General features: G+C 71.6%; 51 protein-coding genes and 1 tRNA gene (1 of these 52 cut by a window edge). 22 read left to right on the forward strand and 30 right to left on the reverse strand.

The window, feature by feature from the left end:
* Positions 1–62: 62 nt before the first annotated feature.
* A complete protein-coding gene (locus ACWF79_RS14435; protein WP_453728420.1) occupies positions 63–551 on the reverse strand; it encodes a F0F1 ATP synthase subunit B family protein in 489 nt (162 codons plus the stop codon).
* A gap of 182 nt (positions 552–733) precedes the next feature.
* On the opposite strand from ACWF79_RS14435, the gene sph reads away from it, so the two are divergent.
* Complete coding sequence (gene sph / locus ACWF79_RS14440; RefSeq protein ID WP_453728421.1) at positions 734–1714, forward strand: sphingomyelin phosphodiesterase; 981 nt, start codon at positions 734–736, stop codon at positions 1712–1714.
* 129 nt (positions 1715–1843) lie between these two features.
* The gene (locus ACWF79_RS14445) at positions 1844–2227 is read left to right on the forward strand and encodes a VOC family protein (RefSeq protein WP_453728422.1); all 384 of its coding nucleotides are present in this window, start codon (positions 1844–1846) and stop codon (positions 2225–2227) included.
* A 15-nt stretch (positions 2228–2242) separates the two neighbouring features.
* On the opposite strand, the gene ACWF79_RS14450 is transcribed toward ACWF79_RS14445, so the two are convergent.
* The gene (locus tag ACWF79_RS14450; protein ID WP_453728423.1) at positions 2243–2701 is read right to left on the reverse strand and encodes a hypothetical protein; all 459 of its coding nucleotides are present in this window, start codon (positions 2699–2701) and stop codon (positions 2243–2245) included.
* A gap of 85 nt (positions 2702–2786) precedes the next feature.
* Entirely contained in the window at positions 2787–3215 is a 429-nt protein-coding gene (locus ACWF79_RS14455) for an Appr-1-p processing protein (RefSeq protein ID WP_453728533.1), read from the reverse strand.
* A gap of 471 nt (positions 3216–3686) precedes the next feature.
* Between ACWF79_RS14455 and ACWF79_RS14460 the strand changes: the two genes are divergently transcribed.
* Positions 3687–4418, forward strand: a complete 732-nt coding sequence (locus ACWF79_RS14460; RefSeq protein WP_453728424.1) for a MerR family transcriptional regulator — start codon at positions 3687–3689, stop codon at positions 4416–4418.
* On the opposite strand, the gene ACWF79_RS14465 is transcribed toward ACWF79_RS14460, so the two are convergent.
* The 4 genes from ACWF79_RS14465 to ACWF79_RS14480 are packed head-to-tail and all read right to left on the reverse strand — an operon-like array spanning position 4415 to position 10205.
* Positions 4415–6589, reverse strand: a complete 2175-nt coding sequence (locus ACWF79_RS14465; RefSeq protein ID WP_453728425.1) for a 3-hydroxyacyl-CoA dehydrogenase NAD-binding domain-containing protein — start codon at positions 6587–6589, stop codon at positions 4415–4417. The two genes, ACWF79_RS14460 and ACWF79_RS14465, sit on opposite strands and share 4 nt — an antisense overlap.
* A gap of 37 nt (positions 6590–6626) precedes the next feature.
* The gene (locus ACWF79_RS14470; protein ID WP_453728426.1) at positions 6627–7844 is read right to left on the reverse strand and encodes an acetyl-CoA C-acetyltransferase; all 1218 of its coding nucleotides are present in this window, start codon (positions 7842–7844) and stop codon (positions 6627–6629) included.
* 52 nt (positions 7845–7896) lie between these two features.
* Complete coding sequence (locus ACWF79_RS14475; protein ID WP_453728427.1) at positions 7897–9039, reverse strand: acyl-CoA dehydrogenase family protein; 1143 nt, start codon at positions 9037–9039, stop codon at positions 7897–7899.
* Entirely contained in the window at positions 9036–10205 is a 1170-nt protein-coding gene (locus tag ACWF79_RS14480) for a CaiB/BaiF CoA transferase family protein (RefSeq protein WP_453728428.1), read from the reverse strand. The genes ACWF79_RS14475 and ACWF79_RS14480 overlap by 4 nt, the downstream gene beginning before the upstream one ends.
* Positions 10206–10397: 192 nt before the next feature.
* On the opposite strand from ACWF79_RS14480, the gene ACWF79_RS14485 reads away from it, so the two are divergent.
* Complete coding sequence (locus tag ACWF79_RS14485; protein ID WP_453728429.1) at positions 10398–11606, forward strand: saccharopine dehydrogenase family protein; 1209 nt, start codon at positions 10398–10400, stop codon at positions 11604–11606.
* Between the two features lie 13 nt (positions 11607–11619).
* Here ACWF79_RS14485 and ACWF79_RS14490 read toward each other — a convergent pair whose 3' ends face one another.
* The 3 genes from ACWF79_RS14490 to ACWF79_RS14500 form a co-directional block, all read right to left on the reverse strand.
* The gene (locus ACWF79_RS14490) at positions 11620–11994 is read right to left on the reverse strand and encodes a VOC family protein (RefSeq protein ID WP_453728430.1); all 375 of its coding nucleotides are present in this window, start codon (positions 11992–11994) and stop codon (positions 11620–11622) included.
* A complete protein-coding gene (mmpA, locus tag ACWF79_RS14495) occupies positions 11991–12125 on the reverse strand; it encodes a morphogenic membrane protein MmpA (RefSeq protein WP_453728431.1) in 135 nt (44 codons plus the stop codon). The genes ACWF79_RS14490 and mmpA overlap by 4 nt, the downstream gene beginning before the upstream one ends.
* Before the next feature lie 62 nt (positions 12126–12187).
* Entirely contained in the window at positions 12188–12892 is a 705-nt protein-coding gene (locus ACWF79_RS14500) for an endonuclease V (RefSeq protein ID WP_453728432.1), read from the reverse strand.
* 85 nt (positions 12893–12977) lie between these two features.
* Between ACWF79_RS14500 and ACWF79_RS14505 the strand changes: the two genes are divergently transcribed.
* Positions 12978–13277, forward strand: coding sequence for a YciI family protein (locus ACWF79_RS14505; RefSeq protein WP_315892869.1), 300 nt, complete (start codon positions 12978–12980; stop codon positions 13275–13277).
* Between the two features lie 4 nt (positions 13278–13281).
* Here the strand turns inward: ACWF79_RS14505 and ACWF79_RS14510 are convergent, their stop codons facing one another.
* Positions 13282–14391 (reverse strand): WD40/YVTN/BNR-like repeat-containing protein, encoded by a 1110-nt coding sequence (locus tag ACWF79_RS14510; RefSeq protein WP_453728433.1) that lies wholly within the window; start codon positions 14389–14391, stop codon positions 13282–13284.
* A gap of 179 nt (positions 14392–14570) precedes the next feature.
* Between ACWF79_RS14510 and ACWF79_RS14515 the strand changes: the two genes are divergently transcribed.
* From ACWF79_RS14515 to ACWF79_RS14525, 3 genes are all read left to right on the forward strand, one after another.
* On the forward strand, positions 14571–14981 hold the full coding sequence (locus tag ACWF79_RS14515; protein WP_453728434.1) for an SsgA family sporulation/cell division regulator: 411 nt from the start codon (positions 14571–14573) through the stop codon (positions 14979–14981).
* Positions 14982–15242: 261 nt separating this feature from the next.
* Positions 15243–16877 (forward strand): ABC-F family ATP-binding cassette domain-containing protein, encoded by a 1635-nt coding sequence (locus ACWF79_RS14520; RefSeq protein WP_453728435.1) that lies wholly within the window; start codon positions 15243–15245, stop codon positions 16875–16877.
* A 347-nt stretch (positions 16878–17224) separates the two neighbouring features.
* Complete coding sequence (locus ACWF79_RS14525; protein ID WP_453728436.1) at positions 17225–18199, forward strand: acyl-ACP desaturase; 975 nt, start codon at positions 17225–17227, stop codon at positions 18197–18199.
* A 45-nt stretch (positions 18200–18244) separates the two neighbouring features.
* Here ACWF79_RS14525 and ACWF79_RS14530 read toward each other — a convergent pair whose 3' ends face one another.
* The 3 genes from ACWF79_RS14530 to ligD form a co-directional block, all read right to left on the reverse strand.
* Positions 18245–18526, reverse strand: coding sequence for a WhiB family transcriptional regulator (locus ACWF79_RS14530; RefSeq protein ID WP_453728437.1), 282 nt, complete (start codon positions 18524–18526; stop codon positions 18245–18247).
* A gap of 35 nt (positions 18527–18561) precedes the next feature.
* On the reverse strand, positions 18562–19320 hold the full coding sequence (locus tag ACWF79_RS14535; RefSeq protein ID WP_453728438.1) for a class I SAM-dependent methyltransferase: 759 nt from the start codon (positions 19318–19320) through the stop codon (positions 18562–18564).
* A 223-nt stretch (positions 19321–19543) separates the two neighbouring features.
* Positions 19544–20563 carry a non-homologous end-joining DNA ligase gene (gene ligD, locus ACWF79_RS14540; protein WP_453728439.1) on the reverse strand — a complete coding sequence of 340 codons (1020 nt, stop codon included), beginning with the start codon at positions 20561–20563 and terminating at the stop codon, positions 19544–19546.
* A 52-nt stretch (positions 20564–20615) separates the two neighbouring features.
* Here ligD and ACWF79_RS14545 point away from each other — a divergent pair, with 52 nt between their 5' ends.
* A complete protein-coding gene (locus ACWF79_RS14545; RefSeq protein ID WP_453728440.1) occupies positions 20616–21674 on the forward strand; it encodes an ATP-dependent DNA ligase in 1059 nt (352 codons plus the stop codon).
* Positions 21675–21691: 17 nt separating this feature from the next.
* On the opposite strand, the gene ACWF79_RS14550 is transcribed toward ACWF79_RS14545, so the two are convergent.
* Complete coding sequence (locus tag ACWF79_RS14550; RefSeq protein WP_453728441.1) at positions 21692–23605, reverse strand: AMP-dependent synthetase/ligase; 1914 nt, start codon at positions 23603–23605, stop codon at positions 21692–21694.
* Between the two features lie 506 nt (positions 23606–24111).
* Between ACWF79_RS14550 and ACWF79_RS14555 the strand changes: the two genes are divergently transcribed.
* Positions 24112–24309 carry a hypothetical protein gene (locus ACWF79_RS14555; protein WP_384504501.1) on the forward strand — a complete coding sequence of 66 codons (198 nt, stop codon included), beginning with the start codon at positions 24112–24114 and terminating at the stop codon, positions 24307–24309.
* Between the two features lie 197 nt (positions 24310–24506).
* Positions 24507–26591: an MDR family MFS transporter gene (locus tag ACWF79_RS14560; RefSeq protein WP_453728442.1), complete on the forward strand. Its 2085-nt coding sequence runs from the start codon at positions 24507–24509 to the stop codon at positions 26589–26591.
* On the opposite strand, the gene ACWF79_RS14565 is transcribed toward ACWF79_RS14560, so the two are convergent.
* A complete protein-coding gene (locus tag ACWF79_RS14565) occupies positions 26592–27044 on the reverse strand; it encodes a YchJ family protein (RefSeq protein WP_453728443.1) in 453 nt (150 codons plus the stop codon).
* Between the two features lie 219 nt (positions 27045–27263).
* On the opposite strand from ACWF79_RS14565, the gene ACWF79_RS14570 reads away from it, so the two are divergent.
* Positions 27264–29060 carry a hydroxysqualene dehydroxylase gene (locus tag ACWF79_RS14570; RefSeq protein ID WP_453728444.1) on the forward strand — a complete coding sequence of 599 codons (1797 nt, stop codon included), beginning with the start codon at positions 27264–27266 and terminating at the stop codon, positions 29058–29060.
* A gap of 18 nt (positions 29061–29078) precedes the next feature.
* On the opposite strand, the gene ACWF79_RS14575 is transcribed toward ACWF79_RS14570, so the two are convergent.
* Entirely contained in the window at positions 29079–29465 is a 387-nt protein-coding gene (locus ACWF79_RS14575; protein ID WP_453728445.1) for a VOC family protein, read from the reverse strand.
* 17 nt (positions 29466–29482) lie between these two features.
* Between ACWF79_RS14575 and ACWF79_RS14580 the strand changes: the two genes are divergently transcribed.
* Both ACWF79_RS14580 and ACWF79_RS14585 read left to right on the forward strand, forming a co-directional pair.
* On the forward strand, positions 29483–30826 hold the full coding sequence (locus ACWF79_RS14580) for a 6-phospho-beta-glucosidase (RefSeq protein WP_453728446.1): 1344 nt from the start codon (positions 29483–29485) through the stop codon (positions 30824–30826).
* Positions 30827–30895: 69 nt separating this feature from the next.
* Positions 30896–32797: a M64 family metallopeptidase gene (locus tag ACWF79_RS14585; protein ID WP_453728447.1), complete on the forward strand. Its 1902-nt coding sequence runs from the start codon at positions 30896–30898 to the stop codon at positions 32795–32797.
* Between the two features lie 102 nt (positions 32798–32899).
* Here the strand turns inward: ACWF79_RS14585 and ACWF79_RS14590 are convergent, their stop codons facing one another.
* The 3 genes from ACWF79_RS14590 to ACWF79_RS14600 form a co-directional block, all read right to left on the reverse strand.
* Positions 32900–33706: an SAM-dependent methyltransferase gene (locus tag ACWF79_RS14590; RefSeq protein ID WP_453728448.1), complete on the reverse strand. Its 807-nt coding sequence runs from the start codon at positions 33704–33706 to the stop codon at positions 32900–32902.
* A 78-nt stretch (positions 33707–33784) separates the two neighbouring features.
* The gene (locus ACWF79_RS14595) at positions 33785–34021 is read right to left on the reverse strand and encodes a DUF397 domain-containing protein (RefSeq protein ID WP_137992288.1); all 237 of its coding nucleotides are present in this window, start codon (positions 34019–34021) and stop codon (positions 33785–33787) included.
* On the reverse strand, positions 34022–34885 hold the full coding sequence (locus ACWF79_RS14600; protein ID WP_453728449.1) for a helix-turn-helix domain-containing protein: 864 nt from the start codon (positions 34883–34885) through the stop codon (positions 34022–34024). It lies immediately after the preceding gene.
* Positions 34886–35140: 255 nt separating this feature from the next.
* Here ACWF79_RS14600 and ACWF79_RS14605 point away from each other — a divergent pair, with 255 nt between their 5' ends.
* From ACWF79_RS14605 to ACWF79_RS14615, 3 genes are read left to right on the forward strand one after another with little or no spacing between them, the layout of a single operon-like run.
* Positions 35141–35578, forward strand: coding sequence for an ATP-binding protein (locus tag ACWF79_RS14605; RefSeq protein WP_453728534.1), 438 nt, complete (start codon positions 35141–35143; stop codon positions 35576–35578).
* A gap of 5 nt (positions 35579–35583) precedes the next feature.
* Positions 35584–36060 carry a hypothetical protein gene (locus ACWF79_RS14610; protein WP_453728450.1) on the forward strand — a complete coding sequence of 159 codons (477 nt, stop codon included), beginning with the start codon at positions 35584–35586 and terminating at the stop codon, positions 36058–36060.
* On the forward strand, positions 36029–36751 hold the full coding sequence (locus ACWF79_RS14615; RefSeq protein WP_453728451.1) for a class I SAM-dependent methyltransferase: 723 nt from the start codon (positions 36029–36031) through the stop codon (positions 36749–36751). Before ACWF79_RS14610 ends, ACWF79_RS14615 begins: the two co-directional genes overlap by 32 nt.
* A 43-nt stretch (positions 36752–36794) precedes the next feature.
* On the opposite strand, the gene ACWF79_RS14620 is transcribed toward ACWF79_RS14615, so the two are convergent.
* A tRNA-Leu gene (locus tag ACWF79_RS14620) sits at positions 36795–36879 on the reverse strand.
* 245 nt (positions 36880–37124) lie between these two features.
* Here ACWF79_RS14620 and ACWF79_RS14625 point away from each other — a divergent pair.
* Entirely contained in the window at positions 37125–38393 is a 1269-nt protein-coding gene (locus tag ACWF79_RS14625) for a DUF2254 domain-containing protein (RefSeq protein WP_453728535.1), read from the forward strand.
* A 10-nt stretch (positions 38394–38403) separates the two neighbouring features.
* On the opposite strand, the gene ACWF79_RS14630 is transcribed toward ACWF79_RS14625, so the two are convergent.
* The 3 genes from ACWF79_RS14630 to sucC all read right to left on the reverse strand — a co-directional run bounded on the left by ACWF79_RS14630 (position 38404) and on the right by sucC (position 42148).
* Positions 38404–39945, reverse strand: coding sequence for an aldehyde dehydrogenase family protein (locus tag ACWF79_RS14630; RefSeq protein WP_453728452.1), 1542 nt, complete (start codon positions 39943–39945; stop codon positions 38404–38406).
* A 53-nt stretch (positions 39946–39998) separates the two neighbouring features.
* Positions 39999–40922, reverse strand: coding sequence for a succinate--CoA ligase subunit alpha (sucD, locus tag ACWF79_RS14635; RefSeq protein WP_453728453.1), 924 nt, complete (start codon positions 40920–40922; stop codon positions 39999–40001).
* Between the two features lie 77 nt (positions 40923–40999).
* A complete protein-coding gene (sucC, locus tag ACWF79_RS14640) occupies positions 41000–42148 on the reverse strand; it encodes an ADP-forming succinate--CoA ligase subunit beta (RefSeq protein WP_453728454.1) in 1149 nt (382 codons plus the stop codon).
* Positions 42149–42293: 145 nt separating this feature from the next.
* Here sucC and ACWF79_RS14645 point away from each other — a divergent pair, with 145 nt between their 5' ends.
* The 4 genes from ACWF79_RS14645 to ACWF79_RS14660 all read left to right on the forward strand — a co-directional run bounded on the left by ACWF79_RS14645 (position 42294) and on the right by ACWF79_RS14660 (position 48919).
* Complete coding sequence (locus tag ACWF79_RS14645) at positions 42294–43991, forward strand: thiamine pyrophosphate-binding protein (protein WP_453728455.1); 1698 nt, start codon at positions 42294–42296, stop codon at positions 43989–43991.
* 12 nt (positions 43992–44003) lie between these two features.
* Positions 44004–45233, forward strand: coding sequence for a formyl-CoA transferase (gene frc, locus ACWF79_RS14650; RefSeq protein WP_453728456.1), 1230 nt, complete (start codon positions 44004–44006; stop codon positions 45231–45233).
* The gene (locus tag ACWF79_RS14655) at positions 45234–47414 is read left to right on the forward strand and encodes an acetate--CoA ligase family protein (RefSeq protein ID WP_453728457.1); all 2181 of its coding nucleotides are present in this window, start codon (positions 45234–45236) and stop codon (positions 47412–47414) included.
* 119 nt (positions 47415–47533) lie between these two features.
* Entirely contained in the window at positions 47534–48919 is a 1386-nt protein-coding gene (locus ACWF79_RS14660) for an OFA family MFS transporter (RefSeq protein WP_453728458.1), read from the forward strand.
* Positions 48920–48997: 78 nt separating this feature from the next.
* Here ACWF79_RS14660 and ACWF79_RS14665 read toward each other — a convergent pair whose 3' ends face one another.
* The 6 genes in view from ACWF79_RS14665 to ACWF79_RS14690 are tightly spaced (at most 49 nt apart) and all read right to left on the reverse strand, a layout consistent with a single transcriptional unit that may run on beyond the window.
* A complete protein-coding gene (locus ACWF79_RS14665) occupies positions 48998–50080 on the reverse strand; it encodes a sugar phosphate isomerase/epimerase family protein (protein ID WP_453728459.1) in 1083 nt (360 codons plus the stop codon).
* A gap of 49 nt (positions 50081–50129) precedes the next feature.
* Positions 50130–51527 (reverse strand): alkaline phosphatase family protein, encoded by a 1398-nt coding sequence (locus ACWF79_RS14670; protein WP_453728460.1) that lies wholly within the window; start codon positions 51525–51527, stop codon positions 50130–50132.
* Entirely contained in the window at positions 51524–52693 is a 1170-nt protein-coding gene (gene eboE, locus ACWF79_RS14675; RefSeq protein ID WP_453728461.1) for a metabolite traffic protein EboE, read from the reverse strand. Before eboE ends, ACWF79_RS14670 begins: the two co-directional genes overlap by 4 nt.
* 13 nt (positions 52694–52706) lie before the next feature.
* Positions 52707–53558 (reverse strand): TatD family hydrolase, encoded by an 852-nt coding sequence (locus ACWF79_RS14680; RefSeq protein WP_453728462.1) that lies wholly within the window; start codon positions 53556–53558, stop codon positions 52707–52709.
* Positions 53558–54121 (reverse strand): EboA domain-containing protein, encoded by a 564-nt coding sequence (locus tag ACWF79_RS14685; protein ID WP_453728463.1) that lies wholly within the window; start codon positions 54119–54121, stop codon positions 53558–53560. Before ACWF79_RS14685 ends, ACWF79_RS14680 begins: the two co-directional genes overlap by 1 nt.
* Positions 54115–54880 carry the 3' portion of a sugar phosphate isomerase/epimerase family protein gene (locus ACWF79_RS14690; RefSeq protein WP_453728464.1) on the reverse strand. It continues 134 nt past the right edge of the window, so 766 of the gene's 900 nt are visible here — the last part of the coding sequence; its start codon lies off the right edge, out of view; it ends in the stop codon at positions 54115–54117. The genes ACWF79_RS14685 and ACWF79_RS14690 overlap by 7 nt, the downstream gene beginning before the upstream one ends.

A 54880-nucleotide genomic window follows, 5' to 3' on the forward strand; every position in this document is an offset into this window, starting at 1 on the left:
GGTCCCGGGCATCGGCCCGGGACGCGGCCCCGATCATGGTGCTGCGTGGTGCGTGATGCGCGTCAGCCGCGGTCGGCGCCGACCGGCTCGCCGACGATGCGGCCGGCCAGGGCGCGGGCCCAGGCCTCGACGTCCTCGTTGAGCTCGCGCTCGGCGGCGGCGCGCTCGGTGGCGATGCGCTCGGCGCCGGCGGCGAGGATCGCCTCGCGCTCGCGGATGCCCTCGGCACGGGCGGCGGCGATGGCGGCCGCGCCCTCCTCGGTGGCCTGCGAGCGGATGCGGGCGGCCTCGTGGCGCGCCTCGGCCAGCTCGGCCTCGTACTGCTCGCGGATCTGCGTGGCCTCGGCCCGCAGGTCGTCGGCGCGCGTGGTGCCACCCGCGATGGCGTCCTCACGCGCGTCGAGGGTGCGGCTGATCTTCGGCAGGATGCCCTTCGCCAGGATCAGGAAGGTCAGGGCGAACAGCACTACGCCAAGGATGAGCTCAGCCGTGACGGGGTTGAGCGGACCGAGGTCCATGTCGAAGATCGTCGAATTCTGCGCGAGGGTCATGCGCGCATCCTACCTGGTCAGCACAAGGGACAATTCCGGCATCGAGGACTGAGTTGACGGCAGAGTTGGCATGTTCGTGTCGGGCTCGCAAGATTCCCGGCATCCAACGGCTACCGGAAGGTAACTAGGGCTGATTGCATGTGCGTCGCCGGTCGAACCCCCACCCAGAATCGGGAGATCCTGTGTCGCCGCTCGCCCCGCTCCACCGCAGATTCCTCGGCGCCGCCGTGTCCGTCGCGCTCGCCGCCGCGACCCTGGCCGCGACCGCCCCCGCGGCGTCCGCCGCCGAGGCGCCCCGGCTGAAGGTGCTCACGTACAACGCCTTCCTGTTCAGCAAGACGCTCTACCCCAACTGGGGCCAGGACCACCGGGCGAAGGCGATACCCGCCGCGTCCTTCTACCAGGGCCAGGACGTGGTCGTGATCCAGGAGGCGTTCGACAACTCCTCCTCGGACGCGCTCAAGGCGAACTCGGCCGCCCAGTACCCGTACCAGACCCCGGTCATGGGCCGCGGCAAGACCGGCTGGGACGCGACGAGCGGTGCCTACTCGGCCACGACGCCCGAGGACGGCGGCGTGACGATCCTCAGCAAGTGGCCGATCGTCCGCAAGGAGCAATACGTCTACAAGGACGCCTGCGGCGCGGACTGGTACTCCAACAAGGGCTTCGTCTACACCGTCCTCAACGTGAACGGCGCCAAGGTCCACGTCGTCGGGACCCACGCCCAGTCCACGGACCCGGGCTGCTCGGCGGGTGAGGCGGCGCAGATGCGCAGCCGCCAGTTCAAGGCGATGGACGCCTTCCTCGACGGCAAGAACATCCCGGCGAACGAGCAGGTGATCGTCGCGGGCGACATGAACGTCGACTCGCGGACCGCCGAGTACGGCACGATGCTCGCCGACGCGGGCCTGGTGGGCGCGGACGCCCGTACCGGCCACCCGTACTCGTTCGACACGGAGCTGAACTCGATCGCCTCCGAGCGCTACCCGGACGACCCGCGCGAGGACCTCGACCACGTCCTGTACCGCGCGGGCAACGCGCGCCCGGCGAACTGGACGAACCACGTGATCCTGGAGAAGAGCGCGCCCTGGTCGGTCTCCAGCTGGGGTACGACGTACACGTACACGAACCTGTCGGACCACTACCCGGTGACGGCGTACTGACGGTGCCGGCCTGAACGGTCCGGGTCTCCAGGGCAGCCGAGCCGCCCTGGAGGCCCGGCCTCACCGCCAGACCGGGGCACAGCGCAATCCCCCTGACCCGCGAGGGGTCGCCCGCATACACTGCCGGCCATGGCATGCCGCATCAGTGAGCTGGTCATCAACTGCGCCGACCCCGAACGGCTCGCCGCGTTCTGGAGCGAGGTACTCGGCTACGTCGAGATCGACCGTGAGGACGACGGCAGCATCGCGATCGGGCCGCCGGGCGTCGGCTTCGGCGGGGCGCAGCCCGCCCTCGTCCTCAGCCCCAGCAGCGAGCCGCGGACCGGGCCGCTGCGCCTGCACATCGACGTCAACGCCACCGACCGCGATCAGGACGCCGAACTGGAGCGACTGCTCGCCCTCGGGGCCAAGCCCGCCGACGTCGGCCAGACCGGTGACGAGAGCTGGCACGTCCTGGCCGATCCGGAAGGCAACGAGTTCTGCCTCCTGCGCTCCCGGCTCCAGCCCCTCTGATCCGCTGAGGACCGCCTAGCCACCGAAGACGCTGTAGCCCCACAGCCCCACGACACCGGCGACGCATATCAGCACCACCCACGAGGCGAGGCTCGTGTGCCGTCTCCGGCGGGGGCGGGGCGCCTTGCCCTCCGCCTTGGTCCTGGGCCGGCGCTCGGTGTGGGCCCGGGGCGGCCGGGTCTCCGCGGCGGCGACGTCGGCGAGCAGGCGGCGGCAGACCGCGGCCAGTTCGGCCGTCCCGACCGAGAGGTCGACCACGGTCTCCGAGCGGGCCGGCGCCGTGGTGCCGCCGTCCAGAAGACGGCCGGCACGCAGTCGCGCCTGGTTCCGTCCGCCGGTCGGGGCCAGACTGATCCACCGCTCCACGTGCTCCCCCCGGATCACGACACCACCGCCGCGCTCCCGGTACACGGTGTGCTCCCGCCACAGGACTCCGGCCAACTCCGTGGCCGTCTCCCTGAGTTCCGTGTACATGACCCTCCCCTGTCGGCGATCCCCGCATTCGAACAAGCACGTGACTCTAGCGTCAGGTACACGCCACCCACCCCCGCGGGTGCGCTCAGGCGCCGAAGTCGTACACGGTGACCGCTATCCCCCGCGCCGTCAGCCGCTCAACGACCAACGGCTCGACCCGCCCCCACACCCCGCCGGCCAGCCCGCACCCGATCCGGGGCATGTGCACGGATGCCCCCAACTCCTCCGCCTTCCCGGCAAGCCGCCCGAGCGCGGTGCCGATCGCCTCGTAACGGACGGGCACGCCGCTGCTGCGCCCGGTCCGGATCCCCCGCTGCCCCACCAGATTGGCCACCCACACACGGGGCTCGACCTGTACGAACTGCGCGGCCCCCAGTCCGAAGTCGTTCTTCGCCCGCTCCCGGTGCCACCGCCTGTACTCCTTCTCGGGCTCGGCCCACCGCCGCGACACGGCCACGACGAAGCCCTTGCCCCAACCCCCCAGGTCGTTGCAGACATGAGCGATGATCTTGATGCCCTTGCCCTGCGGCGCCGTGGGCCGGGGCGAGTTCCTCCAGGATCCGGCGGACGCGGCGCCGGTCGGCGAGTACGCGGTAGCCGCCGGTGCCGGGCAGCACGGGCCCGGCGTCCCCGCGTACGTACGTGATCCCCGTCATGCGTCCACGCTACGGGCCGCCTCTGACAACGCGGCGCGGAGCTGGTGCGGGCCGTCAGGCAAGGCAGTCGAAGATCTCGTCCCGACCGTGAGCAGGAGCTCCCGGGAGCCCGCGTGGGTTAGCTCGGGCGGCAGGTCCGCCTCGGCCGGTCGTCAGAGCGACCCTTCGCCCAGCCGTTCCTCCAACCACGCCGCGTCCGGTATCGACGGGACGTCTGCGCTCTTCACCACGGCCCCATGCGCCTTCTGCTTTTACATCAATGGTGAGACAGCAATACTGTTCCACCGAGCCGAACGGCACCGCACAGTACCGGAAGCGAGGCGTCTGCGATGGCCACCGAGAGCGAAGTGCCGACCTACACCGTGGACGAGTTGGCCGCGCGGGCCGGTGTCACCGTGCGGACCGTCCGGTTCTACGGGACCAAAGGGCTGCTGCCGCCGCCCACCATCGGGCCGCGTCGGGTCGGGCACTACGGACCCGGGCACCTCTCGCGGCTCGCGCTGATCGAGGAGCTCCAGCGCCAGGGGATGACCCTCGCCGCCATCGAGCGCTACCTCCACCAGCTCCCGCCCGACCTCAGCGAGCGCGACCTCGCCGTGCACCGGGCCCTGATCGCCGCCTGGGCTCCCGAGTCCGCCGAGGAGATCACCCGGCGCGAGCTGGAGCGGCGCGCCGGACGGACCCTCGGCGACGAGGACGTCGACCGGCTCGCGGCGATGGGAGTCCTCGACAAGGGGAAGGACCCCGACGTCTTCCGGCTCGACGCCTCCCTCCTGCGGCTCGGCGTCGAGCTGCTCGACGTGCCCATCGCGCACGAGACGATCCTCGCCTCCCGCACCGTCCTCCTGGAGCACGCGCGCCTGGCCGCGCAGGAGCTGTCCCGGCTGTTCCGTGAGGAGGTCTGGAACCCGTACCGGGAGCGCGCCGAGGACCCGGACCACCTGGCCGCCATGAAGTCGCTCTCCGCGCACATGCAGCCCATGGTGATCCAGGCCCTCGTCACCGCCTTCCAACGGTCCCTCAGCGAGGAGCTGCGGACCGCCTTCCGCAGCGACGGCTAGTCCGTGAAGACCTCGCCCCGCTCCGCCTTCTCCACCAGCAGCGCCGGCGGCTGGAAGCGGTCGCCGTACTTCTCCGCCAGCTCACGCGCGCGTGCCACGAATCCGGGCAGCCCGCCCTCGTAACCGTTGATGTACTGGAGTACGCCTCCGGTCCACGCCGGGAAACCGATGCCCATGATGGAGCCGATGTTGGCGTCGGCGACCGAGGTCAGGACGTTCTCCTCCAGGCAGCGGACCGAGTCCAGCGCCTCGGAGAAGAGCATCCGCTCCTTCATGTCCTCGAAGGGGACCGCCACGTCCGGGCGCCCGAAGTGCTCGCGCAGGCCCGGCCACAGGCCTGCCCGCCGGCCGTCCTCCCCGTACTCGTAGAAGCCCGCGCCGCCGCTGCGTCCCGTACGGCCGAACTCGTCGACCATCCGGTCGATCACCGCGTCCGAGGGGTGCTCCGCCCAGGTGCCGCCGGTCTCCTCGACCGCGCGCCGCGCCTCGTTGCGGATCTTCCTGGGCAGCGTCAGGGTCAGCTCGTCCATCAGGGAGAGCACCTTGGCGGGGTAGCCGGCCTGCGCCGCCGCCTGCTCGACGGAGGCGGGCTCGACGCCCTCGCCGACCATGGCGACGCCCTCGTTGATGAACTGGCCGATCACGCGCGAGGTGAAGAAGCCGCGCGAGTCGTTGACGACGATCGGGGTCTTCTTGATCTGTCGTACGAGGTCGAACGCGCGCGCCAGCGCCTCGTCGCCGGTGCGCTCGCCCTTGATGATCTCCACCAGCGGCATCTTGTCGACCGGCGAGAAGAAGTGCAGGCCGATGAAGTCCTCGGGGCGGGAGACCCCCTCGGCCAGCACGGTGATGGGCAGGGTGGAGGTGTTGGAGCAGAGCAGCGCATCCGGCTCGACGACGTCCTGGATCTCCTCGAAGACCTTGTGCTTGAGCGCGGTGTCCTCGAAGACGGCCTCGATCACGGCGTCGCAGCCCGCCAGGTCGGCCGGGTCGGCGGTCGGGGTGATCCGGGCGAGGAGTTCGTCCGCCTTCGCCTGGGTCGTACGACCCCGGGAGACGGCCTTGGCGCAGAGCTTCTCGGAGTAGCCCTTGCCCTTCGCCGCCGCCTCCGCAGTGACGTCCTTGAGGACGACCTCGATGCCGGCGCGGGCGCAGGAGTACGCGATGCCGGCGCCCATCATGCCCGCGCCGAGGACGGCCACCTTGCGGACGGTCCGCGGCTCGATGCCCTGGGGGCGGTTGGCGCCGGAGTTGACGGCCTGGAGGTCGAAGAAGAAGGCCTGGATCATGTTCTTCGCCGTCTGGCCGGTGACCAGCTCGGTGAAGTAGCGGGCCTCGATGGTCTGCGCCGTCTCGAAGTCGACCTGGGAGCCCTCGACCGCGCAGGCGAGGATGTTGCGCGGGGCCGGGTAGGGCGCACCGTTCAGCTGCTTCTTCAGGTTGGCGGGGAACGCCGGCAGGTTGGCGGCGAACCGCGGGTTCGACGGGGTGCCGCCGGGGATCTTGTACCCCTTGACGTCCCAGGGCTGCTGCGACTCGGGGTTCGCGTCGATGAAGGCGCGGGCCTTGGCGAGCATCTCCTCGGGCGTGGCCGCGACCTCGTGGATCAGGCCGTTCTCCAGAGCCCGCTGCGGCGCGTACTGGGTGCCCTGGAGCAGCACCTTCAGCAGGGCGTCGGCGATGCCCATGAGGCGTACGGTACGGGTGACGCCGCCGGCGGCCGGGAGGAGGCCGAGGGTGACCTCGGGCAGGCCGATCTTGGAGCCGGGCGCGTCGAGCGCGATCCGGTGGTGGGAGGCGAGGGCGATCTCGTAACCGCCGCCGAGCGCCGCGCCGTTGATCGCGGCGACGACGGGCTTGCCCAGGGTCTCGATGCGGCGCAGGGAGCGCTTGATCTCGGTGCCGGTGTCGAAGGCGAGCTGGGCGTCCTCCGGCCGGAGCCGGATCATGTCCTTGAGGTCGCCGCCCGCGAAGAAGGTCTTCTTGGCGGAGGTGTAGATGATGCCGCGGATGGAGTCCTTCTCGGCCTCCGCGCGGTCGGCGATCGCCTCGATGGAGTCCTTGAACGCCTGGTTCATGGTGTTCGCGGACTGGTTCGGGTCGTCGAGGACGAGGGTGACGACGCCGGTCTCGTCCTGCTCCCAGCGGATGGTGGTGCTCTGGCTGCTCATTGCTGCTTCTCCGTAAGGCTGAGGGGAGGGACGGTCGTCAGACGCGCTCGACGATGGTGGCGATGCCCATGCCGCCGCCGACGCACAGCGTGGCCAGGCCGTAGCGCTTGTCCTGGCGCTCCAGCTCGTCGACGAGGGTGCCGAGGATCATCGCGCCGGTCGCGCCGAGCGGGTGGCCGAGCGCGATGGCGCCGCCGTTGACGTTGACCTTGTCGAGGCTGATGCCCATGTCCTTGACGAAGCGGAGTACGACGCCCGCGAAGGCCTCGTTGATCTCGACCAGGTCGATGTCGTCCATGGTGAGCCCGGCCTTGGCGAGCGCCTTGCGGGTCGCGGGGGCGGGTCCGGTGAGCATGATCGTGGGCTCGGAGCCGGAGACGGCCGCGGCGAGGATCCGGGCGCGCGGCGTCATGCCGTACCGCTCGCCTACCTCCTTCGAGCCGATGGCGACGAGCGAGGCGCCGTCGACGATGCCGGAGGAGTTGCCCGCGTGGTGGACGTGGTCGATCTTCTCCACCCAGTGGTACTTCTGCAGCGCGACCGCGTCGAAGCCGCCCATGTCGCCGATGGCGGCGAACGAGGGCTTCAGCGCGGCGAGCGAGTCGGCGGTGGTGCCGGGGCGCATGTGCTCGTCGTGGTCGAGGACGACCAGGCCGCTGCGCCGGTCCTTGACGGGGACGACGGAGCGGTCGAAGCGGCCGTCCTTCCAGGCGGCCGCGGCCCGCTCCTGGGAGAGCGCGGCGTACTCGTCGACGTCGCGGCGCGAGAAGCCCTCGATCGTGGCGATGAGGTCGGCGCCGATGCCCTGGGGCACGAACCCGGTCTCGTGGTTGGTCATCGGGTCGGCGAACCAGGCACCGCCGTCGGAGGCCATCGGGACGCGGGACATGGACTCGACGCCACCGGCGAGGACCAGCTCCTCCCAGCCCGAACGGACCTTCATCGCGGCCATGTTGACGGCTTCGAGACCCGAGGCACAGAAGCGGTTCTCCTGGACGCCGGCGACGGTGTCGGGCAGACCGGCGGCGATGGCGGCGATACGGGCGATGTCGGAGCCCTGGTCGCCGACCGGGCCGACGACGCCGAGGACGATGTCGTCGATCGCGGCCGGGTCGAGGCCGGGGAAGCGGTCACGGAGTTCGTGGATGAGTCCGACGACGAGGTCGATGGGCTTGGTGCCGTGCAGGGCTCCGTTGGCCTTGCCGCGGCCGCGCGGGGTGCGGATCGCGTCGTACACGTACGCTTCGGTGCTCACGAGAAGCCTTTCAGGGATGTCAGAGATGTCGACGATGAGGGTGGAGAGGACATCAGCCCAGCAGGGACCGTCCGATGATCTCCTTCATGATCTCGGTCGTTCCGCCGTAGATGGTCTGGATACGGCCGTCGGTGAACGCCCTGGCGACCGGGAATTCGGCCATGTAGCCGTACCCTCCGTGAAGTTGGAGGCAGCGGTCGGCGACGCGCTTCTGCAGCTCGGTCGCCCACCACTTGGCCATCGAGGCGTGGACGGCGTCGAGTTCCCCGTTCGAGTGATCGACGATGCACCGGTCGAGGAACGTACGGGTGACGGCGCACTCGGTCGCCATCTCGGCGATCTCGAAGCGGACGTGCTGGAGCTTGGCCAGCGGGCGCCCGAAGGCCTCGCGCTCCTTGACGTACCGGGTGGTGATCTCCAGGAGGTGCTCGGCGGCGGCGATGCCGGCGACCGCGATGGCCATCCGCTCCTGGGCGAGGTTGGTCATGAGGTGGACGAAGGCCCCGTTGAGCTCGCCGAGGAGGTTCTCCTTGGGGACGCGGACGTCGTGGAAGAAGAGTTCGGCGGTGTCCTGGGACTTCTGGCCGATCTTGTCGAGGTTCCGGCCCCGCTCGAAGCCCTCCATGCCCCGCTCGACGACCAGCAGCGAGAGCCCGTGCGCCCCGCCTTCGGGGGTCGTCCTCGCGACGACGATCACCAGGTCGGCGAGGATGCCGTTGGAGATGAAGGTCTTGGACCCGTTGAGCACCCAGTGGTCACCGCGGTCCTCCGCGCTGGTCCGGATCCCCTGGAGGTCGGAACCGGCGCCCGGCTCGGTCATCGCGATGGCGGTGATCAGCTCGCCGGTGCAGAAGCCGGGGAGCCAGCGGCGCTTCTGCTCCTCGGTGGCGAGCGAGGTGAGGTACGGGCCGATGATGTCGTTGTGCAGGCCGAGGGCGATGCCGGGCGCGCCGGCCCGGGTGAACTCCTCGGCGAGGACGGCGCTGTAGCGGAAGTCGGGGTTGCCGCCGCCTCCGTACTCCTCGTCGACGGCGAGGCCGAGGAGTCCCTGCCGGCCGGCGGCGAGCCAGGCCTCGCGCGCGACGATGCCGTCCCTCTCCCACTGCTCGTAGTGGGGCAGCACCTCCTTGGCGAGGAAGGTGCGGACGGTCGCGCGGAAGGCCTCGTGGTCGGCGGTGTAGAGCTGGCGCTTCATGCTTCGGGCTCCTGGGGGGCTTCGTCGCGGATCAGGGAGGGGACGGCCCAGTCGCGGGCGATCGCGCCGGTGTCGGCGCCGGGCAGGGCGGGGCCGGTACGCACCGTGCCGGGGGTGGCGGAGAAGCGGGGCGCGGGGGCCGGCTGGGTGAGGCCGCCGTGCTCGACGAAGGTGGCGCGGGCGGCGAGGTGCGGGTGGGCGGGTGCCTCGCGGAGCGAGAGGACCGGCGCCACGCAGGCGTCGGTCCCGTCGAAGACGGCGGTCCACTCCCCGCACGTCCGGGTACGGAAGCGGTCCGCGACGGCGGTACGGAGTTCGGCCCAGCGCCCGAAGTCCCGGCGGGCGGGGGCGGCGTCCTCGATGCCGAGGAGCCGGACGAACTCGTCGTAGAACTGCTGCTCCAAGGCGCCGACGGCCATGTACCGGCCGTCGGCGGTCTCGTAGGTGCCGTAGAAGGGGCAGCCGCCGTCCAGCAGATTGACGCCGCGCCGGTCCTGCCAGCCGCCGGCCGCCAGCATGCCGTGGATCATGGTGGCGAGGTGGGCGGCGCCGTCCACGATGGCCGCGTCGACGACCTGGCCCTCGCCGTGCGCGCGGGCGTGCTGGAGCGCGGCGAGGACGCCGACGACGAGGTAGAGCGAGCCGCCCGCGTAGTCGCCGACGAGGTTGGCGGGGACCGTGGGCGGGCCGTCCGGATCGGGGCCGATCATGCCGAGGGTGCCGGTGATCGCGAGGTACGCGATGTCGTGGCCGGCGCTCGCGGCGAGCGGCCCGCCCTGGCCCCAGCCGGTCATCCGGCCGTAGACGAGCCTCGGGTTGCGGGCGAGGCAGGCGTCGGGGCCGACGCCGAGGCGTTCGGCGACACCGGGGCGGTAGCCCTCGATCAGGATGTCGGCCCGCTCGACCAGGTCGAGGACGGCTGCGGCGCCGCCGTCGGCCTTGAGGTCGACGAGGGCCGAGCGCTTGTTGCGGTTGGTGAGGTCGTACGCGGGGTCGATGCCGAGCCCCGGCCCGCCCGGCCGGTCGACGCGGACGACGTCGGCGCCGAGGTCGGCGAGGAGCATCGCCGCGAACGGGCCGGGCCCGATCCCCGCCAGCTCCACCACCCGCACCCCGGCGAGCGGCCCGTTCGAGAGGGTCCGGGTTGTCGCCGTCGTCGCCGCCATCAAGCCCCCAGCTAATGTGACACCAATGATGTAACACCGGTGATGCTAGGAACGTGTTCCACTCCGCACAAGCCCCCGGGCCGAGCAGGCGCGGGGAGATTCACCCGAGGGACCACCGCTGACCGAAGCCGTCGGAGCTACCGCTAGGCTCCGCGCTCTCAGGGGAAGCCGTCGGTGAAGGCGAGGGGCTGGATGAAGACCGGGAACGGTGCGGGGCACGGTGGCGGAGAGCGGGCGTACGACGTCGTGCTCTTCGGGGCGACGGGGTTCGTCGGCGAGCTCACCGCGGAGTATCTGGCCGAGCACGCGCCGGTCGGGTGCCGGTGGGCACTGGCCGGGCGCAGCCGCGCCAAGCTGGCCGCGCTGCGGGAGCGGCTGGCGCAGCGGTGGCCCGGGTGCGCCGGGCTGCCACTGGTGGTCGCGGACTCGTCCGACGCGGACGCGATGCGCGAACTGGCCGCGTCCACCCGGGTGGTGGCCACGACGGTCGGTCCGTACGTCTGGTACGGCGAGAACCTGGTGGCCGCGTGCGCGGAGACCGGCACGGACTACGTGGACCTGACCGGCGAGCCGGAGTTCGTCGACGCGATGTACGTACGGTACGACGCGCGCGCCAGGGAGACGGGGGCGCGGATCGTGCACGCGTGCGGCTTCGACTCCGTACCGCACGATCTGGGCGTCTACTTCACCGTGCGGCAACTGCCCAAGGACGTGCCGCTGCGGATCGACGGATTCGTGCGCGTCGGAGCCGTCTTCTCCGGCGGGACGTTCGCCTCCGCTCTCACGGCGATGGGACGCCGCCGGGAGACCATGCGCGCCGCCCGCGAACGGCGCCTGTACGAGCCCCGGTTGGTCGGCCGCAGGGCCCGCGCACCCCTCGGCGGGCCGCGCTTCAGCCGGGAGACGGGCACCTGGGCGCTCCCGCTGCCGACCATCGACGCCCAGGTGGTGGCCCGTTCGGCGCGGGCGCTCGACGCGTACGGCCCCGACTTCGTCTACCGGCACTACGCCTCGGTCAAGACCCTCCCGATGGCGCTCGGCGGCTCGGCCGTGGCAGGCTCCGGCCTCGCGGCGGCCCAACTACCCCCCGTGCGGCGCTGGCTGATGAGCCGCTACCAGGCGGGGCAGGGGCCGAGCCCGGAGCGGCGCGCGCGCAGCTGGTTCACCGTGCGCTTCGTCGGCGAGGGCGGCGGGAGGCGCGTGTTCACCGAGGTCTCGGGCGGCGACCCGGGGTATGACGAGACGGCGAAGATCCTCGCCGAGGCGGCGCTCTGTCTCGCCCTGGACGACGACCTGCCGAAGACCTCGGGCCAGGTCACGTCGGCCGCCGCCATGGGCGACGCGCTCCTGGACCGGCTCCAGGCGGCCGGCATCCGCTTCCGGGTGGCCGACGCACGGTAGGCCGACGCCCTGCTCAGTGGCGTACCAGGCAGAAGGGGTGGCCGGCCGGGTCGGCGTAGATGCGCCAGGCCCGGTCGCCGTCCCCGGAGTCGAGCGGGGACGCGCCGAGCGCCAGCACGGCGTCATGGGCGGCCTCCAGGTCCGCGACCCGGACGTCCAGGTGGAACTGCTGCTCGGGCGCGCCCCAGACGGGTGGCCGGTGGTCGGCCACGCCCTGGAAGGCGAGCACCGGGGCGCCGGCGGCGTCGTGCAGGGTGGCCCAGGCGTCGCCGACGGCCCACTGCGGGTCGGGACGGTTGATCTCGCCGCCCAGGACCTGCTGGTAGAACCGGGCGAGTTCCATGACGTCGGTGCAGTCCAGGACGACGCACTGCAGGGTGCCGATCATGCGAGCACCCAGGCGGCGACGACGTAGAGCATGGCACAGAGCCAGGCCAGGGCGAGGAGCGCGGACCCGGCGAGCAGCGCGTTCATGCCGCGACCGGCGCGGCGGGGCGGGGCAGATACGGGGAGGGTCATGCGCCCCAGCCTGCCTCGCGTGATCACACCCCGCCATCCGTACGCGTACTCAGTCGCGGCACTCAGCCGCCCGACGTCTCCAGGGCCTCGCGGAGGGCGCGGCGGCAGAGGGAGTCGGCGTGTCGCGTCGTCTCGGGGATGCGGTAGCGCGGGGCGAGCAGCAGGGTGTGGGCGCAGGCGTTGTCCAGGGAGACCCGGTGGCCGACGGAGACGAAGACGGGCTTCACCCCGGCCTGCGTGCGCAGGGCGCGGCCGACCTCCTCCGTGCCGGATGCCAGCAGGGGGCTGAAGTCGCCCCGGTCCGGGCCGGGTCGGTCGTGGTCGAAGGTGAAGGGGTTCTTCGCGACGCCGATCGACGGGCGTCCGGTCAGGACGCCCAGGTGACTCGCGAGGCCGAAGCGGCGGGGGTGGGCGAGGCCGTAGCCGTCGCAGACGAGCAGTCCCGGGTCCGCGGCCAGTCCGGCGAGGGCGGCGAGCACCGTGGGTATCTCACGGAAGGCGAGCAGCCCGGGGACGTAGGGGAACGACACCCGGCCGACCGCCGTCGCCTCCTCCACCACGTCGAGCGTGCGGGCGTCCAGGACGACGGCCGCGGCGACGACGAGATCGCGCTCGTCGTCGTAGGCCACGTCCAGGCCGGTGACGTGGCCGGTGCCGGGCGCCGGTCCCGGCTCGTCGAGGACGAGCCGGCCCCGCAGCTCCTCCTGCACGGCGCGGGCCGTCGCCTCGTCGGTGGGCCAGCCCTCGGGTACGTCGATGATCATCATGATGACCGCCACCCTACGGCGCCCCCGCGTCCGACTGGCGAGCGGTTTTCCCGCCGGCGGCCGGTCCCCGGGTAGCCTGCCGATCATGTTCGTACTGGAATTGACCTACACCGCCCCGGTCGAGCGTGCCGACGCGCTGCTGGACGCGCACGTCGAGTGGCTCGACGCGCAGTACGCCGCCGGCGTGTTCATCGCCTCGGGGCGGAAGAACCCGCGCGACGGCGGCATCGTCCTCGCCGCCGGGGTCGACCGCGCCGAGATCGAGAAGATCGTCGCGGCCGACCCGTTCACCGTCGAGGGCGTCTGCGCGTACCGGATCACGGAGTTCTACGCGACCAAGACGGCCGAGGCCCTCGCCCCGTACCGCGAGCAGCTGCCGTCGTAGCGCGTCAGCCGCGGTCGAGGCGGGCGATGCGGCCCTTCTCGCCGGAGGCCCAGCACGCGCCGTCCCGCGTGCAGTCCACGGTGTCGTACGAGCCGGTGTCGACGGTCCGCCAGGTGTGGCCGCCGTCCGTCGTCAGGTCCGTGCCCGTCGGGCCGACCGCGAGCGCGGCCGAACCGTACGGGAGCCAGGCGACGCCCGAGCGGTACGCGGGTGGTGGGGCGGAGGCGGTGCTCCAGCGGCGTCCGCCGTCGCCGGTGACGGCGGCCGCGTGCGGCGAGGGCTGTCCGGCGCGGTAGTCGCCTCCGACGGCGATCCCGTGCGTGCGATCGCGGAAGGCGAGCCCGAAGACACCGCGCGCCGGGTCGCCCGCCGGGATCGTGGATTCCGTGGCGGTCCAGGTCAGGCCCCGGTCGCGGGAGTGCAGCACGCGCGCCGTGGCGCCGCCGCCGGTCGCCAGCCAGACGTCCCTCGGCCCGGAGGAGACCAGGCACTGGCCGCTCGCCGCGAACCCGGCCTCTCCGGGCAGCGCGGCCGGCATCCCGGCGTCGGGCAGCACCGCCCAGGAACGGCCGCCGTCCCGCGTCGACAGGATCCGGAACTTCCCGTCGACCGGGTCGCTCATGGCGAGACCGTGGCGCTGGTCGAAGAAGGTCATGCAGTCGTAGAACGCCCGGGGGTCGGTGTTACGGAAGGACTCCGTCCAGGTGGCGCCGCCGTCCTCGGTCCGCAGCACCCGCGAGGCCTCGCCCTCCCCGATGGCGAGGACCACGGCGCGCCGGGCGTCGAAGGCCTCGACGTCGCGCAGCTCCAGCTCCCCGGCTCCGGGCGGCGAGACGTTTCGCCAGCTCCGTCCGCCGTCCGTGGTGCGGAGCACCGTCCCCTTCGAGCCCGCGGCCCACGCGGTCCTGCGGTCGACGGCCGCAAGGCCTCGGAAGCGGGCCTCCGTACCGGTCTGTGTCAGCTGCCAGCCGGCGCCGTGCCCGGCCCCCTGGTCCCAGGCATTCTGCGCCGCACCGCCCGACGCGCCGTGTGCCGGGACCGTCAGGGCCGCCGCGAGGGCCACCCCACTCAGTCCCACCGACATCATTCGTCTCGTCTTCCCCTTGGACGTCATGGCGCCGGAAGCTAGCCCACCCCGGTGACCCCGTCCAGACCGCCTCGGACCGGACGGCGTGCCGAGCGCGGCGGTGACACAGCTCACGTGGCCCCCCAGTGCACGTTCCCGCCCGGTCGTTCGTCTTCCCTAGTGTCAGGGAGACGTCAGGAACCGAAGCCGCGCGACAGGAGCTGGCCTTGTCCACCGTCATCGAGCAGGCCGTCCAGGCCCGTCTGGTCGCAGCCGCGCCCCGGATGGAAACCGTCCCCGCCACACTGCGCTACGACCGCGAGGACCCCTTCGCCGTGAGCATGGCGTTCCCCCCGCCCGCGACGCTGGAGGGCGTCGAGGTCTCCTGGGCGTTCTCGCGCGAGCTGCTCGCGCAGGGCGTCGACGGGCCGGCCGGGCTCGGGGACGTCCGGGTCCGCCCGTACGGGTACGACCGCACCGTCGTCGAGTTCCACGCCCCCGAGGGCGTGGCCGTGGTGCACGTGCGCACGGCCGAGCTGCGGCACTTCCTGCAGCGCTCGCAGCACCTGGTGCCGACCGGCCGCGAGCACCAGTACCTGGACTGGGACGAGGATTTGGCCCAGCTCCTGGGCGGCTGACCGCCCCGGCCGGCCCGTTAAATCGTTTGGCTCCGCGCGGCTCCGGGCGTACCGTCCTGACCTGGCCCTGTTGTCGCCCGATCGGAGAAGGCCGTTGCTCGTCTGAGGTTGCGAGACACCGTGCCGCGCGTGCCCTCAGCTGCTTCCACGCAGCGCCGCGTGTGCCGTCTTCGCCCTCGGCGTACGAGCGTTTCCGCCTGCCCGCGCCCCGGTGTCTCACCCGTTGCCCCCAGCCCACGCTCATGCAACAGGGAGGCCCCCATGGCGACCCATCCCACCTTCATCACCTGTTCGTCCCTCTCCTTCTCCTGGCCGGACGGCACGGCGGTCCTGGACGACTTCCGGCTCGCGGTCGGTCCCGGCCGTACCGGGCTGATCGGCCTGAACGGCTCGGGAAAGTCGACGCTCCTCAAGCTCCTCGCCGGTGAATTGACGCCCACCGACGGCACGGTCCGTACGGTCGGCGAGGTCGGCCACCTCCCGCAGAACCTGGTCCTGGACACCGCGCTCCGCGTGGACGAGGCCCTCGGGATCGCCGAGACCCGGGCCGCGCTGCACGCCATCGAGGCCGGTGACCCCGCCGAGGAGCACTTCGCGACGGTCGGCGACGACTGGGACGTGGAGGAGCGCGCCCGCGCCACCCTCGACCAGCTCGGCCTCGGACACATCGGTCTCGACCGGACCATCGGCGAGGTGTCCGGAGGCGAGTCGGTCCTGCTGCGGCTCGCGGCGCTGCTGCTCGCCCGGCCGGACATCCTGCTGCTCGACGAGCCGACCAACAATCTCGACCTGTCCGCCCGCAACCGGCTCTACGAAGCCGTGGACGCCTGGTCCGGAGTCCTCGTCGTGGTCAGCCACGACCGTCAACTCCTGGAGCGGGTAGACCAGATCGCCGATCTGCGCGACGGCGAGGTCACCTGGTACGGCGGCTCCTACTCCGCGTACGAGGAGGCTCTCGCCGCCGAACAGGAGGCGGCGGAACGGATGGTGCGGGTCGCCGAGGCCGATGTCCAGCGCCAGAAGCGCGAACTGTCCGACGCGCAGATGAAGTTGGCGCGCCGCAAGCGGTACGGGCAGAAGAGCTTCGAGAACAAGGTCGTACCGAAGATCGTCGCCAACAACCGCAGGGCGTCGGCGCAGGTCTCGGCGGGCAAGCACCGCGCCCTGCACACCGAGCGGCTGGCCGAGGCGCGGGAGCGGCTCGGCCTGGCGGAGGAGGCGGTACGGGACGACGACGAGATCAGGATCGAGCTGCCGCGCACCACGGTCCATCCCGGCCTCGGTGTGCTGACGCTGCGCGACCTGGAGTTGCGGTACGGCGCCCGGGTGGGCGGCGGGTTCGAGCTGCGCGGACCGGAGCGGATCGCGCTCGTGGGCCGGAACGGCGCCGGCAAGACGACGCTGCTGCGGACGATCGCCGGGGAGCTGAAGCCGGTGGCGGGCGAGGTCGAGACGCATGTGCCGCTGCGTTTCCTGCCGCAGCGGCTCGACGTCCTCGACGACGAGCTGAGCGTGGTGGAGAACGTCGCCCGGTTCGCGCCCGAGGCGACGGCCAACGCGATCAGGGCCCGCCTCGCCCGGTTCCTGTTCAAGGGCGCGCGGGCGGATCAGCCGGCCGGGACACTGTCCGGCGGGGAGCGGTTCCGGGCGACGCTCGCGGCGCTGCTGCTCGCCGAGCCGGCACCGCGGTTGCTGATGCTCGACGAGCCGACGAACAACCTGGACATGGCGTCGGTACGGAAGCTGACGGCGGCTTTGGAGGCGTACGAGGGGGCGTTGATCGTCGCCAGCCACGACGTGCCGTTCCTGGAGTCGCTGGGGATCACCCGCTGGCTGCTGCTCGACGGTGAGCTGCGACCGACGAGCCAGGAGGAGGTCGCTTCAACGGTGCGGTAACGCCCAGACTCTCGTACCGCCACCGGCCGTGAACACCGGGGCGAGCCCCCAGTCACCGCCGTGCGTGTCGACCGCCGCGGCCGGCAGCCACATGCTGCGGCTGCGGCGGTCGCGTCACTCTGAGGCCGACCATCCGCTCCGAGTAGTCGCGATCACGCCAACCCGACGCGCCCGAGCCGTGACCTGCCTCTCCCGCACCCCCACGAGCTGCGTACATAACGGAACGTAACCGGACATCGTCATGACGGGCTTGGCCGGGGCCTTACGGAGCCTTAACCTACGGTCTCGTAACCTACGAATCCGTAGGTAGTTCCGTATGCCCTTGTCTCCGTCCCCAGGAGTTCCCCGTGACACTCACCTCTCCCCACCTCGGCAGCTCGACAGGGTGGACCGACGCGCGGCTGCTCTACGCGTTGGAAGAGGTGGTGGAGAAGGAGCTGAACCGGCACCTGAAGGTCACCAAGGACTGGATGCCGCACGAGTACGTCCCGTGGTCCGACGGCCGGAACTTCCCGGGCTTCTTCGAGGACGGCGAGGCCTGGGACCCGTCCCAGTCCAAGGTCACCGAGGTCGGCAAGATCGCCCTCGTGGTCAACCTGCTCACCGAGGACAACCTCCCCAGCTACCACCACGAGATCGCCACGCTCTTCGGCCGCGACGGCGCCTGGGGCACCTGGGTGCACCGCTGGACCGCCGAGGAGGGCCGCCACGGCATCGTGATGCGCGACTATCTGCTGGCCTCGCGCGCCGTGGACCCGGACAAGCTGGAGCAGTTCCGGATGGCGCACATGAGCGAGGGCTTCGAGTCCGACAACCGGCACTCGATGCTGCACTCGGTCGCGTACGTCGCCTTCCAGGAGCTGGCCACGCGTATCTCGCACCGGAACACCGGCCACCAGTCGGGCGACCCGGTCTGCGACCGGATGCTGGCACGCATCGCCACCGACGAGAACCTGCACATGGTCTTCTACCGCAACCTGCTGGGCGCGGCCTTCGAGATCGCCCCGGACCTGACCATGCAGGCCGTGCGGGACGTCGTCGTGAACTTCCGGATGCCGGGACACGGCATGCCGGGCTTCGAGCGGGCGGCCGCGCAGATGGCCATCGGCGAGATCTACAACATGCGGATCCACCACGACGACGTGCTGCAGCCGGTGCTGCGCTTCCTCAAGGTGCTCCAGATCGACGGCCTCGGCCCGGAGGGCCTGAAGGCCCAGGAGGAGCTGGGTCTCTACATGGACGGCCTCGACAGCGAGGCGTCGAAGTTCGACGCGAAGCTGGCCGCGCGCAAGGCGCGGATGGCGGCGCGCGCGGCGGGCTGACCCCCCGGAGCACCACCGGGCGACGGGTGCACGGGCACCCGTCCCTCACGGAGCGAGGCTGCGGCGAGCGCCCCCCGTGCGCTTGAGCCGCCCCCGCTCCTTCTCCGAGAGGCCGCCCCACACCCCGAACCGCTCGTCGTTCTCCAGCGCGTACTGGAGGCAGGCCACCCGCCCCTCACACGCCCCGCACAGCTGCTTCGCCTCGCGGGTCGAGGAGCCGGGGGCCGGGAAGAAGAACTCGGGCCCGGCCTGGGCGCACAGGGCGTTCTCCTGCCAGGACATGTCGGGGGCGGCCGGGGCGGTCATCACGGTGGTGTCGGTCTCCATGGCCGATACGTTGCCGGTCGGCCGTAAACGGTCCCTCAACGTTCGATCAATGCGGCGCGCCGCTCCTCTGGACGGCGGAAAAGCGCCGTCCAGAGGAAGGCCTCGCCGAAGTGCGGGGAGTCGGCCGGCTCGTCCCGCATCCGGCGCAGTTCGACCTCCGCCAGGTCGGCGAAGATCCAGCGCAGGGACTCCGCGGTGTAGGCGAGCCCGCCGTGCAGGCGCTGCTCGCCGTAGAAGGCGGCGTCGGGCAGCTCCGAACCCATCCCGCCGGAGGCGAAGCACGTCAGGGCGAAGTGGCCCCCGGGTGCGAGGAGCCGTTCGAGCAGGGCGAGGTAGCTGACCCGCCGGTGCGGCGGCAGGTGGTGGAAGCAGCCCGAGTCGAAGATCAGGTCGTACGGCCCGGTCAGCGCGCTCCCCGCGAGCGCGAAGGCGTCCCCGTGGTGGAAGCGCACCTGAGCACCGGCCTCCTCGGCCCGCTGCCGGGCCCAGGAGAGCGCCTCGTCCGAGAGGTCCACCGCGTCCACGTCGAAGCCCAGGGACGCCAGGTACACGGCGTTGCGCCCGGGCCCGCAGCCCAGGTCGAGGACGCGGCCGGGGGCGATCAGCCCCCGCTCGACGTACGAGACGAGGCTTTCGTCCGGCTTCGCGACGAAGAACGGCACCTCCTTGGAGCGGTCTCCGTAGAAGCCGTTCCACCATCCCGCCCCGTCGGCGGTCCAGCGGTCGGCCTCCCGCGCGAAGAGCCCGTCGAGGAGCTTCAGCACGTCGTCGACGTCACGTATGTTCCGGTCCATCCGGCACCCCTTTCCCGATGCCTGAACGGTAGGGGAGATCACGAGGAAAGCCCAGCTCAGGAGGGGTTTCAGGGGCGGCGCGCGAGGCGCTGGACGGCCGTCGGCGGGCAGGGTGGGCGGGGGCCGGTCGGCCCACCCATGGCCCCCTACGCGCACGCGGCGACGCCCCCGTCACGGCCCGTCAGAAGGCCTTCCCGCTGCTCCCCGGACAGGGTTTTCCGGCTCAGTCACCCTTCTTCTCCCGGCTCGGCTGCACCCGCTTCGGTTCGCCCGGCATCTTCGGGTACTCCGGCGGGTACGGCAGGTCGCCGAGCCCGTGCTCCGCCTCGTCACGGCGGGCCAGCTCCAGGAGGCTCTCCAGGCTGAACCGGTGGTCGTCCATGTCGGCGTGCACGTCACCGACCTCCGCGTACCGGGCCGGCATGGTCCTGATGTCGAAGTCCGAGGGCGTCGCGTCGTCGATCTCGTCCCAGTTCAGCGGGGCGGAGACCGGGGCGTGCGGGCGGGGGCGTACGGAGTAGGCGGAGGCGATCGTGCGGTCGCGGGCGGTCTGGTTGTAGTCGACGAAGATCCGCTCGCCGCGCTCCTCCTTCCACCACTTGATGGTCACGCGGTCCGGCATCCGGCGCTCCAGCTCACGGCCGCAGGCGATGGCCGCGCGTCGGACCTGGGTGAAGGTCCAGAGCGGCTCGATCGGCACGAAGACGTGCAGCCCGCGCCCGCCCGAGGTCTTGGGCCAGCCGCGCAGCCCGTGCTCGTCCAGGACGGCGCGCAGCTCGTGGGCGGCGCGTACGGCGTCGGCGTAGTCGGTGCCGGGCTGCGGGTCGAGGTCGAGGCGCAGTTCGTCGGGGCGGTCGGTGTCCTCGCGCCGTACCGGCCAGGGGTGGAAGGTGACCGCGCCGAGGTTGGCCGCCCACAGGACGGCGGCGGGCTCGGTCGGGCACATCTCGTCGGCGGAACGCCCGCTGGGGAAGGTGATGTGCGCGGTCGGGATCCAGTCCGGCAGGTACTTGGGGGCCCGCTTCTGGAAGAAGGACTCGCCGGTCACCCCGTCGGGGTAGCGCTCCAGGGTCGTGGGCCGGTCCCGCAGGGCGCGGGTGATGCCCTCGCCGACGGCCAGGTAGTAGCTGACCATGTCGAGCTTGGTGTAGCCGGGTTCGGGGAAGTACACCTTGTCCGGATTGGAGACGCGTACGGTCCGCTCGCCGACTTCCAGTTCCACCGCTGCCGTCTTGCTCGCCATGCGTGTCAGCGTAGGGCTCGCCGGTATTCCGCGCATACCGGACAATCGGTCCATGGATCTCCCGGTGATGCCACCCGTGAAGCCGATGCTGGCCAAGTCCGTGAAGAAGATCCCGCCGGGCATGCAGTACGAGGCCAAGTGGGACGGCTTCCGTGCGATCGTGCACCGCGACGGCCCGGAGCTGGTCATCGGCAGCCGTACGGGCAAGCCGCTGACCCGCTACTTCCCGGAGCTGGTCGAGGCGCTGCTGTCGCGGCTGCCGCGGCGCTGCGTGGTCGACGGCGAGATCGTGATCGAGCACGACGGACGGCTCGACTTCGACCGGCTCAGCGAGCGCATCCACCCCGCCGACTCACGGGTGCGGATGCTGGCCGGGAAGACCCCGGCCCGGTTCATCGCCTTCGATCTGCTCGCCCTCGGCGACGACTCGCTGCTCGACACGCCTCTGACCGACCGGCGGGCCGCCCTGGAGGAGGCGCTGCACGGGGTCGACGCCCCGGTGCACGTGGCACCGGCGACGACGGATCCGGAGGTCGCGGCGCACTGGTTCGACCAGTACGAGGGGGCGGGCCTCGACGGGGTCATCGCCAAGCCGCTGGATCTGCCGTACCGGCCGGACGCCCGGCTGATGTACAAGATCAAGCACGAGCGCACGGCCGATGTGGTGGTGGCCGGCTACCGCTTCCACAAGAGCGGGCCGGTCGTCGGTTCGCTCCTGCTCGGCCTGTACGACGACGGCGGCACCCTCCAGCACGTCGGCGTCTGCGCGGCCTTCACCGCCAGGCGCCGCGAGGAGCTGATCGCCGAGCTGGAGCCGCTGCGGATGGACCCGCCCGACGGGCACCCGTGGGCGGCCTGGGCCGAGGAGGCCGCGCACGCGGGTGCGCGGCTGCCGGGCGCGCCGAGCCGCTGGTCGGGGAAGAAGGACCTGTCGTGGGTGGCGCTGCGGCCGGAGCGCGTCTGCGAGGTGGGGTACGACCACATGGAGGGCGACCGGTTCCGGCACACGGCCCAGTTCAAGCGGTGGCGGCCGGACCGGACGCCGGAGTCCTGCGGGTACGCGCAGCTGGAGGAGCCGGTCTCCTACGACTTGTCCGAGGTGCTGACGTAACGGGCCCGCGGCGGTGCTCAGCGGTACAGCGCGTCGATCTCCTTCCCGTACGCCGCCATGACCGCGTGCCGCTTGACCTTGAGGGACGGGGTCAGCATCCCGTTCTCCTCGCTGAACTCCCCCGGCACGACGCGGAACCGGCGGATCGACTCGGCCCGGGAGACGGCCCGGTTGGCATGGTCGACGGCCTTCTGGATGTCGGCGAGCAGCTCCGGGTCCTCGGCGAGCGCGGTCACGGGGGTGTCCACCGGCCGTTTCCGGACGGCGAGCCAGTGCCGCGTCGCGTCGGGGTCGAGGGTGACGAGCGCCCCGATGTACGGACGGTCGTCGCCGACGACCAGGCACTGGCCGACGGGCGGGCGGCTGCGCAGCCGGTCCTCCAGGACGGCCGGCGAGACGTTCTTGCCGCCGGAGGTGACCAGGATGTCCTTCTTGCGGCCGGTGATGACGAGATAGCCGTCCTCGTCCAGGGCCCCGAGATCGCCGGTCGCGAACCAGCCGTCCCTCAGCACCTCCTGGGTGGCCTCGGGGTTGTTCCAGTACGCGGTGAAGACGATGGGGCCCTTGAGGAGCACCTCGCCGTCGTCGGCGATCCGGACGGCGGTGCCGGGCACCGGACGGCCCACGGTGCCGGGCCGTGGGCGCAGGGGCGGGGTGACCGTGGCGGCCGCGCTCGTCTCGGTGAGGCCGTAGCCCTCGTAGACGAGGACTCCCGCGGCGTAGAAGAAGTGGCTGAGGCGGCTGTCGAGCGGTGAGCCGCCGCTGATGGCGTACCGCAGGTTCCCACCGAGCTCCTTGCGGATGCGCCGGTAGACGAGCAGGTCGTAGAGGGCATGGGCGGCGGTGAGCCCGACGCCGGGGCGTGGCCCTGTCCCCAGGGCATGGCGCAGGGACGTCTCGCCGTAGCGGACGGCTATGGCGTCGGCGCGGTCGAAGGAGGCGCCGCGGCCGAGTTTCTCGGCGGTGGCCCGGCCGGTGTCGTGGATCTTCTCGAAGAGATAGGGCACGCCGACGACGAAGGTGGGCCTGAACCGGCGGAGTTCGGGGCGGAGTTCGTCGGGCTTGATGCTGGGGAACTGGCCGATCTCGATGCCCGCCATCAGGCACGCGAGCTGGATGACCCGTCCGAGGATGTGGGCCAGGGGCAGGAAGAGCAGGGTCGAGGCCGGTTGGCCCGTGACCGCCTGGAAGACCGGGTGCAGCAGTTCGACCGTGGCGCGCGCCTCGGCGTGGAGGTTTCCGTGCGTGAGGGCGCAGCCCTTGGGGCGGCCGGTCGTGCCGGAGGTGTAGCAGAGGGTCGCCACGGTGTCCGGGGTGAGCGCTCCACGGCGTCCGGCGGGTATGTCGTCGGCGATGTCCGCGCCGAGGGCGGCGAGTTCCGCCAGCCCGCCGGAGTCGGTCTGCCAGGTTCGGACCGGTTCCGGGAGCGTGGCGGCGGCCTCGGCGACGGTGGCGGTGTGCCCGGCGCTCTCGGTGACGACATGACGGGTGCCGGAGTCGTGCAGGATCCAGGCGACCTGCTCGGCCGAGGAGGTCGGGTAGACGGGGACGGTCTGCCCGCCGGCCGACCAGATGGCGAAGTCGAGCACGGCCCACGCGTAGCCGGTACGCGCCATCAGCCCGACCCGCCCGCCGGGCTCCACGCCTGCCGCGATCAGCCCCTTCGCCACGGCCAGGACGTCACCGGCGAACTCCGCGGCGGTGACGGGCCGCCAGATTCCGTGCTCCTGGCGCCGCATGACGATCGCGCCGGGGTCCGCGGCCGCGTGGCCGAAGGGGATGTCCGCGGGCGTTCCCGAGGGGGCGGGCCCGGCCGGCGGAGGGGTGTGCGCCTCCCGTACGACGCCGTCCTCCCGCACAAGCCGGACGGGAAACCGGCCGATCAGATCGGGGCGCTTCCTGGCCTGCTTCAAGTCCTTGCGTACGCCCATGGCGGGGCTCCTGTTCGCGGCATGCGGACGGGGAACGAGCGGACCTCCGGGTGACCTACCGCCAAGTCAACTTACTCACCCGTAACCAGATTTCAACCTTCCGGGCACGATCGGCCGGGCTCGGATTCCGTCGATCGGCCGCTCCGGGAGGGAGTGAGATGCTTCACATTCACAGGCGGGCACCCGAGCCCTCGTTCGGCGAACGGCCGAGCGACTCGGGCGGCCTCGCGGGGAGGAAGATCGGCCCACGCGGCGCGCACCTGCGGGAACACCGCGAGGCGTGGCACGGCGCGGGCCGGGGCCGGGCGCCGACCGTCCGTACACCCCGCCGAACGAGCACCGGGCCGTTGCCCCACGGAGACATCCCCGTCTCCGAACCAGGAAGCCCATCCTGTACGTATGGGAGAGGGAGACCCCGCACCCGAACCCGTACCCACAAGGACTGACCCGTGATCACCTCGCCCTCGCCCCTCGTACCCGTCCCGATCCCCGACCGTGTGGCCGCCATGATCGGGTCCTGCCTGCCCCTGCACGTCCTGCAGGCGGAGGTCGACGCCGACTGCGCGGCGCGCGAGGTGCTGCGGTTCCGGGGTCCGCTCTGCGCGGAGGACCGGGCGGACCGGGAGCACGCGCTGTCCGCGCTGGCCCAGGCGAACAAGATCCTGGCGAAGCACCACCCGCTGCTGCCGGTCCGCCCGCGCTAGCCGACCCGCGGCCCCCGGCCGGTCCGCCCGCGCCGGCCTGTCCGGGCGTGGGCGGGGCCCGGGGTGGGCGGGGCGCTGACCCCTCCGGGCGCTGACCCCCTTCGGGGCACTGGGCCGTTCGAGGCGCCGGCCCGGTACCGCACCGGTTCGGGTGTGCCCCGCATGCGGGTGACCCCGCCCGGTGTGAGGCTGCGAAGGTGACCACCACCAGCGAAGCCGCACCCGCGCCCCCGGCCGCCTCGCCGCCCGTGCTCGACAGCCGCCGCCGCAACATCGTCTTCGGCACGATCATGCTCGGTGTGCTGCTCGCGGCGCTGGACCAGACGATCGTCGGCACCGCCCTGCCGACGATCGTCTCGGACCTCGGCGGCGCCGCCCACATGTCCTGGGTGGTCACTTCCTACCTGCTGGCCGAGACGGTCGCCACCGTCCTGGTCGGCAAGTTCGGTGACCTCTTCGGCCGCAAGGTGATCTTCCAGATCTCCGCGATCGTCTTCATCACCGGCTCCTTCCTCTGCGGCCTCGCCACCAACATGACCCTGCTCATCGTCTGGCGCGGCCTGCAGGGCATCGGCGCCGGTGGTCTGATGGTCACCTCCATGGCGCTCATCGCCGACGTGATCCCGCTGCGCGACCGCGGCAAGTACCAGGGCGCGATCGGCGCCGTCTTCGGCGTCTCCACCGTCATCGGCCCGCTGCTCGGCGGTCTCTTCACCGACCACCTGAGCTGGCGCTGGGCGTTCTACGTCAACGTCCCCGTAGCGATCCTCGTCGTCATCGCCGCCGCCCGCACCATCCCCTCCGTGCGCTCCGCGAGCAAGCCGGTCATCGACTACGCGGGCATCGCACTGGTCGCCGCCGGGTCCAGCGCCCTGATCCTGGCGACCAGTTGGGGCGGGAACGAGTACGCCTGGGGCTCCGGCGTCATCATCGGGCTCTTCGTCGGCGGCCTGATCGCCCTCGCGCTGTTCTGCTGGGTGGAGACCCGCGCGGCCGAACCGATGCTTCCGATGCGGCTGTTCGCCAACCCGGTCTTCACCGTCTGCTCCGTGCTGAGCTTCGTCGTCGGCTTCGCGATGCTCGGCTCGATGACCTTCCTGCCGTCCTACCTCCAGTACGTCGACGGGGACTCGGCCACCGTCTCCGGCATCCGCACCCTCCCCATGGTCGTCGGTCTGCTGATCGCCTCGATCTACAGCGGCAACGTCGTCAGCAAGACCGGCACGTACCGGATCTTCCCCATCGTGGGTTGTCTGGTGATGGGCGTCGGCCTCTTCCTCCTGTCGCTGATGGACACGGACACCGGCGCCTGGCTGGAGTCGCTGTACATGTTCGTGCTCGGCGCCGGCATCGGTCTGTGCATGCAGGTGCTCACCATCGCCGTGCAGAACACGGTGGAATACGCCGACCTCGGCACCGCCACCTCGGGCGTCACCTTCTTCCGTACGCTCGGCAGCTCCTTCGGCACGGCCGTCTTCGGCACGATCTACGCCAACTCCCTGAAGCCCAACCTGACCCAGGGCGTCGGCGAGGCCGCGGTCGTCGCCGGGCCGGCCCTGGAACCGTCCGCGATCGCCGAGGCCGCGCAGAGCCCGGCCGGGGTCCACGGCCTGCCGGACGACATCGCGGCGCCGATCGTCCAGGCATACGCCGACACCCTGCACACGGTCTTCCTCTGGACGGTGCCCGTCGCGGCGATCGGCTTCGTCGTGGCGCTCTTCCTCAAGCAGGTGAAGCTCCGGGACACCGCCCGCGCCTCGGCGCCCGACATGGGCGAGGGCTTCGGCTCACCCACCACTGCGGGCAACTCGGCCAAGCTGCTCGAACTCACCGTCGGACGGATCCTGCGGAAGACGGACCTGGACACCGCGCGCCGGATCGTCGCCGAATCCGACACCCGGCTCGACACGGCGGGCGCGTGGGCCGTGATGCAGGTCGAACTCTTCACGCGGATGGTCGGTCACGCCAGTCTCGGTCTGATCTCCGCGGGACGGCGCGTTCCCCCGGAGGTGCTGCTGCCGGTCTTCGACCGCATGGTCGAGGAAGGGTTCCTGACCAGGGACGGCAACCTGCTCTCGCACACTCCGGCGGGCCGGCGCGAGGCCGAGGTGATCACCCACGCCTGGGGAGACTGGCTCCGCAACCGGATCGAGCAGGAGACCGGCCGGCCCAGTGGACCGGAGCTGAGGGCGGCGACCGACGCGATCACGAAGAAGCTGATCGCGGAGGACCTGGCACAGGGGATGCCGCGCCACCGGGAACCGGTCGGTGTCTCGTCGTGATCAGGCCTCGTCGATGAAGTCGCCGTCCACGTACACCCAGGCGCCGTCCTGGCGACGGAACCGGCTGCGCTCGTGGAGCGCGCCCTGCTCGCCCGCCTGGGTGTAGTGGGCGACGAAGGTGACGGTCCCGGCCTGGTGGAAGGCGGTCCCGTCGGTGGTGTCCCGGATCTCCAGGCCCGCCCAGCGCAGGGACGGGTCGAAGTCGACCTCCGCGGGACGGGTCTCCGGCGCCCAGGTCCGCAGCAGATACGTCGCGTCGCGTACGACGAAGGCGCTGTAGCGGGAGCGCATGAGGAGTTCGGCCGTGGGAGCGGCCTGCGGGCCGGCGTGGAAGCGTCCGCAGCACTCGCCGTACGGAGCGGCCAGGCCGCAGGGACAGGGCGAGGTCGCGGTCACGGCGGGCGCGGCGGGCGCGGCGGGGCGCCGCTTGGGGCGGGTGGTGCGTCGGGACATGAGGTCATTCTCCCTCGCGCGGGAGAGGCGGGTCGTCCTTGCGCGGGATGAACGGATCGCCCTTGCGCGGGTTGAGGCGCATCGTCCCTTGCGCGGGAGCGACGGTATCGCGCCATGTGTGCGGGGTGGCCCGCACGATGCTTCCGGGAGTCGGCGGACGCCCTTATGCTCCTGCGCCGGACGTGACAGTTACCGCCGGTAAGGCTAAGGGGCTGGGGCATGAACCGTACGGGCACCTCGCGACGCACCTTCGTCACCACGGCCGCCGCCGTCACCGCGGCCACCGCCACGGCAGGCGTCGGCGCCGCACCGGCCCACGCGGCCGCTCCGGCCGGTCCCGCGACCGCCGGCACCCCGGCCACCGTCGCCGTCCTCGGCGGCGGTGTCGCGGGCCTGACCGCCGCCCACGAGCTGGCCGAGCGCGGCTTCCGCGTCACCGTCTACGAGCGCCGGGCGCTCGGTGGCAAGGCCCGTTCGATGGACGTACCCGACAGCTCCCGTGGCGGCCGGCGGCCGCTCCCCGCCGAGCACGGATTCCGATTCATCCCGGGGATCTACCACAACCTCCCCGACACCATGCGGCGCATCCCCTTCCCGGGGAACGCCAACGGCGTCTGGGACAACCTCGTCGCCCCGGCCGAGATGTCCTTCGCCCGCACCGGCCGCGAGGACCTGCGCATCCCGCTCCCCTGGCCCGGCCACCGGCCCGCCGAGCTCACCCTCGACGAGATCCGCCGCGCCCTGACCGCGCTCCTGGAGACCGCACGCTCCATCCCGCTCCACGAGGCCGCGTACTTCGTCAACCGCTTCCTGGTCTTCCTCACCAGCTGCGACGAACGGCGGAACAGGACCTGGGAGGCCACCCCCTGGTGGGACTTCCTGCGGGCGGACCGGATGAGCTACGACTACCAGCGCATCCTCGCCGTCGGCCTCACCCGCAACATCGTGGCCACCAAGGCCGAGGAGGCCAGCACCCGCACGGTCGCCACGCTCCTGGAGGCCTTCGCCTTCAACGCGCTCGGGCGCGGCGCCGACGGTCCGCTCGACCGCATCCTCGACCTGCCCACCAACGAGGCGTGGATCGACCCCTGGGTGACCCATCTGACCGGCCTGGGCGTGGAGTTCAAGGTCGGCTGGACGGTACGGGAGATGGCGTACGACGCGGCGGCCGGGCGGATCTCCGCCGCGGTGATCGAGAGCCCGGACGGCGTACGCCGGTCGGTCACCGCCGACCACTACATCTCCGCCATGCCGGTGGAGCACGCCCGGCGGACCTGGGGCGCCGCGCTCCGCGCGGCCGATCCCCAACTGGCCCGGTGCGACAAGCTGGAGACGGACTGGATGACGGGCATCCAGTTCTATCTGACCGAGCGGGCGCCGCTGCTCGCCGGGCACGCCAACCTGATCGACTCCCCCTGGTCCCTGACCTGCATCCAGCAGGCCCACCACTGGCCGACGCGCGACTTCCCGGCCGACTACGGCGACGGGTCGGTCGTGGACTGCCTGTCGGTGGACGTCTCGGAGTGGGACCGGCCCGGGATCCTGTACGGCAGGACCGCCAAGCAGTGCACCCGTACGGAAGTCGCGCGGGAGGTCTGGGCACAGCTGAAGGCCGGTTTCAACGACACGGGCCGTACGGTCCTGAAGGACAGCGCCCTGCACTCCTGGTTCCTGGACCCGGGCGTCGACGGCCTCGGCACCCCGAACCCGACCAACGACGACCAGCTCCTCATCCACCCGGTCGGCACGTTCCACAACCGCCCGCAGGCCGCGACGAAGGTCCCGAACCTCTATCTGGCCGGCGACTACGTGGCCGTCGACATCGACCTGGCCACCATGGAGGGCGCCAACGCCTCCGCCCGGCAGGCCGTCAACGCGCTCCTGGACCGTACGGGTTCGACGGCCGCGCGCTGCACGGTCCAGCCGCTCTTCCGCGCGCCCGAACTGGAGGCGCTCAAGCGCCACGACCGGGCCCGCTTCCGCCTGGGGCTGCGCAACGCGCTCGACGTGGGGTGAGGTGAGCGGACCGGCGCCTCAGGGACGGTGGCGCAGCGGATGGTCCTCGGGGACCTCGACGACGACGATCTCCACGCCGTCGGGGTCCGCGATCCACATCTCGACCAGCCCCCAGGGCTCGGTCACCGGCTCCCGCCGGATGTCCACGGCCCGGTCGAGGAGCTCGGCGTGCACCGCGCGCACGTCCGCCACCTGGAGCCAGAGCCGCAGCTGCGGCGAGGGCGCGCTCGCGGGGGCCCGCCCGGAGACCTCCAGGAACCCTCCGCCCAGGAAGTAGACGGTGCCCCGCTCGGGGCCGGTGCCGAACTCGCGGTAGACCGGGAGCCCGAGGGTCTCGCCGTAGAAGGCGCGGGAGCGTTCGGGGTCGGCCGGCCGGAGCAGGATCCGGCTGCTCAGTACGTGCATCCCAGTAGCGTACGAGCATGAAACTGACGATTCTCGGAGGCGGCGGATTCCGGGTGCCGCTGGTGTACGGGGCCCTGCTCGGCGATCACGCCGAGGGGAGGGTGACCCACGTGACCCTCCATGACCTCGACGGCGGACGGCTCTCGGCGATCGCCCGGGTCCTCGCGGAGCAGGGCGCGGGTGTGCCGGACGCCCCGGAGGTGACGACGACGACGGATCTGGACGAGGCGCTGCGAGGCGCGGACTTCGTCTTCTCGGCGATCCGGGTCGGCGGCCTGGAGGGCCGGGCGGCGGACGAGCGGATCGCGCTCGCCGAGGGGGTCCTGGGTCAGGAGACGGTCGGCGCGGGCGGGATCGCGTACGGGCTGCGGACGGTCCCGGTCGCGACGCACATCGCCCGGCGGATCGCCGCGCTCGCCCCGGACGCCTGGGTCATCAACTTCACCAATCCGGCGGGTCTGGTGACGGAGGCGATGTCGCGGGTGCTCGGCGACCGGGTCGTCGGCATCTGCGACTCCCCTGTCGGGCTCGGCCGCCGCGTGGCCCGCGTCCTCGGAGCGCATCCGGGCGAGGCGTGGATCGACTACGTGGGCCTCAACCACCTCGGCTGGCTGCGGGGCCTGCGGGTCGGCGGACGGGACGAGCTGCCGAGGCTGCTCGCGGACGAGGAGGCGCTCGGCTCCTTCGAGGAGGGCCGGCTCTTCGGCCCCGAGTGGCTGCGCACGCTGGGCGCGATCCCCAACGAGTACCTGCACTACTACTACTTCAACCGCGAGGCCGTCCGCGCCTACCAGCAGGCGGAACGGACGCGCGGCGCCTACCTCCGCGACCAACAGGCCGGTTTCTACGCGGAGATGGGCAAGCCGGACACGCCTGCGCTGGCTGCCTGGCACCGCACGCTCGCCGACCGGGAGGCGACCTACATGGCCGCCAACCGGGAGGCGGCAGGGATCGGGGAGCGGGACGAGGAGGACCTGGAGTCGGGCGGGTACGAGAAGGTGGCCCTGGCGCTGATGCGGGCCATCGCGCGCAACGAACGGGCGACGCTCATCCTGAACGTCCGTAACGGCTCCACCCTTTCGGTCCTGGACGCGGACGCGGTGATCGAGGTGCCCTGCTTCGTGGACGCGGCCGGCGCCCATCCGGTCTCCGTGGCGCCGCTGCCGTACCACGCGGTGGGCCTGGTGACGGCGGTGAAGGCGGTCGAGCGCGAGGTGCTCGCGGCGGCGGAGAGCGGGTCGCGGGCGACGGCGGTGAAGGCGTTCGCGCTGCATCCGCTGGTCGATTCGGTGACGGTCGCGCGGCGGCTGGTCGACGGCTACACGGCCGAGCATCCGGAACTGGCGTACGTGCGCCGCTGAATCGACGCCCGGACCACTGTCCGGCGAACATCTTTACGCCGCGAGGGGCGCGGCATACGCTCGCGCCCCATGACCTCACCTGGCACACGCCTTCGAAGGGCGCTCGCCCGTCTCACCATGGGCTGTCTGCTGACCGTCGGACTGGTGGGCGCCGGACCGGCGGCCGCCGAGTCCGTGCCCACCGACCCCGCTCTCGCCGCCGCGCGCGTCGTCCCCGTCCAGCTCACCGGCCCGGCCGACAAGCGTTTCAACCTGGTGGTCATGGGCGACGGCTACACCGCCGCGGAGGCGGCCGAGTTCCGGGCGGACGTCGACACGCACCTGGGCGTGCTGTGGAGCATCGAACCGTTCGCCTCGTACCGCTCGTACATCAACGTCTGGGCGGTGGAGGTCCCTTCGCCGGAGTCGGGCGTGGACTGCGATCCGGGGCTCGACGCACCCCGCCGCGACACCGCACTGAACATGGGCTTCTGGGGCGGCTGCAACCCGCAGAGTGTGCAGCGGCTGCTGACGGTGGACAGCACGAAGGCCGCCGCTCTCGCCGCTCTCGTCCCGGGCACGAGCCCCGCCAACCGGCAGATCGTGGCCCTCGCGAACAGCGACACCTACGGCGGAGCGGGCGGCAGTTACGCGACCGCGTCCGGCGGCAACGCGCTCTCCTCCCTGATCACCCCGCACGAGATAGGCCACTCGCTCGGCGGGCTCCAGGACGAGTACGACTACTACGCGCGCGGTGTCGCGGGCGGCGCGTACGAGGGGACGGAACCGTCGTCGGCGCACCACACCCTGCTGACCGAGGAGCAGATGCGGGAGCAGCGCGCCAAGTGGTGGCGCTGGCTGGGCGAACCGAGCGAGGCGGGCGGTGTCATCGGCCGGCACGAGGGCGGTCTGTACAGCACCACGGGGGTGTGGCGGCCGAGCAAGCACTCGATCATGAAGACGCTCGGCTACGCCTTCGACCAGGTCGAGCGCGAGGTGATGGTGCGCGCGATCTCGGCGAAGGTGAACCTCGTCCAGGCCCACACGCCCAACTCGGCGGCGCTCGGGGTCGATCGGACGGTGTGGGTGGACACCCTGCACCCGCTGGGCGGTGAACTCGACGTCGTCTGGCGGCTGGACGGCCGCACGCTCAGGACCGGCAACGCCCGGACGGTCGATCTGCGCACGCTCTCCCTCTCCCCCGGAGCCCATGCCCTGACGGCGACGGTGAGCGACCCGACGCCGTTCGTGCGTGACCCCGCCGTACGCGGTTCGGCGGCGCTGACCCGTACGGTGAGCTGGACCGTGGACCGGGAGGTGACGACGCCGAAGGACACGGCCGACGCGGCGTTCACCGGTCACACCCCGACGACCTCCCCGGTGGGCGCGCGTTCGGTGGTCCACGCGGACACCACTCATCCGACGCACCGCACTTGGTCCGTCCGGTGGCGGCTCGACGGCCGACCGGTCCAGAACCCGGGCAACGACCGGGACCTGGACCTGCGTGCGCTGCGCCTCTCCCCCGGCACGCACACCCTCACGGCGAGGATCCCCGGCACGGACGCCGAGTTGAGGTGGACGGTGGACGCGCGGCCGGCCTCGGCGTCGTACGAGCTGTCCGCGCCCCTGCGCACGGTGAACCGGCCGGGCCGACCCGTCGAGCACGTCTACGACGGCCCGTTCACGATGCGTCTGGTGGCGCGGGACGACCAACCGGGCACGGTGGTCCGCCAGTTCCGGGTGGACGGCGACGGCTGGTACACGTACTACGGCTGGCCGACCGACGCCGAGGCGCCGTTCCGCTTCTCGCCGAGCGGCACGGTCATCGACGACCTCGTCCACGGCAAGCTGGGCCGCAGCCGCGCGGTGCCCTGGGACGACGCCACACCGGACTACGGCACCCACACGATCGAGTACCGCACGATCGACGCGGCGGGCAACGTGGGCCCGGCGAAGTCCTTCCTGGTGACGCTGGTCGAGCCTCGGGGCTGACCGGGCTCGGGCTGACGAGCCTCGGGACTGAGGCGCGCTGACGCACGAGGGCCCGCAGCCTCGCGGAGGCTGCGGGCCCTCGATGCGTGACGGCGCGGTCCGTCAGACCTTGCGGCCGACGGCGGCCCAGCCCGGGATCGGGTCGTCGCCCTGGACCGGGACGACCTCGCCGAGCTCCGGGTGCCACTCGGCGGTGAGCGAGACCCCGGGTTCGACGAGCTCCAGGCCGTCGAAGAACGCGGCCAGTTCGTCGCGCGAGCGCGGCCGCAGGGTCAGGCCCCGGGCCTTGTACATCTCGACGGCCTTCGCCGCGCCCTCCGGGTCGAAGTCCCCGGTGACGTGCGAGAGGACGAGGTAACTGCCCGGGGCGAGCTGGTCGACGAGCTTGCGGACGAGCTCGTCCGCCCCGTCCTCGTCCCCGACGAAGTGCAGCAGGGCGAGCATCGACAAGGCGATGGGCTTGTCGAAATCAAGGACCTTTCCGGCCCTTTCCAGAATGATCTCGGGGTCGCGGGCGTCCGCCTGGATGTACTCGGTGGCCCCTTCCGGGGTCGAGCGCAGCAGGGCGGCCGCGTGCGCGAGCACGATCGGGTCGTTGTCGCAGTAGACGATCCGGGACTCGGGCGCGGCCTGCTGGGCGATCTGGTGCAGGTTGGGCTCGGTCGGGATGCCGGTGCCGATGTCCAGGTACTGGCGTACGCCGTCGGCGCTGAGCCAGCGGATGGCGCGGTGCATGAAGGCCCGGTTGACCCGTGCCATGTCGCGGCCGCGGGCGTCGACGGTGAGGAGCTGCTTGGCCATCTCCTCGTCGACCGGGTAGTTGTCCTTCCCGCCCAGGAACCAGTCGTACATCCGCGCGGGATGCGGCTTGCTGGTGTCGATCCGTACGGCGGCGGGGTCCTGGGTCATCGGGGCTCCTGGTCCGGGAGTGGAACTACTGGCACTGCAGGCAAGAGTTACGCGACGGTAGGGGTGTGACGGAAGGGGTCAGGTGAGCAGAAAGTCGGCCTGACCGGATTTCGCCCCCTGGATGAACGCGGCGATCTCGCCGTGGGTGTAGATGAGCGCGGGTCCCTCAGGGTCTGCGGACTGTCGCACGGCGACTCTGCCGTCGGCCAGCTTCATGGCCTCCACGCAGTTGCCCCCGTTCCCGCCGCTCCACGGCTTGTGCCAGCCTTCGGCACCGAGATCCGCGGCGGGCATGCCGTTGTATATGCGATCCATTCACAGCTCCTTGCGGAGATCCCGGAGGATCTCCTTCGTGCGTTGTGCAGTCGCGGCCTGGGCCGCCATCCGGTCCATGACCTCGAGATGGGAGGCCACCTCCGGGCGCGCGTCGAGATAGACGGCGCCCGTCAGGTACTCGCTGTAGACCATGTCCGGGAGTTCGGGCACGGCGAAGCGGAAGAGGACGAAGGGCCCATAGGTGCCGGGGTGGTGGCCGGACGCGAAGTCCGCGATCTGCAGGGTGACGTTCGGCAGCTCGGACGCTTCGAGCAGCCGGTCGAGCTGGTCGCGCATCACTTCGGGCCCGTCGCCGACCGGTCGGCGGAAGACCGTCTCGTCCATGATCACCCAGAACTTCGGGGCGTCCTCCCTGGTGAGCAGGGACTGGCGCTCCATCCGCAGGGCTACATGACGTTCGATCTCCTCGGCGTTGCTGGCGCCGACCGCCCCGCTGCGCAGAATGGCGCGGGCGTACCCCTCGGTCTGCAACAGACCGGGGACGAATTGGGGTTCGTACGCCCGGATGAGGCTCGCGGCCCCCTCCAGGCTGACGTACATGGAGAACCAGCCGGGCAGCACGTCGTGGAACCGCTGCCACCAGCCGGGAAGGTTGGCCTCCTCGGCGAGGGCGATGAACGCCTCGGCCTCCGAGTCGTTGATGCCGTACGCCTGGAGCAGCAGCTGTACGTACGGGATCTTCAGCGCGACTTCCGCGGTCTCCATGCGGCGGATGGTGGCCGGGGCGACACGGAGGACCTTGGCGGCCTCCTCCCGCTTCAGGCCGGCCCGCTCACGCAGATCCTGCAGTCTTCTGCCGAGAACGACCTGTCCCACCGTGGGGGCGGACCGCGGCTCGCTCACTCTCAGACCTCCCCGACGCGCTGTTTCGCTTGAGTGTGCCACGAACACGGCCAGAGAGAACACAGCACTCTGCAATTTTCAGAGTGCCACTTGCCAAGTGTCCGCGTCGGGAGCAAAGTATTCCGGTGAACCAGTACGCGCTGCTGCCGCGCGCCGCCTCGGGGGCGATGCACGGCACTGCTTACCCACTGTTGTGAGGAACCGGTCGTGGCTTCTGGTAACGCGCTCCCCTCAGGCCTCATCGGCCCCCGCGTCATGCACCAGCGCCCACGCACCGATGCTCTCCGCCACGACGTCCGCCGGTTCACCTTCGAGCTCCCCGCCCGCACGGCGTCGGTCTCACGGGCCCGCAGACTGGCCGAGGAGCGGCTCATCCTCTGGGGCTGCGCCCCGGACATACGCGACACGGTCACGCTGATCGTCTCCGAACTGGTCACCAACGCGGTGGTGCACACGGCGAGCGGCCATGTCGTCTGCGAACTGCGCGAGGGGGAGGAGCAGTTGCGCATAGCGGTACGGGACGAGGGCGGCGCGGGAGACCCGCGGATCCGGGACTGCGGCGAGGAGGAACGCGGGCGCGGGCTGCTGCTCGTGGAGGCGCTGTCCAGCGCGTGGGGGGCGGACAGTACGGGGCACGGAACGGCGCGTGTGGTCTGGGCCGAACTGGCCCACGGCATGGGGGCCACGTGCTGAGGTCCATGGCGACCCTTCTGACACCGAGGTCCCGCAGGACCCCGGACGCACCGGCCGGCGGTGGCCTGCCGACCGGAACGGGCTCGACCCGCCTCGTGGTCCCGCCGGGCTTCCGCACGCACCTGGGCTGCGACGCGGTCGGCGTACCGGCGCGCTACGGCTTCCGCGTCCTGTCCCGGCTGCCGGCCAAGGGCTGTGTCTACGCGGACACGGACTGGTGGTGGTGGCTGGTCCCGACGGGCTCGGACCTGGACCTGGTCTGGCCGCTGCCGTCCTGCTACGCGCCCGGCGCGGAGATCCCGGACCGCCTCCCGCGGCTGATCCACCACCCGGACGGGACCACTCCCTACACCCCGCCGATCCCCCTCTATCTGCTGTGCTGCCAGCTGACGGGCACCGCTCCTTCCTGGAGCTTGATCCCCACGCGGGGCAACGGCGTAATGTCGGAGCATGTTCACCCCTCAGGGCCCGACCGCCCGTGAGCTGACCGTCCAGGCGCTCTCCTCGGTGGAGCACGGGTACGACCTGCTGGCGGGGAAGTTCGACGCGACGCCGTTCCGCACGCCGGACCTGGTGCTTTCGGCGGTGACGGACGCCCTGCGTCCGCTCGGCCCGTTCGAGTCGGGTCTCGACGTCTGCTGCGGCACGGGGGCGGGGCTGTCCGTCCTGCGCCCGCTGTGCGCGGGCCGGGTCGTGGGCGTCGACTTCAGCGCGGGGATGCTTTCCGAGGCCCGCCGGGCCCACTCCAAGGCCACCCTGGTCCGCGCGGACGCGTTGGCCATGCCCTTCGCCCCGGCCTTCGACCTGGCGGTCAGCTTCGGAGCCTTCGGTCACTTCGTCCCGAAGGACCAGCTCACGCTCTTCCGCCAGGTCCTCGCCTCCCTCCGCCCGGGCGGCCTCCTCGCCTTCCCGCTCCCGGCCCCGCCGCCGGTGGGTTCGCGCGCGTACTGGACCCTGCTGGGCTTCGACGCCGCGATGCGGCTACGGAACGCGGTGTGGCGGCCGCCCTTCGTCATGTACTACCGCACGTTCCGCCTGGCGGACGTGCGGGAACGGCTGACGCGGGCGGGCTTCACGGTGGAGACGCGGCCGATCGAGCCCCTGGGGCGCCGGGAGGACGGAAGCCCGAGCTGCCGGCTGGTGCTGGCCCGGAAGACCGGCGCCGGCCCGTGAAAGGCGGAACGGCCCCAGATGAACTGGGGCCGTATCCGATCTGTGTCCGAGGGGGGACTTGAACCCCCACGCCCGATAAAGGGCACTAGCACCTCAAGCTAGCGCGTCTGCCATTCCGCCACCCGGACCAGGTGTGGTGTCGTTTCGGGGTGTTCCCCGCGGCGACATGGATAACTCTACCAGGGGTTCGCGGTGCCTTTCACCCACGTTTCCCGTGGTCAGTGGGGTGCGGGCGCCTTGGAGTCCTTGATCGCGCGAGGGTGCGCACAGAGTGTCGTCACGCGCATACGTGGCGTGCGCGGCGGTGGCGCCTAGCCTGCGCTGGGTGAGCTACCTCTTCGAGCGCCGCGGGTCCACGTACCGCAGGCCCAGGATGCTGTCGCCGCTGCGGGAGCATCTGCGCGACACCTTCTGGTTCGCCCCGATCGCGAGCCTGGCGGCCGTCTTCGTGCTGTGGCTGATCGCCTCCGCGGTGGACGAGGCCATCATCCGGCTCCTCCAGGACGAGCGGGAGTACGACGCGGTCACCGAGCTGATCGGGATCGTCGAGGACGCCAAGACGATCGTGACCACGATCAGCTCGGCGATGATGACCTTCATCGGTGTCGTCTTCTCCATCTCGCTCGTCGCCGTGCAGATGGCCAGCGGGCAGTTCAGCCCCCGCGTGGTGCGGATCTTCATCCGGAGCCGGATCACCAAGGCGACCTTCTCCGTCTTCCTCGCCACGTTCCTGCTCTCCCTGCTCGTCCTCACCTCGTACGACAGCGAGACCGATCCCCGGTACGTGTCGACCGTGCCGCTGGTGCAGTCGGTACTGACGGTGCTCATGGTGGGGCTGAGCCTGCTGCTCTTCGTGGCGTACGTGAACTCGACGCTGCGGCTGATGCGGGTGGGGCATGTGGTGGACCGGATCGCCTGGGAGGCGTTCCGCGTCCTGGCGAAGCAGCCGCGGTACGAGGGGGAGCTCGGCGATCTCGGGGAGGCGAGCGCGTACGTGCTGCACCGGGGGCGCGCCGGGGTGCTGCGGGATGTGAACGTCGCGCTGCTCGTGCGCCTCGCCCGACGCCACGGGGTCGTGCTGCGGCTGCTGCCCCGCATCGGCGACTTCGTGGTGCCGGGGACACCGATCCTCGCCGTGCACGGGGGTCAGGTGCCCCGCAGGATCGGGGCGGCCCTGTCGGTGGGGGTGGAGCGGACCTTCCACCAGGATCTCGGCTTCGGCCTGCGCCAGCTCGCGGACATCGGTCTGCGGGCCCTCTCCCCCGCCGTCAACGACCCGACGACCGCTGTGCAGGCGCTGGACCGGATCACGCAGTTCCTCGCCGCGGTGGCGGACCGCCCGCTGGGGACGGTGCACCACCGCGACACGAAGGGCACGGTCCGGCTGGTGCAGGACGTACCGGGCTGGACGGACCTGGTGGACCTCGGCCTCACCGAGATCCGGGGCTGCGCGCCGGGCAACCCGCAGGTGTCCCGGCGGATGCTGGCAGGCCTCGACGACCTGCTGTCCCTCGTCCCCCCGGACCGCCGCGAGCCCCTCCTCCGCCACCGCACCCTCCTGACCCACCTGGTCGAACGCACGTCCCCGGACCCGGCCGACCGCGCCTTCGCGCTGGAGGCGGACCGGCAGGGGATCGGGTGAGGGGGCTCTCCTACGGCATCAGGTGGTAGCCCGGGAAGTTGCCTGGGAGGCGTTCGTCGGTGGGTCCTTCGGTGACGGACCTGATCAGGAGGTCGCCGCCGACGAACGCACCGCGCCAGGACGCGCCGAAGCCGCCGAACAGTTCGTCGCGGTCGCCGCGCGAGCGGGGCTTGCCGTGGCCGGTCTTGAAGGCGCGGATCTGGGGGGCGAGCCGGGCGTAGGTGGCGGGGTCGTCGGTGGCCAGTGTGGCGACGAGGGCGCCGTTGGAGGCGTTCATCGCGGCGAGGAGTTCGGCCTCGGTGTCCACGAGGACGATCGTGTCCACCGGGCCGAAGGGTTCGGCGTGGTGGAGGGGTGAGGACGGGGGCGGGTTCAGGAGCGTGACGGGTGGGAGGTAGGCCGAGGTGTCCTGGCCCGGCAGGAATCGGCCGTCGGCGAGGGAGCCTCGGTGGAGCGGGATCGCGCCCCGGTCGACGGCCTCGGCGACCTGATCGCCGAGCTCCTTCGCCTTGGCCGCGTTGATGAGCGGTCCGAAGTCGAGGTCGGGCAGCTCGTCCCCGGGGTGCTCGACGGCCAGTGGATGCCCGAAACGGAGGGCGCGGACGGGAGACAGGTAGGCGGCGAGGAAGTCGGCGAACAGGGTGCGTTCGACGACGAAGCGGGGATACGCGGTGCAGCGCTGCTTGCCGTAGTCGAAGAGCTTGGGTATCACCGCGGTGAGGGCCGGCCAGTCGCTGTGCTTCCAGATGCCCCAGGCGTTGAGGCCCTCCTGTTCGAGGATGTGGCGTTTACCCAGGTCGGCGACCTCCGTGGCGATGCTCGCGCCGGTGTCGCGGCCGCCGACGAAGGAGACGCAGCCGATCTCTGGGGCGCGGACGAGGGCCTCGGAGAGCTCGCCGCCGCTGCCGCTGACGAGGGTGATCGGGACGCCTTCGCGGGCGGCGAGCGCGGCGGCGAGGGTGAGGCAGCCGAGGCCGCCGTCGGTCGGCGTCTTGGCGATGACGGCGTTCCCGGCCAGGGCCTGCACGAGCAGGGCGTGGACGAGGACGGACATCGGGTAGTTCCAGCTGGCGATGTTGGAGACGGGCCCGGGCAGCGGGGCGCGGCCGGCCAGCATGGTGTCGATGCCGTCGACGTACCAGCGCACGCCGTCGATCGCGCGGTCGACGTCGGCCTGGGCGAGCCGCCACGGCTTGCCGATCTCCCAGACGAGGAGGAGGGCGAGCAGTTCGCGGTGGGCGGCGAGCGCGTCGAGGGTGGCAGCGACGCGGGCGCGACGCTCGGCCGACGGGACGTGGCGCCAGGCCCGGTGCTGGTCGAGCGAGGCGCGGACGGCCTGGTGGGCGGTGGTCGCGTCGAGGCGTGGTGGGCCGGCGACGGGGCTGCCGTCCACGGGGCTGGTGGCGGGCAGCGGCCGTCCGTCGGGCTGCCAGGTACCGGCCCAGAGGTTGAGGACGGTGTCCTCGCGGAACGCCTCGGGTGCGGCGGTCAGGCAGCGCTGCCAGGCGTCGGCCCAGGCGGTGCCGGGCTTGAGGATGAGGGTGGGAGCCATGCGGTGTTCTCCGCTCTCGGTGCACGGTCGGGGCGGGAGGTGCGAGGGCCGCGTCAAGCGTGGGGGTGGGCGGTCGCGGCGGCGGCGTGGGCTTCCGGGGCCGCCAGCCGGGCGACGACGAGGGCGGCGGTCTCGGTGGGCGTGGAGCCGACCTGGACCCCGGCCGCCTCCAGGGCCTTCCTCTTCCCCTCGGCCGTACCGGACGATCCGGAGACGATGGCTCCGGCGTGGCCCATGGTCTTGCCCTCGGGGGCGGTGAAGCCGGCGACGTAGGCGATCACGGGCTTGGTGACGTGGGCGGCGATGTGGTCGGCGGCGCGTTCCTCGGCGTCGCCGCCGATCTCGCCGATCATCACGATCAGATCGGTCTCGGGGTCGGCTTCGAAGGCGCTGAGGCAGTCGATGTGGGTGGTGCCGACGACCGGGTCGCCGCCGATCCCGACGGCGGAGGAGAAGCCGTACTCCCGCAGCTCGTACATGAGTTGGTAGGTGAGCGTGCCGGACTTGGAGACGAGGCCGATCCGGCCGGGCTCGGGGGCGATGTCGGCGGGGATGATGCCCGCGTTGGACCGGCCGGGGCTGATCAGGCCGGGGCAGTTGGGGCCGATGATCCGGGTGCCGTGCGCGCGGGCGTACGCCTGGAAGGCCACGGTGTCGTGGACGGGGACGCCCTCGGTGATGACGACGGCCAGGCCGATGCGGGCGTCGACCGCTTCGAGGACGGCCGCCTTGGCGAAGGGCGGCGGGACGAAGACGACGGTGACGTCCGCCCCAGTGGCGTCCACGGCCTCGCGGACGGAGCCGAAGACGGGGATCCGGCGGCCGTCGAGGTCGACGGTGGTGCCTGCCTTGCGGGGGTTGACTCCGCCGACGACGTCGGTGCCGGCGGCGAGCATGCGCCGGGTGTGCTTCATGCCCTCGGCGCCCGTCATGCCCTGGACGAGGACCTTGCTCTGCTGGGTCAGGAAGATGGCCATGGGTTCACATCCCTTCAGCGGGTGGATCGGCAGGTGCTTCAGCTTCAGCGGTTTCAGGAGACGCTTCAGCGGGCGATTCAGCGGGCGCTTCGGCCTGTGGCGAGTTCGGCGGCGCGGGCGGCGGCGCCGTCCATCGTGGTGACCTGTTCGACCAAGGGGTGGGCGCGGGCGTCGAGGATGGCGCGGCCGCGGGCGGCGTTGTTGCCGTCGAGGCGCACGACGAGCGGCCGGGTCAGGTGGACGGATTCCAGGGCCCGGACGATCCCCTCGGCGACGGCGTCGCAGGCGGTGATGCCGCCGAAGACGTTGACGAGGACGGCCTTGACGTCGGGGTCGGAGAGGATGACGTCGAGGCCGTCGGCCATGACCTGCGCGGAGGCGCCGCCGCCGATGTCGAGGAAGTTGGCGGGGCGGGCTCCTCCGCCGGCGACGACGTCGAGGGTGGACATGACCAGTCCGGCGCCGTTGCCGATGACGCCGACCTCCCCGTCGAGCTTGACGTAGGTGAGGCCCTTGGCCGCCGCTGCCGTCTCCAGCGGATCGCCGTCCGCCTCGTGCGCCCCTGCCGTCTCGCCCCAACGTGCCTGGCGGAAGCGGGCGTTGTCGTCGACGGTGACCTTGCCGTCGAGGGCGATGACGGCTCCGTCGGCGGTACGGACGAGAGGGTTCACCTCGACGAGCAGGGCGTCCTCGCGGACGAGGACCTCCCAGAGGCGGGCCAGTACGTCGGCCGTCTCCGGCGGGAGCCCGGCCGCCGCGGCGATCTCGGCGGCCTTGGCCTCGGTGACACCTTCGGCCGGGTCGACCGGGATCCGCGCGACGGCCTCGGGGCGGGTGGCCGCGACCTCCTCGATGTCCATGCCGCCCTCGGCCGAGGCGATGGCCAGGAACGTGCCGGCCGCCCGGTCGAGGACGTAGCCGACGTAGAACTCGTCCTGGATGTCGACCGGTTGGGCGAGCATGACGCGGCGGACCGTGTGGCCCTTGATGTCCATGCCCAGGATCTGGCGGGCGGTGAGCTCGGCGGCCGCCGGGTCGGCCGCGAGTTTGACTCCGCCGGCCTTGCCCCGGCCACCGCTCTTCACCTGCGCCTTGACGACTACGCGCCCGCCGAGGAGTTCGGCGGCGCGGCGGGCCTCGCGGGGGTGGTCGACGACGGCCGCGTCGGGGACCGCGATGCCGTAGCCCTTGAAGACTTCCCTTGCCTGGTGCTCGTACAGGTCCATCTCGGCTCCCTCACTCGAAAGTGCCGCACACCCCCTGGACACCATCCGGGGGATGCGGGATAACAAGCTTCATACAGTATTCGTCGACTGTATGCAATCGACCGCGAGCACCCTCAACTCCCCTACGAAGGGACAGGACTTCGCCATGCCCGACGACAGCCAGCAGCAGCCCCAGCAGGAACGCATCTCCGGTGGACACCTGGTCGCCAAGGCCCTCAAGGCGGAGGGTGTCGACGTCATCTACACGCTCTGCGGCGGCCACATCATCGACATCTACGACGGCTGTGTCGACGAGGGCATCGAAGTCGTCGACGTACGCCACGAGCAGGTGGCCGCCCACGCCGCCGACGGATACGCGCGGATCACCGGAAAGCCCGGCTGCGCCGTGGTCACCGCGGGTCCCGGCACCACGGACGCCGTCACCGGGGTCGCCAACGCCTTCCGCGCCGAGTCCCCCATGCTCCTGATCGGCGGTCAGGGCGCCCACACACAGCACAAGATGGGCTCCCTGCAGGACCTGCCGCACGTGGACATGATGACGCCGATCACCAAGTTCGCCGCCACCGTGCCGGACACGGCCCGCGCGGCGGACATGGTCTCCATGGCGTTCCGCGAGTGCTACCACGGCGCGCCCGGGCCCTCGTTCCTGGAGATCCCGCGGGACGTCCTGGACGCCACCGTCCCGGTGGAGAAGGCACGCGTGCCCCAGGCCGGGCAGTACCGGGCGTCCACCCGCAGCGCCGGCGACCCCGAGGCGATCGAGCGGCTCGCCGACCTGCTGGTGCACGCCGAGAAGCCGGCGGTCCTGCTGGGCAGCCAGGTCTGGACGACCCGGGCCACGGACGCGGCCGTCGAGCTCGTCCGTACCCTCAACGTCCCCGCGTACATGAACGGGGCGGGGCGTGGCACGCTGCCGCCCGGCGACCCGCACCACTTCCAGCTCTCCCGGCGCTACGCCTTCGCCAACGCGGACGTCATCGTCATCGTCGGCACCCCCTTCGACTTCCGGATGGGCTACGGCAAGCGGCTCTCCCCGGACGCCACCGTCGTCCAGATCGACCTCGACTACCGGACCGTCGGCAAGAACCGGGACATCGACCTCGGGATCGTCGGTGACGCGGGGCTGATCCTGAAGTCGGTCACGGAGGCGGCGACGGGCCGGCTCAACGGCGGGGCCATCAAGCGCAAGGCCTGGCTGGAGGAGCTGCGCACCGCCGAGCAGACCGCGCTGGACAAGCGGCTGCCGCAGCTGCGCTCGGACGCCTCGCCGATCCACCCCTATCGCCTGGTCAGCGAGATCAACGACTTCCTCACCGAGGACTCGATCTACGTCGGCGACGGCGGGGACATCGTCACCTTCTCCGGCCAGGTCGTGCAGCCGAAGTCACCCGGGCACTGGATGGACCCGGGACCGCTCGGCACGCTCGGTGTCGGCATCCCCTTCGTCCTGGCGGCCAAGCAGGCACGCCCGGACAAGGAGGTGGTGGCGCTCTTCGGTGACGGCGCGTTCTCCCTCACCGGCTGGGACTTCGAGACGCTCGTCCGCTACAACCTCCCCTTCGTCGGCATCGTCGGCAACAACTCCTCGATGAACCAGATCCGGTATGGCCAGGCGCAGAAGTACGGCCTGGAACGCGAGCGGGTCGGCAACACCCTCGGCGACGTGCACTACGACAAGTTCGCCCAGATGCTGGGCGGTTACGGCGAGGAGGTGCGGGACCCCGCCGACATCGCCCCGGCGTTGCGGCGCGCCCGCGAGTCCGGACTGCCGTCGCTGATCAACGTCTGGGTCGACCCCGACGCGTACGCCCCCGGAACCATGAACCAGACCATGTACAAGTGAGGGGTCTTCATCATGACCAAGGCTCTCGAAGGCATCCGTGTCCTCGACATGACGCACGTGCAGTCCGGTCCCTCCGCCACTCAGCTGCTCGCCTGGCTCGGCGCGGACGTGGTGAAGCTGGAGGCCCCGTCCGGTGACATCACGCGCAAGCAGCTGCGGGACATCCCGGACGTCGACTCGCTGTACTTCACGATGCTCAACTGCAACAAGCGGAGCATCACCCTCAACGTCAAGACCGAGCGCGGCAAGGAGCTGCTGACCGAGCTGATCCGACGCAGTGACGTCATGGTCGAGAACTTCGGCCCGGGGGCCGTCGACCGGATGGGCTTCACCTGGGATCGCGTCCAGGAGATCAATCCACGAATCGTCTATGCCTCCATCAAGGGGTTCGGGGACGGCCCGTACACCAACTTCAAGGCGTACGAGGTCGTCGCTCAGGCCATGGGCGGCTCGATGGCCACCACCGGGTTCGAGGACGGGCCGCCGCTGGCGACGGGCGCCCAGATCGGTGACTCCGGCACCGGCATCCATGCCGTGGCGGGAATCCTGGCGGCGCTCTTCCAGCGCGAGAACACCGGACGGGGGCAGCGGGTGAACGTCGCGATGCAGCACGCGGTGCTGAATCTCTGCCGGGTGAAGCTGCGGGATCAGCAGAGGCTTTCGCACGGTCCGCTCTCCGAGTATCCCAACGAAGATTTCGGCGAGGAAGTCCCCCGTTCGGGTAATGCTTCCGGCGGCGGTCAGCCGGGCTGGGCGGTGCGCTGTGCGCCCGGCGGGCCGAACGACTACGTGTACGTCATCGTCCAGCCCGTCGGCTGGGCGCCGGTCTCGGAGCTCATCGGCCGGCCCGAACTCGCCGAGGACCCGGAGTGGGCGACGCCGGAGGCCCGGCTGCCCAAGCTCCCCAAGATGTTCCAGCTGATCGAGGAGTGGTCCTCGACGCTGCCCAAGTGGGAGGTCCTGGAGCGGCTCAACGCCCGGGGCATTCCGTGCGGTCCGATCCTCTCCACCAAGGAGATCATCGAGGACGCCTCGCTGGTCGCCAACGAGATGGTCGTCGAGGTCCCCCATCCCGAGCGCGGCAGCTTCACGACGGTCGGCTCCCCGCTCAAGCTCTCGGACTCCCCCGTGGAGGTCGTCAGCTCCCCTCTGCTCGGTGAGCACAACGAAGAGGTCTACGTCGGCGAACTGGGGCTCGGCGACGAGGAACTGCGGCTCCTGAAGACGAGCGGGGTGATCTAGATGACGGCACACAGCACCACGGACGGCACGGCGCACCACTTCGACCGGCAGGCCGTGCGCGAACTGCTGGACGCGATCCGGGCGGAGGGGCGCACGGCCCTCACCGCACCGGAGGGGAAGCGGCTCGCCGACGCGTACGGGATCGCCGTGCCGGGCGAGGCCCTCGCGCGGGACGTGGACGAGGCGGTGGCGCAGGCCGACCGGCTCGGCGGGAAGGTCGTCCTGAAGATCGTCTCCCCCGACATCCTGCACAAGACCGACGCGGGCGGTGTGGTCGTCGGGGTGGAGGGCGCCGCGCAGGTCCGCGAGGCGTTCTGCCGGATCGTCGACAACGCCCGTGCCTACGCGCCCGGCGCGCGGATCGACGGGGTGCAGGTGCAGCAGATGCTGCCGCCCGGGCAGGAGGTCATCGTCGGTGCCGTCACCGACCCCGCCTTCGGCAAGGTCGTCGCCTTCGGGCTCGGCGGGGTGCTCGTGGAGGTCCTCAAGGACGTCACCTTCCGGCTCGCGCCGGTGAGCGCCGACGAGGCGGTGTCGATGCTGGACTCGATCCGGGCGGCGGAGATCCTGCGGGGAGTGCGCGGGGCGCCGGCCGTGGACCGGTGGGCGGTCGCGGAGCAGATCCGCCGGGTCTCCCAGCTGGTCACCGACTTCCCCGAGATCGCCGAGGTCGACCTGAACCCGGTGATCGGCACCCCCGAAGGCGCCCTGGCGGCCGACATCCGCGTGATCCTGGCCTCCGACGTGCCCGCGCCGAGGCGGACGTTCAGCCGCGAGGAGATCCTGCGGTCGATGCGGCGGCTCATGGAGCCGCGCGCGGTGGCCGTGATCGGGGCCTCCAACGAGCGCGGGAAGATCGGCAATTCGGTGATGCGCAACCTCGTCGACGGCGGCTTCCCCGGGGAGATCCATCCGGTGAACCCGCGGGCCGATGACATCCTCGGCCGCAAGGCGTACAAGAGTGTCACGGACGTTCCCGGTGAGGTGGATGTGGCGGTCTTCGCGATCCCCGCTCCGTTCGTGGCGTCGGCGCTGGAGGAGGTGGGGCGCAAGGGCATTCCGAACGCGGTGCTGATCCCGTCCGGCTTCGCCGAGACCGGGGAGCACGCACTGCAGGACGAGATCGTCGCGGTGGCGGAACGGTACGGCATCCGGCTCCTGGGCCCGAACATCTACGGGTACTACTCGACCTGGCAGGACCTGTGCGCCACCTTCTGCACGCCGTACGACGTCAAGGGGGGTGTGGCGCTGACCTCTCAGTCGGGCGGGATCGGGATGGCGATCCTGGGCTTCGCCCGGACCACGCGGACGGGTGTGTCGGCGATCGTCGGGCTCGGCAACAAGTCGGACATCGACGAGGACGACCTGCTGACCTGGTTCGGTGAGGATCCCCGTACCGACTGCATCGCGATGCACCTGGAGGACCTCAAGGACGGGCGGGCCTTCGTCGAGGCGGCCCGGCTGACCGTGCCGAGGAAGCCGGTGGTCGTCCTCAAGGCCGGGCGCACCAGTGCCGGGGCGCGGGCGGCCGGTTCGCACACGGGCGCGCTCGCCGGTGACGACGCGGTGTACGACGACATCCTGCGGCAGGCGGGTGTCATCCGGGCGCCGGGGCTGAGCGACATGCTGGAGTACGCGCGGGCGCTGCCCGTGCTGCCGGCGCCGCGGGGGGACAACGTCGTCGTCATCACCGGAGCGGGTGGGTCCGGGGTTCTCCTTTCGGACGCGATCGTCGACAACGGGCTGCGGCTGATGGAGATTCCGGAGGACCTGGACGCCGCCTTCAAGGCGTTCATCCCGCCCTTCGGGGCTTCGGGCAACCCGATCGACATCACGGGCGGCGAGCCGCCGTCGACGTACGAGGCCACGATCAGGCTCGGCATGGAGGACCCGCGGATCCACGCGCTCGTCCTCGGCTACTGGCACACCATCGTCACTCCCCCGATGGTGTTCGCCGAGCTCACCGCGCGCGTGGTGGCGGAGTTCCGCGAGCGGGGCGTCGAGAAGCCGGTCGTGGCCTCGCTCGCGGGTGACGTCGAGGTCGAGGAGGCCTGCCAGTACCTCTTCGAGCGGGGTGTCGTGGCCTACCCGTACACGACGGAGCGGCCGGTCGCGGTGCTCGGCGCGAAGTACCGGTGGGCGCGGGCGGCGGGGCTCCTGGGTGGTGATGCGGTGAGCTGAGCGACAGCTCGAACCACGGGGCTCGCGGCGGCCGCATCCCGCCCGCCGCGGGCTCCGGTGCGAAGGGAACGGACAGGGGGCGCTGGCCAGACTTCTTCCACGCGAGGGGTTCGATCTCCATGACGACAACCGACGTGACCACCACCCTCCCTTACAGGGAGGTGACGGACGCCAACGGCCGCACGTACCGGCTCGGTGAGAGCGACGTCGAGCTGATGGGCCGCACTCGCAAGTGGATGGTCATCCTGCCCTGGGTGGGCATGATGGGCATCAGTTCGGCGGAGTACGCGTTCGCGTCCGCCGAGGACACGCTGCACACCGCGCACAGCTGGAGCAGTGCGCACATCTTCTGGATGCTCGGGGTCTGGGTGTTCTTCCAGGCCGCGGTGGCCTTCCCGGCCGGAAAGCTGCGGGAGAGCGGGCGGTTGCCGGCCCGCTGGGCGATGATGCTGGGCGCGGTCGGCACCCTGCTCGGCTATGTCTCGCTCGCCTTCGCCCCGCATGTGATCGTCGCCTATGTCGGCTTCGGCATGTTCAGCGGTATGGGCGCGGGCATGGTCTACGCGACCTGCGTGAACATGGTCGGCAAGTGGTATCCGGAGCGGAAGGGCGGCAAGACCGGCTTCGTGAACGGCGGCTTCGCCTACGGCTCGGTGCCGTTCGTCTTCATCTTCACCGGCTACATGGATCTGACCAACTTCCGCTGGGTGCTGGTCTCCGTGGGGCTCTTCCTGGCCGCGATGGTCGCCGTGGCCGGGTACTTCTTCCAGGACCCGCCGAAGAACTGGTGGCCGGCCCAAGTGGATCCGCTGAAGAAGCCGGACGACCCACGCGCGCGGCGGGCCATGGAGAAGAACCCGCCGGCGGTGAAGCAGTACACGCCCCTCGAGGCCTGGCGGACCGGGCGCGTCGCGCTGATGTGGTTCTGTCTGCTCTGCACCTCGGGCGTCAACATCTTCGGCATCGCCTTCCAGGTGCCCTTCGGCGACGAGGCGGGCTTCGCGGGCGGGATCGTTGCGACGGCGATGTCGCTGAAGGCCATCGTGAACGGCACCGGACGCGGTGTGATCGGCTGGCTCTCCGACCGTTACGGCCGCAAGCAGTGCCTGATCTTCGTCTGTATCGTCCTGGGGCTCGCGCAGTACGGCATCCTCTGGTCGGGCAACATCCACAACCTGCCGCTGTTCCTGGTGTTCTCCAGCATCTCCGGTTTCGGCGGCGGCGCGATCTTCCCGATGTTCGCGGCGATGACCGCGGACTACTTCGGGGAGAACAACAACGCCTCCAACTACGGCCTGGTCTACAGCTCCAAGCTGGTGTCGGGGCTGCTCGGCTCCGGTATGGGCGCGGTCGTGGTCGCGGCCTGGGGCTACTCGGGCGCGTTCGTGCTCGCCGGGTCGATCTCGCTCTTCGCCGGCTTCGTGGCGCTGTTCCTGCATCCGCCGGGGCGGCCGCGGGCCCGCCGGATACCGGCGAACCCGCGGCCGATCAGCCGGGACGTGTGAACGTGACGGCCCTGCGGCTCGGTGACGCTTCCAGTGGTGCTGTCAGCGGCCCTTGCAGTGGTGCTTTCACTGGTGCGCTCAGTGGTGCTTCTCCCGCAGGGAGTGCAGGTGCGCGCTGGACTTGCGGGCGAACGCGAAGGACTCGACCGGGTTGTCGTGTTCGGCCTGCCAGTGGTGGGAGCGGTATCCGTGGTGGGTGCGGTTCACCGCCGAGATGAAGCGCCGGTAGTCGATGTCTCCGTCCCCGACGTCCGCCATGCGGTAGCCGTCGCGGACGGAGTCGTCGCGTTCGCCGTCCTTGACGTGGAAGAGCGGGTAGCGGTGGGGCTGGTCGAGGACGTAGCGCAGCGGGTCGAAGGGGGCGGGGGTGCCGTCGGCGCGGCGGGAGAAGCGGTGCTGGGCCACGTACGCCCAGTAGACGTCCATTTCGAGGTGGACGAGATCCGGGTCGGTCTCGGCGAGCAGGACGTCGTACAGACGGACGTTCGGGCGATCGGTGGCGAAGGAGAACTCCTCGGCGTGGTTGTGCTGGTAGAACTTCATGCCGCGCTCCTTCGCCGCCGCGCCGTACCGGTTGAACTCCTCGGCGCAGCGCTTCCAGCCCTCGACGGTGGCGCCGTAGCGCCAGGGGCCGGAGGCGGTGCCGATGTGCGGGAGGCCGAGGGCCTGGGCGTCGTCGAGGACCTTGTCGAGGTTCTGCGCGAAGGTGTACGCGTCCGGGTTGCCGTCGCTGTAGTAGCCGACGTGGCTGCCGATGCCCCGCAGTCCGTTCTCGCGGGTCAGCTTCCTGAGTTCGGCGAGGGTGATCGGTCCCGCCGAGCCCTGGCTGTATCCGGCGAACTCGACCTCGTCGTAGCCGTACTTGCTCAGTTCGGCGAAGACGGCGGCGAAGCCGAGCGTGGCGACCTTGTCGCGGAGTGAGTAGAGCTGGATGCCGAGGCGGCCGGGGGGAAGGACGGGGCGGCCCTTGCCGTGCCCGGAACCGTCTCCGTGGCCGTCGGCGGTGTCGGCCGGCTGAGACGCCGCGGCCTGCGGGGCGGTCGCTCCGAGAAGAGCGGCGGCGGTGGCGCCGGCGGCGACGCCGAGCATGTTCCGTCTGCTGAGTTTCCGGGTCAGTTCGGGGTCGGGGGTGGCGGGCGAGATGCGGCGGGCGCGGGCCATCTGTGGATAACTCCTCGTTGTCGGTGGGTTCTGCTTCACTGGAGTCCGGTCAGACAGGACCGGCCAGTCGGAGCAAGAGGGACTTCACATCGGTGGCCGCTACGCGGCCGCTCACAGCGCGGGGGGTGGAGCACAGAATGAGCGGACCTTCGTCGTCGCTCGTGGGGAGGCGGCCATGGCTGCCGCGAATAGGTGAAGGGTCGAGGGGTACGACCGCGAGCCGGTAGCGCATGCCGAGCTTCTTGCGGGCGATCGCCTTCGCCGCCTTGACGCGTACGTAGGGATCGAGCGGGTCCATGAAGAGTTCGGCGGGGTCGTAGCCGGGTTTCCGGTGGATCTCGACGAGCTGGGCGAAGTCGGGCGCGTGCGCGTCGTCGAGCCAGTAGTAGTACGTGAACCACGCGTCGGGCTCGGCGAGGGCGACGAGTTCGCCCGAGCGTGGGTGGTCGAGGCCGTGCTCCTTCTTGCCCTCGTCGTCCAGGAGTCGCTCGATGCCGGGGAGCCCGGTGAGGGTCTCGCGGACGGTGTCGAGGTCTTCGGGGCGGCGGACGTAGACGTGGGCGAGCTGGTGGTCGGCGACCGCGAAGGCGCGTGAGGTCATCGGGTCCAGGTACTCCATGCCGTCCTGGGTGTGGACCTCCAGGAGGCCGGCGCGGCGCAGGGCGCGGTTGATGTCGACGGGCCGGTTCACGCGGGTGATGCCGTACTCGGAGAGGGCGACGACCGTGCGGCCTTCGGCGCGGGCCTCGTCGAGGAGGGGGGCGAGCGCGGTGTCCAGGTCGGCCGCGGCGCGGAAGGCGCGTGGGTCGTCGGGGCCGTACCGCTGGAGGTCGTAGTCCAGGTGCGGGACGTAGGCGAGGGCCAGGTCGGGGCGGCGGGTGCGGAGGATGTGGCGGGTGGCGTCGATGATCCAGCGGCTGGAGACCAGGTCGGCGCCGGGGCCCCAGAAGTGGAAGAGGGGGAAGGTGCCCAGTGTGTCGGTGAGTTCGTCGTGGAGGGCCGGGGGCCGGGTGTAGCAGTCGGGTTCCTTGCGGCCGTCGGCGTAGTAGACGGGACGGGGGGTGACGGTGATGTCGGTGTCGGCGCCCATGGCGTACCACCAGCAGATGTTCGCGACGGTGTAGCCGGGGTGCGCGCGGCGGGCGGCGTCCCAGAGGCGGTCGCCGGAGACGAGGCCGTTGTGCTGGCGCCAGAGGAGGACGTCGCCGAGTTCGCGGAAGTACCAGCCGTTGGCGACGATGCCGTGCTCGGAGGGGAGGGTGCCGGTGAGGAAGGTGGTCTGCGCGGTGCAGGTGACGGCCGGCAGGACGGTGGAGAGCGGTGCCTGGGAGCCGGCCGCGCCGAGGGCTCGCAGACGGGGCATGTGCTCCAGGAGGCGGGGCGTGAGACCGACGACGTCGAGGACGAGGAGGGGGGTGGGCCGGGTGTCGCTCCGGGGGCTGGTCATGGGAGTTCCTTGAGGCCGAGGTCGGTCAGCAGGTCGCGGGCCAGGGTGAGTTCGGCGGCTATGCCGTCGGCGAGGCGGGCGCGGTTGCGGGGGCGCCGGTCGGCCGGGAGTGCCTGCCAGGTGTAGGTCTCGACCTCCAGGTGGTGGGTGCGCGGACGCGGGCCGCCGAGGAGGAGGGCGAGGGTCGTGCGGAGGACCGGAAGGGTGGAGGTGAGCGGAGGCTCGGGTGGGGCGTGCAGGGGGACGTGGAAGTGGGAGCGCCAGGCGGCGCCGTCCGGGAGGGCGCGCCCGGAGACGGCCTCGGGCAGGTCGTCGGTGCCGCGCAGCCCGGCGGCGGTGCGGGTGCGGGTCTGGTGGAGGAAGCGGGGTTCGGCGAAGGCGGCGAGCGCGGCGCGGACCTCCGGGAGATGGGGGTGCTCGGCGTGCAGGGCGGCGGAGAGCTGGGCCTTGACGACGGGGATGCCCGCGGAGCCGAGGGCGTCCAGGGCGGTGGGCGGATCTTCGAAGGAGGTGGCGAGGTGACAGGTGTCGAGGCAGACGCCGACGCGGGGGCTTGACAGGGCGGTGAGCGGGGCGATCGCGTCGGCCGTGGTCTCGACGGTGCAGCCGGGTTCCGGTTCGAGTCCGATCCGGATGCTCTTCCCGGTGAGCTCCTCCAGGGCGTCGAGGCGTTCGGCGAGGGTGGCCAGGGCGGCGAGGGCCGTGTCCTCGGCGCGGGAGTCGAAGGGGGTGCGCCAGGCGAGCGGCAGGGTGGAGACGGAGCCCTCGGTGACGTCGTCGGGGAGGAGTGCGGCGAGGAGACGGGCCAGATCGGTGGTGTGGGCGAGGCGTTCGGGGCGGGTCCAGTCCGGTTGGTAGACGCGGTACTTGACCTCAGCGGCGCCGAAGCCTTCGTACGGGAAGCCGTTGAGGGTGACGACCTCCAGGCCGCGGCGGTCGATCTCGGCACGCAGCGAGCGCAGCGAGCCCGGGTCGGTGATCAGGGCGTGGGCGGCGTCCCGGGCGAGCCAGAGGCCGATGCCGAGCCGGTCGCGGCCGAGGCGTCGGCGCACGGGTTCGCAGTGGTCGCGGAGTTGGGCGAGGACGCCGTCGAGGGTCTCTGCCGGGTGGACGTTGGTGCAGTAGGCGAGGTGGACGGTGGAGCCGTCCGGGTGGCGGAAGCGCATGGTCCCGCCCGCCTCATTCCCCGCCGCGGAGGACGGAGTTGCCCTCGTGGGTGGGGGCGTCGGAGGAAGGAAGGTCGAGTCGGAGGCGGCCGCTGAGGCCGTAGAAGGAGACGGGGTTGCGCCACAGCACCTGGTCGACGTCGTCGTCGGAGAATCCCGCGGCGAGCATGGCGTCGCCGACCTTGCGGGTCTTCAGGGGGTCGCTGTTGCCCCAGTCGGCGGCCGAGTTCACCAGGGCGCGGTCCAGGCCGTGGTCCTTGAGCACGGCGACCATGCGGTCCTCGTCCATCTTGGTGCCCGGATAGACGGAGAAGCCCAGCCAGGCGCCGCTGTCCGCGGCCTCCTTGACGGTGGTCTCGTTGAGGTGGTCGAGCAGCACCCGTTCGGGGGCGAGCGCGGACTCGCGGACGACGTCGAGGGTCCGGCGCAGGCCGGCGAGCTTGTCGCGGTGCGGGGTGTGGACGAGGGCGGGCAGACCGTGGTCGGCGGCGAGCTGGAGCTGCGCGGCGAGAGCGGCGTCCTCGGCGGGGGTCATGGAGTCGTAGCCGATCTCTCCGACGGCGACGACGTTGTCCTTGACGAGGTAGCGGGGCAGGAGGTCGAGAACGGGGGTGCAGCGGGGGTCGTTGGCCTCCTTGGGGTTGAGGGCGAGGGTGCAGTGGTGGGCGATGCCGTACTGGGCGGCCCGGAAGGGTTCCCAGCCGAGGAGGGAGTCGAAGTAGTCGACGAAGGAGGCGGGCGAGGTGCGGGGCTGGCCGAGCCAGAAGGCGGGCTCGACCAGGGCGCGGACTCCGGCGTCGTACATGGCGCGGTAGTCGTCCGTGGTGCGCGAGGACATGTGGATGTGGGGGTCGAAGATGCGCATCAGGACTCCTCGGTGCGGGCCGTGGGGGTGGTGAGGGCGAGGGCGCGGTGGAGGTCGGCGGGGACAGGGCGGTCGGCGGCGGTGCGTTCGGCGGCGTAGTCGGTGAGCATCCGGGCGAGTTCGGTGTCGCCGCGGGCGCGGTCGTGGAGGCCGGCGACGGTGTCGAGGGGGACGCCGGTGAAGAGGCACTTGACGACGGCCTGCCGCCAGGAGTGGGGGGCGAGGTGGGAGGCGGCGTAGGGACCGAGGGCGGCGGCGATCAGGTGGGTGTCGTGGGTGCGCAGGGCGTCCTCGACGAGGGGCAGGGCCTCGGGGCCCGCGACCAGGGAGGGGAGGGCGAGGAGGACGGCGCGGCGCTCGGGGGCGGAGCCGTGGTGGTAGAGCCGGGTGAGGACGGCCGGGTCGGCGCGGGCCGCTCGGAGCAGGGCGACGCGGACGGAGTCGGCGTGGTCCGCGCCGCAGTGGCGGCCGGCGGAGGCGAAACGCAGCTCCCAGAGGGCGGTGCGGTCGGTGGCGGCGGTGAGGGCCTCGTCGAACCAGGCCCGGGCGGTCGGGGTCAGCATGTCGGCTCCCTCGATGGGGTGGAGTGGCCGGGGCGGCCGCGCAGGAACGCGAGGGAGGTGCGGGCGAGTTCCGGGCCGGCGTGGGAGTGGCGGGGCAGTTCGACGACGGTCAGGCCCGGGTAGCCGGCGGCCGTGAGTTCGGCGAGGGCGGCGAGGACGGGCGGGAAGTCGATCTCGCCGTCGCCGAACGGGAGGTGCTCGTGGACCCCGCGGCACATGTCCTCGATCTGGACGTGGTGCAGCCAGGGCGCGGCGGCGCGGACGCAGTCCGCCGGGGATGCGGGCTCCAGGCACTGGCAGTGGCCGATGTCGAGGGTGAGGCCGAAGTGGCGCGGGTCCGGATCGCCGAGGAGGGCGCGGAGGGTGTGGAAGTCGTCGAGGGTGGCGAGGAGGTGACCTGGTTCGGGTTCGAGGGCGAGGGGGACGTGGGCGGCGGCAGCGGCTTCGACGACGGGGGTGAGGGATTCCGCGAGCCGCTTCCAGGCGGTCTCGTCGGTGGTCCCCTGCGGTGTGAGGCCACTGAAGCAGTGCACGGCGTGCGCGCCGAGGTCGGCGGCGACGCGGACCGCGCGAAGGAGGAGGTGGACGCGGGCTGAACGCGCCTCGGGGTCCGGGTCGAGGAGGGAGGGGCCGTGCTTGCGGCGGGGGTCGAGGACGTAGCGGGCGCCGGTCTCGATCGTCACCCCGAGGCCGAGGGCGGCCAGACGGCGGGCCACCCGGGCGGTCCGGGCCGGGAGGTCGGGCGCGAGGGGGTCGAGG

It is taken from the genome of Streptomyces sp. NPDC054975 (assembly GCF_053609105.1).

Bases quoted from the DNA above. Each gene is read 5' to 3' on its own strand.
- ACWF79_RS14625 (WP_453728535.1), top strand. From the start codon at position 37,125: ATGCTGTCGCCGCTGCGGGAGCATCTGCGCGACACCTTCTGGTTCGCC.
- ACWF79_RS14480 (WP_453728428.1), bottom strand. From the start codon at position 10,205: ATGGCGGCGACGACGGCGACAACCCGGACCCTCTCGAACGGGCCGCTC.
- ACWF79_RS14610 (WP_453728450.1), top strand. From the start codon at position 35,584: ATGGCGACCCTTCTGACACCGAGGTCCCGCAGGACCCCGGACGCACCG.
- ACWF79_RS14435 (WP_453728420.1), bottom strand. From the start codon at position 551: ATGACCCTCGCGCAGAATTCGACGATCTTCGACATGGACCTCGGTCCG.
- ACWF79_RS14655 (WP_453728457.1), top strand. From the start codon at position 45,234: ATGACGGCACACAGCACCACGGACGGCACGGCGCACCACTTCGACCGG.
- ACWF79_RS14585 (WP_453728447.1), top strand. From the start codon at position 30,896: ATGACCTCACCTGGCACACGCCTTCGAAGGGCGCTCGCCCGTCTCACC.
- ACWF79_RS14535 (WP_453728438.1), bottom strand. From the start codon at position 19,320: ATGGACCGGAACATACGTGACGTCGACGACGTGCTGAAGCTCCTCGAC.
- mmpA (WP_453728431.1), bottom strand. From the start codon at position 12,125: ATGACCCTCCCCGTATCTGCCCCGCCCCGCCGCGCCGGTCGCGGCATG.
- ACWF79_RS14680 (WP_453728462.1), bottom strand. From the start codon at position 53,558: ATGCGCATCTTCGACCCCCACATCCACATGTCCTCGCGCACCACGGAC.
- ACWF79_RS14580 (WP_453728446.1), top strand. From the start codon at position 29,483: ATGAAACTGACGATTCTCGGAGGCGGCGGATTCCGGGTGCCGCTGGTG.
- ACWF79_RS14475 (WP_453728427.1), bottom strand. From the start codon at position 9,039: ATGAAGCGCCAGCTCTACACCGCCGACCACGAGGCCTTCCGCGCGACC.
- ACWF79_RS14450 (WP_453728423.1), bottom strand. From the start codon at position 2,701: ATGTACACGGAACTCAGGGAGACGGCCACGGAGTTGGCCGGAGTCCTG.
- ACWF79_RS14550 (WP_453728441.1), bottom strand. From the start codon at position 23,605: ATGGGCGTACGCAAGGACTTGAAGCAGGCCAGGAAGCGCCCCGATCTG.
- ACWF79_RS14485 (WP_453728429.1), top strand. From the start codon at position 10,398: ATGAAGACCGGGAACGGTGCGGGGCACGGTGGCGGAGAGCGGGCGTAC.
- ACWF79_RS14670 (WP_453728460.1), bottom strand. From the start codon at position 51,527: ATGACCAGCCCCCGGAGCGACACCCGGCCCACCCCCCTCCTCGTCCTC.
- frc (WP_453728456.1), top strand. From the start codon at position 44,004: ATGACCAAGGCTCTCGAAGGCATCCGTGTCCTCGACATGACGCACGTG.
- ACWF79_RS14510 (WP_453728433.1), bottom strand. From the start codon at position 14,391: ATGACGTCCAAGGGGAAGACGAGACGAATGATGTCGGTGGGACTGAGT.
- ACWF79_RS14590 (WP_453728448.1), bottom strand. From the start codon at position 33,706: ATGACCCAGGACCCCGCCGCCGTACGGATCGACACCAGCAAGCCGCAT.
- ACWF79_RS14660 (WP_453728458.1), top strand. From the start codon at position 47,534: ATGACGACAACCGACGTGACCACCACCCTCCCTTACAGGGAGGTGACG.
- ACWF79_RS14465 (WP_453728425.1), bottom strand. From the start codon at position 6,589: ATGAGCAGCCAGAGCACCACCATCCGCTGGGAGCAGGACGAGACCGGC.
- ACWF79_RS14645 (WP_453728455.1), top strand. From the start codon at position 42,294: ATGCCCGACGACAGCCAGCAGCAGCCCCAGCAGGAACGCATCTCCGGT.
- ACWF79_RS14505 (WP_315892869.1), top strand. From the start codon at position 12,978: ATGTTCGTACTGGAATTGACCTACACCGCCCCGGTCGAGCGTGCCGAC.
- ACWF79_RS14530 (WP_453728437.1), bottom strand. From the start codon at position 18,526: ATGGAGACCGACACCACCGTGATGACCGCCCCGGCCGCCCCCGACATG.
- ACWF79_RS14605 (WP_453728534.1), top strand. From the start codon at position 35,141: ATGCACCAGCGCCCACGCACCGATGCTCTCCGCCACGACGTCCGCCGG.
- ACWF79_RS14565 (WP_453728443.1), bottom strand. From the start codon at position 27,044: ATGTCCCGACGCACCACCCGCCCCAAGCGGCGCCCCGCCGCGCCCGCC.
- ACWF79_RS14500 (WP_453728432.1), bottom strand. From the start codon at position 12,892: ATGATGATCATCGACGTACCCGAGGGCTGGCCCACCGACGAGGCGACG.
- ACWF79_RS14630 (WP_453728452.1), bottom strand. From the start codon at position 39,945: ATGGCTCCCACCCTCATCCTCAAGCCCGGCACCGCCTGGGCCGACGCC.
- ACWF79_RS14685 (WP_453728463.1), bottom strand. From the start codon at position 54,121: ATGCTGACCCCGACCGCCCGGGCCTGGTTCGACGAGGCCCTCACCGCC.
- ACWF79_RS14615 (WP_453728451.1), top strand. From the start codon at position 36,029: ATGTTCACCCCTCAGGGCCCGACCGCCCGTGAGCTGACCGTCCAGGCG.
- ACWF79_RS14595 (WP_137992288.1), bottom strand. From the start codon at position 34,021: ATGGATCGCATATACAACGGCATGCCCGCCGCGGATCTCGGTGCCGAA.
- ACWF79_RS14445 (WP_453728422.1), top strand. From the start codon at position 1,844: ATGGCATGCCGCATCAGTGAGCTGGTCATCAACTGCGCCGACCCCGAA.
- ACWF79_RS14575 (WP_453728445.1), bottom strand. From the start codon at position 29,465: ATGCACGTACTGAGCAGCCGGATCCTGCTCCGGCCGGCCGACCCCGAA.
- ACWF79_RS14555 (WP_384504501.1), top strand. From the start codon at position 24,112: ATGATCGGGTCCTGCCTGCCCCTGCACGTCCTGCAGGCGGAGGTCGAC.
- ACWF79_RS14490 (WP_453728430.1), bottom strand. From the start codon at position 11,994: ATGATCGGCACCCTGCAGTGCGTCGTCCTGGACTGCACCGACGTCATG.
- sucD (WP_453728453.1), bottom strand. From the start codon at position 40,922: ATGGCCATCTTCCTGACCCAGCAGAGCAAGGTCCTCGTCCAGGGCATG.
- ACWF79_RS14665 (WP_453728459.1), bottom strand. From the start codon at position 50,080: ATGGCCCGCGCCCGCCGCATCTCGCCCGCCACCCCCGACCCCGAACTG.
- ligD (WP_453728439.1), bottom strand. From the start codon at position 20,563: ATGGCGAGCAAGACGGCAGCGGTGGAACTGGAAGTCGGCGAGCGGACC.
- sucC (WP_453728454.1), bottom strand. From the start codon at position 42,148: ATGGACCTGTACGAGCACCAGGCAAGGGAAGTCTTCAAGGGCTACGGC.
- ACWF79_RS14570 (WP_453728444.1), top strand. From the start codon at position 27,264: ATGAACCGTACGGGCACCTCGCGACGCACCTTCGTCACCACGGCCGCC.
- ACWF79_RS14520 (WP_453728435.1), top strand. From the start codon at position 15,243: ATGGCGACCCATCCCACCTTCATCACCTGTTCGTCCCTCTCCTTCTCC.
- eboE (WP_453728461.1), bottom strand. From the start codon at position 52,693: ATGCGCTTCCGCCACCCGGACGGCTCCACCGTCCACCTCGCCTACTGC.
- ACWF79_RS14545 (WP_453728440.1), top strand. From the start codon at position 20,616: ATGGATCTCCCGGTGATGCCACCCGTGAAGCCGATGCTGGCCAAGTCC.
- ACWF79_RS14460 (WP_453728424.1), top strand. From the start codon at position 3,687: ATGGCCACCGAGAGCGAAGTGCCGACCTACACCGTGGACGAGTTGGCC.